At 59.5% G+C, this 57671-nt stretch carries 54 protein-coding genes and 2 tRNA genes (1 of these 56 running past the window's edge); 26 read left to right on the forward strand and 30 right to left on the reverse strand.

The window, feature by feature from the left end; translation table 11 throughout:
• Positions 1–421 precede the first annotated feature (421 nt).
• Entirely contained in the window at positions 422–1291 is an 870-nt protein-coding gene (locus tag ABGT66_RS00005) for a bifunctional 5,10-methylenetetrahydrofolate dehydrogenase/5,10-methenyltetrahydrofolate cyclohydrolase (protein WP_346688043.1), read from the reverse strand.
• 174 nt (positions 1292–1465) lie between these two features.
• On the opposite strand from ABGT66_RS00005, the gene ABGT66_RS00010 reads away from it, so the two are divergent.
• Positions 1466–2734, forward strand: a complete 1269-nt coding sequence (locus tag ABGT66_RS00010) for a 4Fe-4S binding protein (RefSeq protein WP_346688044.1) — start codon at positions 1466–1468, stop codon at positions 2732–2734.
• Between the two features lie 106 nt (positions 2735–2840).
• Here the strand turns inward: ABGT66_RS00010 and ABGT66_RS00015 are convergent, their stop codons facing one another.
• The 9 genes from ABGT66_RS00015 to ABGT66_RS00055 form a co-directional block, all read right to left on the reverse strand.
• Positions 2841–3533 (reverse strand): L-2-amino-thiazoline-4-carboxylic acid hydrolase, encoded by a 693-nt coding sequence (locus ABGT66_RS00015; protein ID WP_346688045.1) that lies wholly within the window; start codon positions 3531–3533, stop codon positions 2841–2843.
• Positions 3526–3774, reverse strand: coding sequence for a hypothetical protein (locus ABGT66_RS00020; protein WP_300264572.1), 249 nt, complete (start codon positions 3772–3774; stop codon positions 3526–3528). The genes ABGT66_RS00015 and ABGT66_RS00020 overlap by 8 nt, the downstream gene beginning before the upstream one ends.
• Complete coding sequence (locus tag ABGT66_RS00025) at positions 3774–5087, reverse strand: divalent metal cation transporter (RefSeq protein ID WP_346688046.1); 1314 nt, start codon at positions 5085–5087, stop codon at positions 3774–3776. Before ABGT66_RS00025 ends, ABGT66_RS00020 begins: the two co-directional genes overlap by 1 nt.
• A 19-nt stretch (positions 5088–5106) precedes the next feature.
• Entirely contained in the window at positions 5107–5418 is a 312-nt protein-coding gene (locus ABGT66_RS00030) for a 2Fe-2S iron-sulfur cluster-binding protein (protein WP_346688047.1), read from the reverse strand.
• 12 nt (positions 5419–5430) lie between these two features.
• Positions 5431–7191 carry an FAD-binding protein gene (locus tag ABGT66_RS00035; protein ID WP_346688048.1) on the reverse strand — a complete coding sequence of 587 codons (1761 nt, stop codon included), beginning with the start codon at positions 7189–7191 and terminating at the stop codon, positions 5431–5433.
• 143 nt (positions 7192–7334) lie between these two features.
• Positions 7335–7814, reverse strand: coding sequence for a MarR family winged helix-turn-helix transcriptional regulator (locus ABGT66_RS00040; protein WP_346688049.1), 480 nt, complete (start codon positions 7812–7814; stop codon positions 7335–7337).
• 275 nt (positions 7815–8089) lie between these two features.
• The gene (locus tag ABGT66_RS00045; protein ID WP_346688050.1) at positions 8090–9235 is read right to left on the reverse strand and encodes an ABC transporter substrate-binding protein; all 1146 of its coding nucleotides are present in this window, start codon (positions 9233–9235) and stop codon (positions 8090–8092) included.
• Between the two features lie 249 nt (positions 9236–9484).
• Positions 9485–11371 (reverse strand): heavy metal translocating P-type ATPase, encoded by a 1887-nt coding sequence (locus tag ABGT66_RS00050; protein WP_346688051.1) that lies wholly within the window; start codon positions 11369–11371, stop codon positions 9485–9487.
• 40 nt (positions 11372–11411) lie between these two features.
• Entirely contained in the window at positions 11412–11630 is a 219-nt protein-coding gene (locus tag ABGT66_RS00055) for a cation transporter (protein WP_346688052.1), read from the reverse strand.
• 525 nt (positions 11631–12155) lie between these two features.
• On the opposite strand from ABGT66_RS00055, the gene ABGT66_RS00060 reads away from it, so the two are divergent.
• The 3 genes from ABGT66_RS00060 (at position 12156) to ABGT66_RS00070 (ending at position 16804) form a co-directional block, all read left to right on the forward strand.
• The gene (locus ABGT66_RS00060) at positions 12156–13346 is read left to right on the forward strand and encodes a tyrosine-type recombinase/integrase (RefSeq protein WP_346688053.1); all 1191 of its coding nucleotides are present in this window, start codon (positions 12156–12158) and stop codon (positions 13344–13346) included.
• A 484-nt stretch (positions 13347–13830) separates the two neighbouring features.
• On the forward strand, positions 13831–14958 hold the full coding sequence (locus ABGT66_RS00065; RefSeq protein ID WP_346688054.1) for a hypothetical protein: 1128 nt from the start codon (positions 13831–13833) through the stop codon (positions 14956–14958).
• A gap of 394 nt (positions 14959–15352) precedes the next feature.
• A complete protein-coding gene (locus ABGT66_RS00070) occupies positions 15353–16804 on the forward strand; it encodes a Rep family protein (RefSeq protein WP_346688055.1) in 1452 nt (483 codons plus the stop codon).
• 64 nt (positions 16805–16868) lie between these two features.
• On the opposite strand, the gene ABGT66_RS00075 is transcribed toward ABGT66_RS00070, so the two are convergent.
• From ABGT66_RS00075 to ABGT66_RS00085, 3 genes are all read right to left on the reverse strand, one after another.
• Complete coding sequence (locus ABGT66_RS00075) at positions 16869–17138, reverse strand: hypothetical protein (RefSeq protein ID WP_346688056.1); 270 nt, start codon at positions 17136–17138, stop codon at positions 16869–16871.
• 18 nt (positions 17139–17156) lie between these two features.
• Positions 17157–17453 (reverse strand): helix-turn-helix domain-containing protein, encoded by a 297-nt coding sequence (locus ABGT66_RS00080; RefSeq protein ID WP_346688057.1) that lies wholly within the window; start codon positions 17451–17453, stop codon positions 17157–17159.
• A 232-nt stretch (positions 17454–17685) separates the two neighbouring features.
• Positions 17686–17771: transfer RNA gene (locus tag ABGT66_RS00085), tRNA-Leu, on the reverse strand.
• A 145-nt stretch (positions 17772–17916) separates the two neighbouring features.
• On the opposite strand from ABGT66_RS00085, the gene ABGT66_RS00090 reads away from it, so the two are divergent.
• Positions 17917–18177, forward strand: coding sequence for a hypothetical protein (locus tag ABGT66_RS00090; protein WP_346688058.1), 261 nt, complete (start codon positions 17917–17919; stop codon positions 18175–18177).
• A 91-nt stretch (positions 18178–18268) separates the two neighbouring features.
• Here ABGT66_RS00090 and ABGT66_RS00095 read toward each other — a convergent pair whose 3' ends face one another.
• Positions 18269–18658 (reverse strand): cupin domain-containing protein, encoded by a 390-nt coding sequence (locus tag ABGT66_RS00095; RefSeq protein ID WP_294193512.1) that lies wholly within the window; start codon positions 18656–18658, stop codon positions 18269–18271.
• Positions 18659–18862: 204 nt separating this feature from the next.
• Here ABGT66_RS00095 and brnQ point away from each other — a divergent pair, with 204 nt between their 5' ends.
• The gene (brnQ, locus tag ABGT66_RS00100; RefSeq protein ID WP_346688059.1) at positions 18863–20221 is read left to right on the forward strand and encodes a branched-chain amino acid transport system II carrier protein; all 1359 of its coding nucleotides are present in this window, start codon (positions 18863–18865) and stop codon (positions 20219–20221) included.
• A gap of 159 nt (positions 20222–20380) precedes the next feature.
• On the opposite strand, the gene ABGT66_RS00105 is transcribed toward brnQ, so the two are convergent.
• Positions 20381–20455 (reverse strand) — tRNA-Val (locus ABGT66_RS00105).
• Positions 20456–20619: 164 nt separating this feature from the next.
• Here ABGT66_RS00105 and ABGT66_RS00110 point away from each other — a divergent pair.
• A complete protein-coding gene (locus ABGT66_RS00110; protein WP_346688060.1) occupies positions 20620–21138 on the forward strand; it encodes a DUF2703 domain-containing protein in 519 nt (172 codons plus the stop codon).
• A complete protein-coding gene (locus tag ABGT66_RS00115) occupies positions 21113–21619 on the forward strand; it encodes a cob(I)yrinic acid a,c-diamide adenosyltransferase (protein WP_346688061.1) in 507 nt (168 codons plus the stop codon). The genes ABGT66_RS00110 and ABGT66_RS00115 overlap by 26 nt, the downstream gene beginning before the upstream one ends.
• A gap of 74 nt (positions 21620–21693) precedes the next feature.
• Here ABGT66_RS00115 and ABGT66_RS00120 read toward each other — a convergent pair whose 3' ends face one another.
• The 3 genes from ABGT66_RS00120 to ABGT66_RS00130 form a co-directional block, all read right to left on the reverse strand.
• Positions 21694–23004 carry a replication-associated recombination protein A gene (locus ABGT66_RS00120; protein ID WP_346688062.1) on the reverse strand — a complete coding sequence of 437 codons (1311 nt, stop codon included), beginning with the start codon at positions 23002–23004 and terminating at the stop codon, positions 21694–21696.
• A gap of 2 nt (positions 23005–23006) precedes the next feature.
• Positions 23007–23996: an HAD-IA family hydrolase gene (locus ABGT66_RS00125; protein ID WP_346688063.1), complete on the reverse strand. Its 990-nt coding sequence runs from the start codon at positions 23994–23996 to the stop codon at positions 23007–23009.
• Between the two features lie 451 nt (positions 23997–24447).
• Complete coding sequence (locus tag ABGT66_RS00130) at positions 24448–25005, reverse strand: ATP-binding protein (RefSeq protein WP_346688064.1); 558 nt, start codon at positions 25003–25005, stop codon at positions 24448–24450.
• 135 nt (positions 25006–25140) lie between these two features.
• Between ABGT66_RS00130 and glgP the strand changes: the two genes are divergently transcribed.
• The 4 genes from glgP (at position 25141) to ABGT66_RS00150 (ending at position 31939) form a co-directional block, all read left to right on the forward strand.
• Entirely contained in the window at positions 25141–28395 is a 3255-nt protein-coding gene (glgP, locus tag ABGT66_RS00135) for an alpha-glucan family phosphorylase (protein WP_346688065.1), read from the forward strand.
• On the forward strand, positions 28370–29872 hold the full coding sequence (locus ABGT66_RS00140) for a glycogen/starch synthase (RefSeq protein WP_346688066.1): 1503 nt from the start codon (positions 28370–28372) through the stop codon (positions 29870–29872). Before glgP ends, ABGT66_RS00140 begins: the two co-directional genes overlap by 26 nt.
• A 140-nt stretch (positions 29873–30012) precedes the next feature.
• Complete coding sequence (gene glgC, locus ABGT66_RS00145) at positions 30013–31314, forward strand: glucose-1-phosphate adenylyltransferase (protein ID WP_294193519.1); 1302 nt, start codon at positions 30013–30015, stop codon at positions 31312–31314.
• A 118-nt stretch (positions 31315–31432) separates the two neighbouring features.
• On the forward strand, positions 31433–31939 hold the full coding sequence (locus ABGT66_RS00150) for a hypothetical protein (RefSeq protein ID WP_294193520.1): 507 nt from the start codon (positions 31433–31435) through the stop codon (positions 31937–31939).
• On the opposite strand, the gene ABGT66_RS00155 is transcribed toward ABGT66_RS00150, so the two are convergent.
• A complete protein-coding gene (locus ABGT66_RS00155) occupies positions 31936–32211 on the reverse strand; it encodes a hypothetical protein (RefSeq protein ID WP_294193521.1) in 276 nt (91 codons plus the stop codon). The genes ABGT66_RS00150 and ABGT66_RS00155 overlap by 4 nt on opposite strands.
• Positions 32212–32517: 306 nt before the next feature.
• On the opposite strand from ABGT66_RS00155, the gene ABGT66_RS00160 reads away from it, so the two are divergent.
• The 7 genes from ABGT66_RS00160 to ABGT66_RS00190 all read left to right on the forward strand — a co-directional run bounded on the left by ABGT66_RS00160 (position 32518) and on the right by ABGT66_RS00190 (position 38665).
• Positions 32518–32979 (forward strand): Rrf2 family transcriptional regulator, encoded by a 462-nt coding sequence (locus ABGT66_RS00160; RefSeq protein WP_346688067.1) that lies wholly within the window; start codon positions 32518–32520, stop codon positions 32977–32979.
• A 13-nt stretch (positions 32980–32992) separates the two neighbouring features.
• Positions 32993–34174: a cysteine desulfurase NifS gene (gene nifS / locus ABGT66_RS00165; protein WP_346688068.1), complete on the forward strand. Its 1182-nt coding sequence runs from the start codon at positions 32993–32995 to the stop codon at positions 34172–34174.
• Between the two features lie 21 nt (positions 34175–34195).
• Positions 34196–34681, forward strand: a complete 486-nt coding sequence (locus ABGT66_RS00170; protein WP_303149134.1) for an iron-sulfur cluster assembly scaffold protein — start codon at positions 34196–34198, stop codon at positions 34679–34681.
• Positions 34662–35120, forward strand: coding sequence for an MOSC domain-containing protein (locus ABGT66_RS00175; protein WP_346688069.1), 459 nt, complete (start codon positions 34662–34664; stop codon positions 35118–35120). The genes ABGT66_RS00170 and ABGT66_RS00175 overlap by 20 nt, the downstream gene beginning before the upstream one ends.
• Before the next feature lie 48 nt (positions 35121–35168).
• Positions 35169–37382 (forward strand): heavy metal translocating P-type ATPase, encoded by a 2214-nt coding sequence (locus tag ABGT66_RS00180; RefSeq protein ID WP_346688070.1) that lies wholly within the window; start codon positions 35169–35171, stop codon positions 37380–37382.
• Between the two features lie 151 nt (positions 37383–37533).
• Entirely contained in the window at positions 37534–38124 is a 591-nt protein-coding gene (locus ABGT66_RS00185) for a hypothetical protein (RefSeq protein ID WP_346688071.1), read from the forward strand.
• 109 nt (positions 38125–38233) lie between these two features.
• Positions 38234–38665, forward strand: coding sequence for a TOBE domain-containing protein (locus ABGT66_RS00190; RefSeq protein WP_346688072.1), 432 nt, complete (start codon positions 38234–38236; stop codon positions 38663–38665).
• Between the two features lie 102 nt (positions 38666–38767).
• On the opposite strand, the gene ABGT66_RS00195 is transcribed toward ABGT66_RS00190, so the two are convergent.
• From ABGT66_RS00195 to ABGT66_RS00210, 4 genes are all read right to left on the reverse strand, one after another.
• Positions 38768–39898 (reverse strand): C45 family peptidase, encoded by a 1131-nt coding sequence (locus ABGT66_RS00195; RefSeq protein WP_346688073.1) that lies wholly within the window; start codon positions 39896–39898, stop codon positions 38768–38770.
• Between the two features lie 110 nt (positions 39899–40008).
• Positions 40009–41583, reverse strand: coding sequence for an AbgT family transporter (locus ABGT66_RS00200; RefSeq protein ID WP_346688074.1), 1575 nt, complete (start codon positions 41581–41583; stop codon positions 40009–40011).
• 51 nt (positions 41584–41634) lie between these two features.
• A complete protein-coding gene (locus tag ABGT66_RS00205) occupies positions 41635–43257 on the reverse strand; it encodes an amidohydrolase (protein ID WP_346688075.1) in 1623 nt (540 codons plus the stop codon).
• A 207-nt stretch (positions 43258–43464) separates the two neighbouring features.
• Entirely contained in the window at positions 43465–45783 is a 2319-nt protein-coding gene (locus tag ABGT66_RS00210) for a hydratase (RefSeq protein ID WP_346688076.1), read from the reverse strand.
• A 139-nt stretch (positions 45784–45922) separates the two neighbouring features.
• Between ABGT66_RS00210 and ABGT66_RS00215 the strand changes: the two genes are divergently transcribed.
• From ABGT66_RS00215 to ABGT66_RS00245, 7 genes are all read left to right on the forward strand, one after another.
• Positions 45923–46447, forward strand: coding sequence for a GNAT family N-acetyltransferase (locus ABGT66_RS00215; RefSeq protein ID WP_346688077.1), 525 nt, complete (start codon positions 45923–45925; stop codon positions 46445–46447).
• Between the two features lie 131 nt (positions 46448–46578).
• Positions 46579–47412: an Mrp/NBP35 family ATP-binding protein gene (locus ABGT66_RS00220; RefSeq protein WP_346688078.1), complete on the forward strand. Its 834-nt coding sequence runs from the start codon at positions 46579–46581 to the stop codon at positions 47410–47412.
• Between the two features lie 129 nt (positions 47413–47541).
• Positions 47542–48750 carry a GNAT family N-acetyltransferase gene (locus tag ABGT66_RS00225; protein WP_346688079.1) on the forward strand — a complete coding sequence of 403 codons (1209 nt, stop codon included), beginning with the start codon at positions 47542–47544 and terminating at the stop codon, positions 48748–48750.
• 21 nt (positions 48751–48771) lie between these two features.
• Positions 48772–49122 carry an arsenate reductase family protein gene (locus tag ABGT66_RS00230; protein WP_346688080.1) on the forward strand — a complete coding sequence of 117 codons (351 nt, stop codon included), beginning with the start codon at positions 48772–48774 and terminating at the stop codon, positions 49120–49122.
• Positions 49122–50393: an amidohydrolase gene (locus tag ABGT66_RS00235; protein WP_346688649.1), complete on the forward strand. Its 1272-nt coding sequence runs from the start codon at positions 49122–49124 to the stop codon at positions 50391–50393. The genes ABGT66_RS00230 and ABGT66_RS00235 overlap by 1 nt, the downstream gene beginning before the upstream one ends.
• Before the next feature lie 158 nt (positions 50394–50551).
• Positions 50552–51046, forward strand: coding sequence for an Lrp/AsnC family transcriptional regulator (locus ABGT66_RS00240; RefSeq protein ID WP_346688081.1), 495 nt, complete (start codon positions 50552–50554; stop codon positions 51044–51046).
• Positions 51043–52233: an aminotransferase class I/II-fold pyridoxal phosphate-dependent enzyme gene (locus ABGT66_RS00245; RefSeq protein ID WP_346688082.1), complete on the forward strand. Its 1191-nt coding sequence runs from the start codon at positions 51043–51045 to the stop codon at positions 52231–52233. Before ABGT66_RS00240 ends, ABGT66_RS00245 begins: the two co-directional genes overlap by 4 nt.
• A gap of 74 nt (positions 52234–52307) precedes the next feature.
• On the opposite strand, the gene ABGT66_RS00250 is transcribed toward ABGT66_RS00245, so the two are convergent.
• The 7 genes from ABGT66_RS00250 to ABGT66_RS00280 form a co-directional block, all read right to left on the reverse strand.
• Positions 52308–52811, reverse strand: a complete 504-nt coding sequence (locus tag ABGT66_RS00250; protein WP_346688083.1) for a hypothetical protein — start codon at positions 52809–52811, stop codon at positions 52308–52310.
• 32 nt (positions 52812–52843) lie between these two features.
• Positions 52844–53290 (reverse strand): GNAT family N-acetyltransferase, encoded by a 447-nt coding sequence (locus tag ABGT66_RS00255; protein WP_346688084.1) that lies wholly within the window; start codon positions 53288–53290, stop codon positions 52844–52846.
• Positions 53287–54612, reverse strand: a complete 1326-nt coding sequence (locus ABGT66_RS00260; RefSeq protein WP_346688085.1) for an MATE family efflux transporter — start codon at positions 54610–54612, stop codon at positions 53287–53289. The genes ABGT66_RS00255 and ABGT66_RS00260 overlap by 4 nt, the downstream gene beginning before the upstream one ends.
• A gap of 167 nt (positions 54613–54779) precedes the next feature.
• A complete protein-coding gene (locus tag ABGT66_RS00265; protein ID WP_346688086.1) occupies positions 54780–55652 on the reverse strand; it encodes a DMT family transporter in 873 nt (290 codons plus the stop codon).
• Positions 55653–55667: 15 nt separating this feature from the next.
• Entirely contained in the window at positions 55668–56327 is a 660-nt protein-coding gene (locus tag ABGT66_RS00270) for a PAS domain-containing protein (RefSeq protein WP_294193543.1), read from the reverse strand.
• A gap of 105 nt (positions 56328–56432) precedes the next feature.
• Positions 56433–57425: an ornithine cyclodeaminase family protein gene (locus ABGT66_RS00275; protein WP_346688087.1), complete on the reverse strand. Its 993-nt coding sequence runs from the start codon at positions 57423–57425 to the stop codon at positions 56433–56435.
• Positions 57426–57541: 116 nt separating this feature from the next.
• Positions 57542–57671: the 3' end of an ABC transporter ATP-binding protein gene (locus ABGT66_RS00280; RefSeq protein WP_346688088.1), read on the reverse strand. It continues 677 nt past the right edge of the window; only the last 130 of its 807 coding nucleotides appear in the window; the start codon falls outside the window, past its right edge — the gene reads right to left on this strand; it ends in the stop codon at positions 57542–57544.

Here is a 57671-nt window from a genome sequence, read left to right on the forward strand (position 1 = left end):
ACGCGCTATCTCAGAGTCCATCGCCGCGCTTGCGCAGAACAGCGTCGCCGCCATCATAACCAAAGCGCAAAACTTCTTCATGAAAACTACCTCCCATGCTTTTTTCGGGGAAATTCCCCTTTTACTTAATTGATGTCTCCGTTCTTTCAAAACTGTATGCAGCCTTACCGAACGCCGACATAAATTACAAATTCAGCTTCGCTTAGCACACTTTCCTTTATTTTTAGTTAATCTAAAGTAAAACTTTTGTAAAAATACATCGTATCTTTACATGCGGGAATGATATTACACGGCAAATAAAAAATCAACACGAAGCATATTTGCGTTTCGTGTTGATTTTCACTTTTAGCTTTTTATTATGCAGTCGACTTCGGCATATTATGCCGATGAAATTAAGTGATTTTGCTGTTTTACATACTTTTTATGATTTCGTGGCGCGTTCCGCGAGCCGCGAGCATGCTTCGACGACGTGCTTCGCAAGCACCGCGGTCGTCACCTTGCCTATCCCTCCCGGCACCGGCGTGACGGCGAGCGCCGTCTCAGAGGCGGCTTCGTAGTCCACGTCGCCGCACATTTTGCCCTCCTCGTCGAAATTTATGCCGATGTCGACGATTACCTGCCCGGGCGAGAGATATTCGCGGCCGATCATCTTTCCGTGGCCTATCGCGACGACGAGTATCTCGGCCTCGCGGCAGAGCGCGGCGAGGTTTTTGGTCTTAGTGTGGCAGACTGTGACGGTGGCGTTGCGCTCGAGCAGCATCATCGCGACGGGCTTGCCGACGACGAAGCTGCGGCCGACGACGACGGCGCGCTTGCCCGCTATCTCCACGCCGTAATGGTCGAGCATGTCGACGCAGGCCTCGGCGGTGCAGGGCGCGAAGCCGACCTTCTTGCAGGAGTAGAGCCCAGCCATCGAGTACTCCGTGATGCCGTCGACGTCCTTTTCCGGGACGAGCGCGCGGCATACGGCGCGGTCGTCGATGTGCGGCGGCAGCGGACGCAGTATCAGAACGCCGTGGACCGACGAATCCTCGTTAAGTTTACGGACGCAGCCGATAAGCTCCGCCTGCGGCACGTCCTCTCCGTAGTGCATGAGCCGCACCTCGACGCCAGCGGCCTCGCAGCACTTCGCCGCGTTGCGCTCGTAGGCCATGTCGTCGCCGTTGTCGCCTACGCGCACGATCGCAAGCGCGGGAGCGGCGCCGCGTGCGCGCAGCGCCTCCGCGCGGCTTTTGAGATGTTCGTTCAGCTTATCTATGACGGGCTTTCCCTTCATTATCGTCTCGGCCATTTTATTCACGTCTTTCGTAAAATATCGCGCGCCCGCGCGACGGCGGCGGGCGCGGAGCAGAACTATTTTAGCATAAGGCGGCGCCGGCGGGCGGCGGCTCGTGTATCGCCAGCATAGATATATTTACTTGAAAAGAGTATAATTACTGAGGAATCGAACTGGGGAGGATGAAAAATGTCTCACAACCACACTCACGGTTCGCCGTACACAAGGCTGATGGAAAGGCTGAACCGTTTCCCGCAGGGAGCGCCGGAGTCGAAGCTCCTCTACGACATACTCAAGATACTGATGACCGAAAAGGAAGCGGGGCTGATGGCGCAGCTTCCTATAAAGCCCTTCGACGTACACAAGGCGGCGCAGGTCTGGCAGATGCCGCAGCACGAGGCGCAGAAGATGCTCGACGGCCTCGCGAGCAAGGCGCTCATCGTCGACATAGAGCAGAACGGACAGCAGATATACGCCGTGCCGCCGCCGATGGCGGGATTTTTCGAGTTCTCACTGATGCGCGTGCGTCACGACATTGACCAGAAGACGCTGAGCGAGCTCTTCTACCAGTACATAACGGTCGAGGAGGACTTCATGCGCGACCTCGTCTGCGGCGGCGACATCCAGATGGGGCGCATTTTCCCGCAGGAGCCGCAGATACCCGACGAATACATGCTCCAGGTGCTCGACTACGAGCGCGCGACGAACGTCATAGACACCGCCTCGCACATAGGCATCAGCATGTGCTACTGCCGCCACAAGGCTATGCACGAGGGGCACGCCTGCGACGCGCCGATGGACATCTGCATGACCTTCAACACCACCGCCGCGACGCTCATCAAGTACGGCCACGCCCGTCAGGTCGACGCGGCCGAGTGCCGCGACCTTCTCGCGCAGGCCTACGACTATAACCTCGTGCAGTTCGGCGAGAACGTCCGCCGCCGCGTGAACTTCATCTGCAACTGCTGCTCCTGCTGCTGCGAGGCGATGCTCGCGATAAAGCGCTTCGGCGTCGCGCAGACGATATGCTCGAACTTCATATCGAGGATAAACGCGGAAAAGTGCGTCGGCTGCGGCAAGTGCATGAAGATTTGCCCCGTCAACGCGATTGAGATGATTGAGGAGAACGGGCGCAAAAAGGCGCGCGTCGTCCCCGAGCGCTGCATCGGCTGCGGAGTCTGCGTCAAGAACTGCCCGACGCACGCGCTGATGCTCGAGCCGCGCCCGAACAGGATGATAACGCCGCTCGACACGACGCACAAAGTAGTCGCAATGGCGACCGAGCGCGGAAAGCTGCAGGAGCTCATCTTCGACAACAAAGTGCTCTTCAGCCACCGCCTGCTCGCCGGCGTCCTCGGCGCGATACTCAAACTCCCCGGCCTCCAGCGCTCCTTCGCCCAGGCGCAGCTCAAGTCGAGATACCTCGAAAAAATGATAAGCAAGGCGGCGGGGGAATAACCGCGCATATAGACAACACAGAACGCGAAGATACCAAAAGACGGAAGGGCCGCGGCCCCTCCGTCTTTTCTTTTACATCATTTTTTAAAAGCTCTAACCGCTTCGGTTATATGCTTTCAAAATCCGTTCCGTCGTAAGCCTCGACCGCGGGCCAGAAATCTTCGCCGTAGCGTTCGGCAAGCATCTCGCGGACTTTCTTTATGACCTCGCCGGCCTGCTCCGGAATCGCCTGGCCTATGATGTGGCGGTACATCTGATAGACATCCGCGCAGTGATAGGCCATCTCTCGTTTCACGTTCTGTCCCGGCTTCAGGCGTTTGCCGTAGGACTCCATAAAATCTTCGTCCACTTCGGGGCTTCTGAAATAGAAGTCGCACGAGCCGTTGATGTGCATGTTCTGCGTGCATTCGAAGCCGAGCGAAGGGTTGAAGCCGCGGAAGATCGCGCCGTCGATCTCGCGGCAGTAGTCCACGCCGCATTCACTGCAGCCCATGGCGCGGAATTCGCGCGTCCACCAGCAGTCGGTCTGGCGTTCATGCACCGTTCCCCGAGTGGCTTCAAAGAGGCCGTCGTCGGTCAGCCCTTCCTCGCGGCATAGCAGCTCGCCGTAGGCGAAATAGGAGGTCACGTCGAGAGGGTTTCCGTCGCGCAGCGCGCGCAGAGCCATTCTCCTGCCACGGCGCGCGCCGTATGTGCGCGCGGCCGTCATGAAGATTTCCAGGCCGCGCTCTTTGCCGCAGGCCTCCGCCAGAGTTTTATAGAACGCGACTAGGATGCCGCCGTGATGGGTCTCAGTCAACGACATCTTTGGCTTCCGCATCATCCTGCACCTCGAGGTTCGGGAAAGCGAGAATCAGCACCAGCGCGACCGTTACGACGAGGCTGACGGCGAAGAGCGCCGAACTGCCGCCCATCAGATAACGGACGCATATGCCGTAGGCGAGGAAAAAATTCGCCGCGCACAGCAGAAGCGTCAGCAGTCCGCGCATACGAAGCGGCCCGACCTGCGACTCAAGAAAGCTCGATATAGTTTTTGCCATTACGCCCACACTCCTAACTTGGTTAAGACGAAGATTACGAAGGTGAGGTTAAGGACGATGACGCTCACCAGTATTCCGAGGTTGTACAGATAATTCTTGACGACGTGCTTGCCGAGGAACTTACGGTCGTTCGCAAGGAGGAACCACGACGAGCCGCTGACCCACGAGAAGCAGGACTGGAGCCCCGCGACGAGGATGACCGCCCACATCGGCTTGCCTATATAAGCGCCGAGGAATCCTATCTGCGTGCTGATTATTCCGAACTTCCACAGCGCGGAATGCGGGTCGAGCGGTTTTCCGAAGGCGCGGCAGAGCGACTGCGCGGCGATCGTGCTCATGCCTATCATAGTGGAGACGGTGATTGCGAGCACGCCGATGTAGAAGCCTATCTGGATGCTGAGGCTCGGGATTGCGCCGACGAGCGCGTTGGCAAGCTCGTATGTGTCGTCCGGGAAGGTGCCGCCGCTGAATGTGACGGCGAAGGCTATGCCGACGAAGGTCAGGACGAGCGTGACCGGCACAAGCCCGCCTACGACGAGGTCGAAGTGCGCCAGCTTCTCATGCACGGGCGTGAAATGACGCTGCTTCATCGCATAGTGATACTGGCACCAGTCGCCGACCGCGACGACGGAGATAAGCGCCGCGACGCCCGTCGTGATTCCTTCAATGCCGCTCGGGAGCGTCGGGATAAAGAGCCCGTGAATCAGCTCGCCCCAGTCGACGCCGGTGACGAAGATGACCGCGACGAAGACGAGCAGCATCAGGACTACGAGGAATTTGCTGACGTTCTCGACGAAACGCACTGCTTTATCGTTTTTGCCGTACATCCATGAAATCGGGAAAGATAAGATAAAGATGATTATCCAGTTGACAGACCTCGGGCAGTTGATGCCGACGAGCGCAAACATGTTTTCCAGCGCGTCGGTGCCCAACGCGTATTGTCCGAAGGTAAAAACGACATATCCGACATAACACGCTATCAATCCGGTTACAACGGAACCTACAAGCTTATTCTGGTGCTGGTTCTGGGCCGTGATTACGTCCAACCTGCTGTGTACTGCGAATTTGCTGCCGAGGGAGAACATAAACATTCCAAGCAAATATGAATAGAACGGTATCCACAGCATTTCATAGCCGTAGGCCGCTCCCATCGCCGCGACGGAGGCGAAAGAGCCCGCGCCGAGCGTCGTGACCGCCTCCATGAAGGCCGGGCCGGTATATTTGCTGTATCCGGCCCAGCGCTCCAGCAGAGGCGCGTCGTTCAATCGTTTTAAATCCTCAACTTCTCTGAGATATGCTTCCTTCTCGTTCATTTTGTTCACTCCTTAAAAACTACGCTTCACAGATTAAATCGCGAACAACCTTGCCGCAGTACGGTTCGATGGTAATTTCCGCAGCATCCACCCTTTCTTTGCACGCGAGCTTGACAGCGCCGTCTACCTTCACCATGCACTTGCCGCAGGCTGCCTGGCGGCACGCGGCATGAGAAAAGAAGGCGAGCGTGTGATCCTGGTTCTCATATATATTTTCGAGAATGTTCATCACGGAAACGACGGCGCCGTCCTCGACCTCGACGGCGTATGTTTTATATTCCCCACTGCCGGTTTCGCAGCCGCGCAGGATATTAACCTTTATCTTTCTCATCTGCCGCCCTCCTCAGCTCAGCTTCTCGATGACGTCTTCCACGTAGGCGATATAGTCCTTCTTCACCGGCTCGGGATGTATTTCAGTATGCACCGGCGCGGCCCACTCCGTATTCAGGCTCGCATCCGTCACGACGAGATTACGGAGGTAATTCTCGTTGTCCGTGTACATGTAATCCTCCCTCACGTGGACGCCGCGGCTCTCTTTTCTCATAGACGCCGCCTTCAGCGTGGCCGCCGCCGTCAGCAGGCCGTTGCGCAGCTCAAGATATTCAAGCCATTCCTTGTTGTATCTGCGGTCCGGCGTGGCGAAAGAAACAGACTTAAGCTCGTCCCGTAGCGAGAGTGTTTCGCCGAGCCCCTTGTCAAGCGTCTCTCCGCGGCGTATGACGGACAGAGCCTTCGAGGTGATTTTATGAAGCTCTTTTCTTATCTCGACCGGGCTCGCGCCGCCCTTAGAAGCGAAGGGACGCAGCAATTCGTCCTCCATCTCGCCGACGAGGCCCTCTGTGGCCGCGGCGAAGACGCATTCCTTCGCATAAGATGCGGCAGACGTTCCGGCGATGTTTCCTTCTATAAGCATCTCCGTCGTCGCCGCGGAGACGCGGTTCGCGCCGAACATGCCGCCCGTACATTCTCCGGCGGCGAAGAGCCCCGGGAGCTTGGTCCCCATCTCTTCATCGATTCTGATTCCGCCTTCGAAATAATGGGCGAACGGCGCGCAGGTCACGCAGCCGCCGTCGTGGAAGATCTCCATAATGTCGTGATACATGCCCTTAGAGAGGCTCGGCAGGTCGTTGTAAAGCTCTTCCTTAAGCTCACGCGGTTCGAGGTCGAGCTTATAGTAAACGCCGCCGAAGCGGTTGCAGCCGCGCGAGTTTATCTCTTTCTGCAAAGCGTAGGAAAGCAGCATCTTGTTCCATTCCGTGTCGAGCGCGAGTCTCTCAACGTCGGGGGAAAGGTAGCGCTGCGTAAACGGCTTGCCGAATTTATTGACGAACGTGCCGTAGCCGATGGTGTTCATAATATAGGGAAGGATGTTGCCCTTATACATCGTCGGGGAAAGTATGACGGCGGGGCAGTAAGAGATCATCTCCATGTCGATGAGCTCGGCTCCGGCACGCAGCGCCGCGGCCGGCCCCTCGCCGCAGCAGTCCGTCGGACCGCTTGTATTTTGGAAGACGCCGTGGCTGCCGCCGGTGGCGATAATCACTGCCTTCGCGGGAACGTACCTGACGTTTCCGGACAGCAGGTCTACGCACATGCATCCTCTGACGGCTCCGTCCTCGACTACGACGTCGGTGAAAAGCTGGTTTTCCGCCCATTCTATGCCGAGCTCCTTCACGCGCTTGAAGAGCGCGTCCAGGATGGCGGAGCCGAAGACCGATATGCCCCGCTCGCCCTCGGTGCCGAGCACCTCCATGCCCCAGCTCATGAGCTCTCTGATACGGTCGGGCGCGCCGTCGACGAACTTCCTGACAAGCTTCTGGTTGCCGAGATAAAATCCCTCGTGGCACACGTCGGCGAAGAACTTATCCTTCGTGTCGTCCTTGTTCCATTCGCTCAGCCCCATTTCGTAGAGGCTCGCGCCGTCGCAGGCTATATCCGCGCTCAAATTCGCCCCGGCGAGCAAGGTCGACCCGCTGCGATTGATTTTGCCTTTAGCCAGAATGAGCGTCCTTGCGCCGCCCTCCGCCGCGCTGATCGCCGCGCGCAGGCCGCCGCCGCCGCTTCCTACGACGACCACGTCATAGGGAACATACACTTCCGCCATTTTCTTTCCTCCATTTCATAACCGAACATCCGCCGTTAGCGCTTTTTGTTTTGTTTCAAACAAAACAAAAAATACTATCCAAACGGCGCTGCGTCAATAGAGGAAAGGCTTTTTGTATGTAAATTTGTAGAAAAAGAGATATTTTATGAAATGACGGCAGACTTCAGATGCCGTCCGCAAAGGTCTTCCATGTAATCCGCGTAGCGGCAAAGCACGTCGAGCACCAACCGCTGAGACGGTTCCGGCAGCGACTCGAAGTAGCTGTAGAATTCATTGCCGACGACGCTGTGGAATTTGTTGTGCGCGTGAAAGACGTCCATCCCGGACTGCGTGGCGCGGTAGTAGATCTCCTTGCGGTTGCCATCGTCTTTGTAGCACTCGACCAGTCCGCGCTGCATGAATTCGCGCGCCATCTTGGAAATTGTGCCCTTCGGAACGCCGGTGATATGGGCGAGCCTTGTAGTGTTGACTCCGGGATGCAGTATGATTTTCTCTAGCGTGTGCATTTCCCGCGGCAGCAGGCGCGTGCCGGGAACGTACTCGCGATGGATTCTGTTGTCGATGTTCGTATAACTGCATATCCGCAGGATAGCTTCGTCAAATTCCGAGCGACAGTCCGGCATTCAGCCTCACCCCAGTATGATAGGTTAGATTTTTCAACTGCTGATGAAATTCACAGATACAGCGCCGGCGGCGCGGCTGTACGCATTTCCGCGGCCTATGACGCTTTTGTCGACTGCGGGTCTAATTGTAGCATCACGGCGCGGCTCTGTCACACCGTTTTATCACGTAACCGTTATATCTTGTCAAAGTCTGTACACACAAAAAACGCGGCGGGGGCGACATTGCCCCGCCGCGCTGCGTTTTTGTGACTGACGCGATGTCTTTGTTTACGCCGTTACGCTTCCGGACGGATTCTCTTGTAGAATACAGCCGAGCCGTCCTTGGCTTCGAGCATGTAACCGTCTTTGTTCTTCGGGTTGTGGAACTCGTCCATCGTGAGCTTCGTGTGCATGAGCTGGAGGTCCTTCGTCTGCTCGAGGGCGTCGCGGACCTTCTGCGGGTCGGTGCTGTTCGCGCGCGTTATCGCGTCGGCGAGCCAGTAGACGGAGTCGTAGGCCATGACTGCGTTCATGAATTCCTGGCACTCGGTTCCGGTCTGCTTCTTATACTTGTCGAAGAAGTCCTTCAGCGCGGGGTCTTCCTTCGCGACGTGGCTGACCCAGAAGGTGTTCTTCATAGCTTCCGCTCCGGCTATCTCCCAGAAGTAGTCGCCGTAGCCGTCGCCGCCGATGATCGGGACGGTGATGCCGAGCTCGCGGGCCTGCTTGACGGAGAGAGGCGTGCATTTGCCCATCGTCGGAAGGACGACGACGTCGGGATTGGCTTCCTTAATCTTCGTGAGCTGCGCGCGGAAGTCGACGTCTTCGCCGCGGTGGCCTTCGTCGGCTACGACCTTGCCGCCCTGGGCCTCGAAGCTCTTAATGAAGAATTCGCGGAGTCCGTGCGAGTAGTCGCTCGATACGTCGTAGAGGATGCCGGCCGTCTTAGCCTTGAGGTCCTGGGCCGCGAAGGTGGCGAGGATGGCTCCCTGATAGGGGTCGAGGAAGCAGATACGGAAGTTGTAGGGGCGGACCTGTCCCTTTTCGTCTATCGTAACCTGCGGGTTGGTGGGCAGGGTGCCTATGTGGGCGACCTTGCCGCTGTTGAATACCGGCGCGGCCGCTATGCAGAGGCCGGAGCCGCTCGGGCCTATCGCCGCGACTACCTTGTCCTGCTGGACGAGGCGGCGCGCCGCGTTGACCATGTCTTCGTTTCTCGTGCGGCAGTCGTACATGACGACTTCGAGCTGCTTGCCGAGGACGCCGCCCTTGGCGTTGATTTCGGCGACGGCCATCTTGACCGATTCGACTTCGGCGACGCCGTAGGCCGCGAAGTCGCCGGTGACGGTCGCTATTTCACCAATTTTGATTGTGTCGGCGGCAAAAGCGGGGAGTGCGAACAACATTACCAGTAACGCGCTGAAACCAATGAACTTACGCATACATACTACCTCCTCAATATTTTTATGTCGCTTCCTTGTGGTGCTGTCCAGATATTATAGCATAGTTTTTATGCGTTGGTGAAACAGCGCACCAAGTTGGTTGATTTCAGCAATACCGCGCATTTTTCGCGGCTGTCGCGCGCCGCGCGGCGCGGAGGCGGAGCAGAGAAAAGCGGGCAAAAAGCAGCCGCGGGGCCGCGCCTTTGGAAAGCGTCGAAGCCCCGCGGTTCATTTCCATATTTATATGCGCTAGAGATTTTTTACGAAGAGCGCCCTTATCGCGTTGAGCACCGCGAGTATCATGACGCCGACGTCGGCGAATATCGCGAGCCACATGTTGGCGAAGCCGAGCGCGCCGAGCGTGAGGCATATCAGCTTTACGCCGATTGCGAAGATTATGTTCTGCCATACGATGCCGAGGCATTTGCGCGAGATTTTGACGGCCTTCGATATTTTCATCGGGTCGTCGTCCATAAGCACCACGTCCGCCGCCTCTATCGCCGCGTCGGAACCCATCGCGCCCATCGCTATTCCGATGTCGGCGCGGCGCAGCACGGGCGCGTCGTTGATTCCGTCGCCGGTGAAGGCCAGTTTTTCCTTCTCGGATTTCATCTTCAGCAGCTCTTCGACCTTGGCGACTTTGTCCGCGGGAAGCAGTTCCGCGTAAACCTGGTCGATGCCGAGCGACGCGGCGACCTGGTCGGCCACGGCCTTCGCGTCGCCCGTGAGCATCACCGTCTTGTGTACGCCCGCGGCCTTGAGCGCCGTTATCGCCTCTTTTGCGTGCGGCTTGACCACGTCGGAGATGACTATGTGCCCCGCGTACTCGCCGTTCACGGCCATGTGGATTATCGTGCCGACGGAATGGCAGTTGATGTAAGGCACGCCGAGCCGCGTCATGAGCTTCGCGTTGCCAGCGGCGACCGGCACGCCGTCGACCTTCGCGGTCACGCCCTCGCCGCTTATTTCCTTAATTTCGGCGACGCGCGAGTTGTCTACCGGCCTGCCGTATGCGCGGCGCAGGCTCTTGCTTATCGGGTGCGAGGAGTAGCTTTCGACGAGCGCGGCGTACTCTATGAGCTTCGCCTGCGCCATCTCGTTGTGGTGGACGGCGTTGACTTCAAAGACGCCCTTCGTAAGCGTGCCTGTCTTATCGAATACCACTATCTTCGTCTGAGAGAGAGTCTCAAGGTAATTCGAGCCCTTGACGAGCACGCCCTCTCGGCTCGCGCCTCCGATGCCCGCGAAGAAAGAGAGCGGGATGCTGATGACGAGCGCGCAGGGACAGCTGATTACGAGGAAGGTCAGCGCGCGGTATATCCAGTCGCCCCACGCGGCGGGCAGCCCCATGCCGAGTGAACGCACGAGCGGCGGCAGCACGGCGAGCGCGAGAGCCGCGGCACAGACTGCGGGCGTGTAGACGCGCGCGAACTTTGTAATGAAGTCCTCCGACTTCGACTTGCGCGAGCTCGCGTTCTCCACAAGGTCGAGAATCTTCGACACCGTCGATTCTCCGAATTCTTTCGTCGTCCGCACCTTCAGCACGCCGGTCATGTTTATGCAGCCGCTGATAATCTCGTCGCCCCGCTTCACGTCGCGCGGTACGCTTTCGCCTGTCAGCGCGCTCGTGTTGAGGCTCGACGCGCCGTCGACCACCACGCCGTCGATGGGGACTTTCTCTCCGGGCTGCACGACGATGACGCTGCCTATGCCGACCTCGTCCGGGTCTACCTTCTCAAGCGCGCCGTCGCGCTCGACGTTCGCGTAGTCCGGGCGGATGTCCATCAGCTCGCTGATGTTGCGGCGGCTTTTGCCGACGGCATAGCTCTGGAACCACTCGCCCACCTGATAGAAGAGCATGACGGCGACGGCCTCCGTATAGTCGCCGCTCCCAGCGTACAGCGCGAGCGCAATCGCGCCGACAGTCGCGACCGCCATCAGGAAGCTCTCGTCAAACATCTGGCGGTTCTTGATTCCCTTAGCCGCCTTTATCAGAATGTCGCACCCGATGACGAGATACGGCACAAGGTAGAGCGCAAAGCGCGCCCAGCCGCTCGCCGGCGTGAAATGCAGCCCGACCATCAGCGCGAAAGCGACGACGATGCGCGCCAGCATCCTCTTCTGTTTCTTATTCATAGCCCATTCCCCTCTTCGCAGGCCGCGCCGCGCGCAGCCGTTACAGATAAATCTCGCAGTCGTCCTCGACTTTTTTGCAGTTCTTCAGAACTTCCTGCATGACTGCCTTGGGATCCGCCCCATCCTCAAATTCGACGTTCATCTTCAAAGTCATGAAGTTCACCGCCGCGTCCTTCACGCCCGCCGTTTTCTGCGCCGCCTCCTCCATTTTGTTCGCGCAGTTCGCGCAGTCGACCTCGATCTTATACGTCTTCTTCATCAGAAATTCCCCCTTCATTATTTCAATTAAACAATCAAACGATTGCTCAATCATTAAGGCATATAATAGCCACGCTTCCCCAAACTGTCAATAAGCTCGGAGAATTTTCCGCGAGAAGAAATTTCCGCCGCGGCGCACGACGAAGCTGCGGGCGCACTGCGCGCCGCATGGCGGACGTCAAATATATAAAGCTTTGGGAAACGAAGGAAAGCGCGCGCGTTTCACGCGACGCGCGGCACGCGCACAGGCGCGCGCAAAAACAAAAAGAGCCCGCGGCGATAAGCGCGAACTCTTGAATCATTCTGGTGCCGGAGGGGGGGGTCGAACCCCCACGGGTGTTACCCCGGCGGATTTTGAGTCCGCTTAAAAATCTAGAAATATCAATGTTTCGCAAAGTTCTACAATTTCTAAATCCTTGCTATTGCTATATTTATCGAGTACATGTAAAATCATTTGTAGTTATTTGGGGCGTGTCGCTGTGGCAAAAACTTCCCCAATACTTCCCCAACAGAAGGAGCGATCAGCATGGCAAAGGAGCGTAAGAATCTAACACAACGAGATATTGACCGTTGTCAGCCCAAAGAAAAAGAATATGAACTGAGAGATAACAAAGTGCCATATTTGTACTATCGTGTACGTCCTAACAATGCCCGGAAGTGGATCGTTAAATATACAGACCCGGTGACGGGCAAGATGTGGCAAAAACATACTCTTGATGTACCCACCAATCTGTTAGAAGATGCCCGTAAGGCAGCACAGAAATTTTTTCAAGATCTAGCTGAGGGTAGAGATCCGGCTAACGCACGTACCAATCTTATACGCAAATCGCTGACGCTAAACGAAGCCGTAGAATTATATATCCCATTCGCAAGCCGTCTTAGGACAGGCTCGGAGATCATAACAGATATACGGTCTATATGTCGTTGGAATGATATCGGGACACGCCCAATCAACAGCATAACTCGAGCAGATCTAACAGCCTATATCAATCATTTAGTCGAGTTAGACCGTACCTATAGAACGATCAACAAAAAGATGACGTTGCTGTACGCCATGATGAATAAGCTATACCGCGAAGAAATAATCTCTCGGTCTGATGTATCGTTACCGACTAAGCCAGATAAATTACCAGAAATTAACAGCGACAAGAGCCGGGGCTATTTTGAGCCAGAAGAAAGAAAAAAACTAATAGAGACAGCCAAGACAATGCAACCAGCATGGCTTTATCCTGCTATCATAATCACTCTAAATACTGGATTGCGCCCCGGAACTTTGTTTCGGTTAAAATGGAGCGACATAGACATGCGCAATCGGAATATCAGATTAAGAGCAGAGATAATGAAAACAAAAGACGAGTGGATCGTCCCCTACAACAATAACGTTGCACAAATGTTAGAGTTGTTACAAAAAACACAATCATCTGCGAATGCGGATAGTTATATCCTCACTCAATCTCATGGTAATCCAATATCCACTATATCGGGTAGCGAAGGCTGGATCGACGCATTCAAGCAATTATGCACAAAGACGGGCATAGAAAATAGAACTTGGTATCATATGCGTCATGATTTTGCTAGTCAGCTCGTAATGGCTGGCGTTGACCTATACACGGTCAAAGATCTAATGTGCCACAAAAATATCACGACAACACAGATTTACGCCCATCTAGCGCCGGATCTCAAACGTCAAGCAGTATCTATGCTAGATACGTTATAATATGAAAACAGAATACAGTTCAAAATAGAAGTATCCACGGCTACCCCAGAGGTTGCTATCAAGGCGCAAGCCTTAATTATGCCGGAATTGGAGCGCCGGGAAAATCCTGCTTGTCGGGATTATCTCGGCGGCGATAGCGCACTCCAATCTCCGGCTTTGTTTTCTCCTATATTTTCCAATAGATTAAGAGCTAGAGAAAAAATAAATATGTTTTGATTTTGGTTTTTATGTTTTTGATTTTCGGAGCGAACAGTGTGTGAGTGAGCGCAGAAAATCGATGAGCCGCAGGCTCATGGCAGATGCAGACGGGTTTGTCGTCTGCAATCTGCAAGCTGGTCCCGGGCGCAGCAACCGGGCCCCGTGAAATTACTGCGAAGCGGTAATTTTGTACGGGGTATTATTATACTTACTATTTAGAAGCAATGAACATCTTTGGGAAACAAAAGCTATTTATTTGTTTGATTATAGCATGGAGGAGTGATAAATGAGAGCGACATCTCATAATGCACGAACTGGAAAAGACGGAACGTTCTCGGCTAAGCATAATGATCGGAATTTTGATTTGAATAATGCCGAACATATCAATAAAGAGAAAACCAGTCAGAACATCACAGGAGAATGGACGCGCACGGGGATCTCTTTTGAAGAATCGGAGAAAAAATTTTACGAAGAACACTTTCGGAAGTTCTTAGATTTTCAAAATGCGAAGTATCAAAAGAACCGAAATAAAAGAGATCAAAAAACAATGGACGAGTATCGTCGTAGCCCAAGAACTTGCCCGGAAGAAACGATTTATCAAATTGGGAAAAAGGACGACACAATCTCGCCTCAGTTATTGAGCAACATAGTTGCGAAACAAATTGCATGGGAAGCTAAAAATTTCCCGAATGTCAAAATTTTAAATTATGCACTCCATACAGACGAGCAAGGCGCGCCACATGTCCATGTGCGCAAGGTTTGGCTTGCGCATGACAAAGCTGGTAATTTGCGCGTGAATCAAAACGGCGCTCTTGAAGAAATGGGGATCGAACGTCCTGATCTTAGCAAGCCTCAGAATCGTTACAACAACGCCAAGATGATATACACCCGTGATTGTCGCCAACACTTGATAGCTGTCTGTAGATCCTACGGAGTAGAAATTGAAACAGTCCCACTTGAAAAGTCTAAAACAGGATTATCCATTGACGAATACAAAGCTCGTCAAGAGCAGGAGAAGTTAGAACGAGCTAAGGCAGAAGCAGAAAAGATAAAAGAGGATCTAAAGCAACAGACCGATGAACTAATAAAGAGAGAATCAGATCTCGCCAAGAAAGAAGCTAATGTTAACAAGCTGGCAATTATTACGCTAGATGAACACAAAAAACTAAAATCGATGATTGCTGAAATAAAGGACTGGCAAGCAACTATAAAACAGCAATTCCACGATATTGTAGCAAAGATCTTTCGGAAAACAGGCACAGACCGAGAAAACAGCATGGAGAATTATATGAAATGGCAGCTTGACGACGCTGGTGAAAGTCTATGGCTACATTATCAAGATTATCTCCGTGACGTTGCGCATACAGCCGAGCGAGAAATAAATAATTTAGACTGGCGCGACTACGGTCGCTAAATAGAAAGCAAATAAATTTTCAACTATAATGATAATACTCCTTTAATTATTTAAGGTTGGTTGTGAGCGGAGACGGAAGGCAGACCCGTCTCCGCTCTATTTTTTTGTCCAGCCAGACAGACACAGGATTAACGATTAACACTCTGTGAAAAAAAAACAAAAACACATATAATATGTGTCTGTGTCTATTTTACCAGTACCACTAAAAAATACAGTCATATCAAGGATTCGGCGGCTAAAGGGCTTGTGTTAGCCGCCGAATCCTAATGTGTCTGACTTTGACTTAGAAGGAGACCCCCCTATAGCGATTTTTTTCACAAGTATAATTTGGGACACATATAAATTTCCAAATATATTGTAATTAAGAAATTAATGTGTCTGGGAGGCTCTTACAATGCCGAGAAGTAGAGTATTTGGAGTTATGCAGTATGCCGTTAATCCAGAAACTGGCGAAAAATTGTTGACCGAAGACAAAATAAGGCATGTGCTTGGTACATATAAGAGCATAAAGCGGTGGGCGTGGATAGCGCACGACCATGACATTGATGATACGGGCAAAATCAAACCTCTGCATTATCACATAGCTATAGATCTAGGGAGTACTACCAAAGATACATCTGATATAGCTCGCTGGTTTGGCGTACCGGAGAATTTTGTGCAGGCGCCGAAAGACGAGCACGGGAGAATCGGCAAAGGCCGCTATTTGTTGAAACATTTGCTTGAATACCTGCCGCATGATAAATTCCCGCAGCGTGGCAAATACGATGATAGCGACGTCCACGCAAATTTTGATTGGCGCGGCTATATTGCGGCGCATAGTACAAAGAAAGAAAAGGAGATTGTAGCGGCGTGGATAAGCAGTATCATGAGTGGACAAGCTACTCTCAAAGACTGCCGGGAAGATGATAGCGTGTTATACGTTACACATTTGCGCAAGTTTCGCGACGCACAGTCTGAATATATTGCTTCTCTGCCTATGCCGACAATGAGGATGAATTTTCTTGTCACCGGTGAAAGCGCAATGGGCAAAACTACACTTGCTATGGCTTTAGCACGATCGCTTTGTCCAGAATGCAAGAGCGATGACGCTTGTTATCATTTTGTCGGATCGAAAGATGTCCCATTTGACGATTATGCGGGACAACCTGTAATAATTTGGGATGACGCACGGCCTCTTAGCTTGATGGATATGCTGGGCGGTCGCGATAACCTATTTCGAGTTTTCGACCCGTACCCCACGCGCTCCATGCAAAACATCAAGTATGGTAAGGTCAGTATTATTAACAAGTATAATATCTTTACAACCGTTTTGTCCTACTCTGAATTTCTTGACGGCTTAGCGGGGCAATACAAAACCAAGAGCGGCGAATTAATTAAGAGCGAAAGCCGTGTGCAGTCATATCGCCGCTTCCCGATATTGTTTCAGATTCGGTTAGAGGATTTCTCAATGCTCGTTAATAAAGGCTGGCACGAGGGCAATACGGACTTTTTGCACTTTGCGGAGGTTATGCGGTTTGTCAGTGGTGTGTGGCGTTTGCGGTCGCGCTATAAAGCACAGCAGATTCCGGCGGAGATTTACGAACCTAGAGCCAGAGAAAAAGAAGCGGCGACATTGCTCCCTGTAATAGACGAAGTCAAGAAGCTAATGCCGCCAGAGGTTGACGAAGACCGTGACTATACAAAGGATATGGAAGCGATTGAAACGGAAGTGATTGGCGATGCAAGCTGGACATATCCAGCTCCAGACGATAGCGAGAAAAAAGAACCTGTAAAGATAACATACGACATCAAGCGGTTGGAGGCTATGCGGACGGACGATCTATTTTTTCATCATCTTTTAAGGTAATATAAGAGGATAGGCGAAAAACTAAAGGCGGGGACAAACCCCGCCTTTTAATGTGATTTAGCGGTTAGAGGCTTGTATCGATTTCCCAACCTTCTTCCTGTTCCGCTTCCGCATCTATCCACGTGAATACTCTATTGGTATCTTCTCCATCGCGGACTAGCCGGATAATCCTTATTCCAACTTCATCATCACTTACCGGCAAGATCTCCGCCCAAGCCTGTCTTTTATCACCGTTTGGGAGCGTAACCGGCACAACATCATAATAGGAAATGCAAAATTTTCGCGTATCAAACTTTTGTTTCTGTATGTTCCGTTTCTTTACTTTCTTGTTCATCTAGTATATTCTCCGCTATTACTGCTTCGATTTTAGTTTTCTATTCATTGACTGTCCGCCGGTCTGCTTGAAGAACTGCGCCGGAATCGTATAGCTTGGATAGTCCTCTAACCATTTATCCAGAACTACAGGTCGGTAACGTATGCCTTTTTCTGAATTTCCGATATTAACAAAAGCTGGCGCAGGATACTTGTCGAGTCCGAAATATCCTTTGTTTCTACACTTTCGGAAATATGTATATTCTATTCCTAGATAGTTAGCCGCTTCTTCTGTGGTCAGTAGTTGTTTGTTATTTTTCTTTTCTTCTGTCGCCATCTCGGCAACACCTCCATGTAAAAGTCTTAGTAATTAGTAATCTGAATATATAGGGAAATTTATTCCCTTTCTTGTTTTGATATAATCTTTTCAGGTTATTTGTGACTAAACAAGAGGTTTCAAAAAAATTTTTTTGAGCAAGATTGACGTCTAAAACTTCCCCAATACTTCCCCAAATTACGAGCAAAATAAAAACGGTCTAGAGCGAAATGCTCTAAACCGTTGGTATTACTGGTGCCGGAGAGGGGACTCGAACCCCTACGCCCTTGCGAGCGGCGGATTTTGAGTCCGCTGCGTCTGCCATTCCGCCACTCCGGCGCGGAACACCAGAATATTTTATAACATGACGGGACTGGCCGCAATAGCGGAAGCGGCGGCGAAGTTTGAGAGGCGGCGGCAAGTATGCTAAAATTGCCGAAGGGAAGTTTGTAATCATAATAAAAAAGAATCGCGGGGTGTTGATATGAACTGTTACCAGATAATGGCGGTAAGAATTTTGGACCGCGGCAAGTGCGCCGTCGAAGTGCAGCGCATTCTGACCGAATACGGATGCTCGATACTCACGAGGCTCGGCCTCCACGACCAGTCCGTGCCCGGGACCTGCTCGCCCTCTGGGCTGCTCGTCCTCCAGCTCTGCTGCGACGCGGAGACCTCGAAGGAGCTCGAGAAAAAGCTCAACGCGCTCGACGGAGTGAAAGCGAAGCTCGTGGACCTTTCGGACTAGCCCGAAACGGACGAAGCGCCCCGCACGGGGCGCTTCTTTTTTATGCCCGCCGGAAATTTCCGCGCGGCGCATATTCCGCTCTGCCGCGGCTTTAAGGCCGCCGCTCTATTATCTCTTCGTCGTCCGCGTTCCACGGCGGCGCGACGATGCACAGAAATTCCAGCCTTTCGCCGCCTTCGTTGACGACGTACTGCTCCGCGCCGCGCGGGACGGCCGCGCATACGCCCGCGCGCAGCGGCACGGCCTCGCCTCCGGCGTGCAGCGTTCCGACGCCGGAGAGCACGACGTATGTCTCCGCGGAATTTTTCAGGACGTGCGCCGCGGTCCGCCCGTGCGGCTCGACGTAGCCGTGCGCGATGGAATATCCGCCGAAGGGCAGAGCCTCGCGCGCCGGGTGCATCGTCTCCGCAAGCATACAGCCGTCGCTCGCGGCGAAATGTTCATCATCATAGATATGTTTGACGACGATTCCGCCGTTCATTCCCTCGCCTCCCCGCGCGCGTCGCGCCCTTATACATTATAAAGTTTTCCGCGCGCCGCGTCCCGTTCCTCAAGCAAGCGAAAAATCCCGTCTTCCGCGCATCGGGCGCGCTTATGTGGTAGACTGGAAACGTCACAGCACGGAGGCGGGCTGCGGCCCGCGGTGAAAAATTATTCCCGCCGCATAAAAGGAGGGCGACGCGACATGAAAGAGCATTTGAGCATGAAGGAGACGCTTTATATATCTGTGATGCTGTTCGGTCTGTTCTTCGGAGCGGGGAACCTCATCTTCCCCGTCTACCTCGGGCACATGGCGGGCGGTAATGTATGGAGGGCGGCGGCGGGCTTTCTGATTACGGGCGTCGGGCTGCCGCTGCTCGGCGTCGCGGCGCTCGGGGTCAGCCGCAGCGGCGGCCTGCTAGAGCTCAGCAGCCGCGTCGGAGAAAAATACGGCTATTTCTTCACCTGTGCGCTCTATATGACGATAGGGCCGCTCTTCGCGATTCCGCGCTGCGCCACGGTCTCTTTCACCGTCGGAGCCGCGCCGCTGCTCGGCGCGGACGGCGGCGCGCTGCCGCTCGCTGCCTTCTCGCTCTGCTTCTTCGCCGCCGTGCTCGCCTTTTCGCTCAACCCCGGCAAGATACTCACGTGGGTCGGCAAGGTGCTCACGCCTGTCTTTCTCATCTTCCTCGGCGTGATGATGGCCGCGGCGCTCGCCTCGCCCTCGTGTGAGATCGGCTCCGTCGCGCCGCAGCAGGCCTACGCCTCCGGCGCTTTCGCGAAGGGCTTCATCGAGGGCTACAACACCATGGACGCGCTCGCGAGCCTCGCCTTCGGCATCGTCGTCATAAACGTCATACGCGGCCTCGGCGTGGAAAGCCCGCGCGCAATCGCCGCGAACACCGTGAAGGCGGGCGTCCTCAGCTGCCTCATCATGGCGGCCATATACCTCGCGATATCGATAGTCGGCGCGCAGAGCAGCGGGCTGTACGAGTCCTGCTCGAACGGCGGGGAGATTCTCGCGATAGTCGCGCGCAGCTATTTCGGAGAGACGGGCGCGCTAATCCTCGCGGGGACCGTAACGTTCGCCTGCCTAAAAACCGCCGTCGGCCTCGTGACAAGCTGCTCCGAGTCCTTCTCCGCCATGTTCACGCACGGCCGCGCCTACCGTCGCTGGAGCGTATTCTTCACGCTGTTGTCGTTCCTCATAGCGAACCTCGGCCTGGACGCGATAATAGCCTACGCCGTCCCCGTGCTCATGTTCCTCTATCCGCTCGCGATAACGCTGATACTCCTCGGCCTGTTCGGAAACTTCTTCGCCCACGACAGGACCGTCTACGGCAGCGTAACGGCCTTCACGCTCGCGGCGGCTATCTTCGACCTGATAAAAGCCCTGCCGCAGGAGGCAGTCTCCGCGCTCTCGCTCGGCGGAGCCGTGGAAGCCGCGGGCAGCGTCCTCCCCCTCTACGACGCCGGCATGGGATGGATATGTCCCGCGCTGGCAGGATTAGCCGTCGGGCTCGCGATACGCAGGACACTCCGCGCCGGCGAGAGCCGCGCGTAAAATACAGAGACAAGCCTAAAGCCCGCGCCGCACATACGAGGCGCGGGCTTCTTCAAAAATATGGGATTTTGAGTATATATTGAGCGTGGTTGACTGCAATTAAAGAAAATAAAAAACAGGACTCCGCATTTCGCGAAGCCCTGCTATAATCTCAAAAAATGGTGGGCGATAGAAGAATTGAACTTCTGACCTCTTCCGTGTCAAGGAAGCGTTCTACCTCTGAACTAACCGCCCGCCCAACGAGTAGATATTCTACAGACGGTTGCCGTTTCTGTCAACACTTCTTTTGAGATTTTGCGAAAGAAATTTTTTCGTCCGGCGCGGACAGCCACGACCGGGCGGCGCGGCAGCGTTATGTAATATAATACGCGTGGACAAATACGTTAGGAGGGGTTTGTGTGAAGACCATAACCCTGTCGCATTATACGATGAAGGACATCGACCCGACGCCTTGGAGGCAGACGTGGGACAACCTCGTGCATTTCGCCTCGCGCATGGCTCCAAAGCTCGCGCCGCTCGGCTTTCAGCTCAAGCTGCGCAAGGTGGAGCTGGAGGAGCTGACGCAGGACAACCTCATGTCTGCGAACATGGTGACGATAGCCTGCCCGGACAACGACACGCCGGAGACGCCGATCGAGAATCTGCTGATGCTCGAGCTGGACTTCACGCAGTGCAGCGAGTGCAGGACGCCCGAGGGGCAGGAATTCCCGTGCCGCACGTTCACGAGCTTCGGCGGCGAGGTCTGCCAGGCTCTGCCGGAGGAGTTTTTCATGGAGGCCGCGCTGCGCGTCGCCTTCAAGTCGCAGCACGAATGCACGTGCCGCTGCGGCGACTGCGTGAGCGGGAGCTGCGGCGGGTGCGCGGACGGCGAACACGAAGGAGGGCATGAGGATGGCGAAGCTGGTCATAACCACTAAGGGCGGCGACAAGGGGACGACGTCGCTTGCGAACGGCGAGCGCGTCGCGAAGGACGACCGCCGCGTCGAGCTTTACGGGACGGTCGACGAGTGCCAGGCGGCGCTCGGAATGGCGCGCGCCTTCTGCGAGGACGGCAAAACGGCGGAGGATATATATTTCATCGAAGATTATCTCTTCGGCGCGATGGCGTACTTCGCGAAGTGCGATTACGACGAGCCGGACCCGATGATACTCGAGAGCATGTCCGACCGCGTGAAGGACGCTCTGCCGGACGAGACGATGGCCTTCGTACGCCCCGGCGACACGAAGTGCGGCGCGGCGCTGCACCTTGCGCGCACCATAGCGCGCCGCGCGGAACGCGTCGCGACGCCGCTCTTCCGCGACGGGGAGATAAGCGAGCAGAGCTACAAGTTCCTGAACAGGCTTTCGGACGTGATTTATCTGCTGTCGCTGAAGGTCGACGCCGATTCCAAGAAATAACGCAGCTTACGCAAAACGCCGCCGCGGGATATACGCGGCGGCGTTTTTGTATTTTATGGACAGCGGCGGAGGTTTTACGATTTTTTCTCTGTTTCGTCCTCCGACGAGAATCTTTTCCAGAGGCGTTTGAAGCGCTCTTCGATGCGCTGTTCCGCGCCGAGCTTGCCTGGGAAGTAGAAGCGGCGCACTTCGGGAAGGTAGGCCTGCGGCGTCCAGTGCGCGGGGCTGTCGTGCGGGTAGACGTAGCCTTCGCCGTCGTTGCGCAGGTGGCTCGGCACTTCGAGGAGGCTGCCTTCGCGCACGTTTTTCTGTGCCGCCGCTATCGCGAGGTAGGCGCTGTTGCTTTTGGGCGCGGCGGCCAAATATATGACGGCTTCGCCGAGTATGATGGAGGCCTCGGGCATTCCGACGCGGTCTACCGCGGCGGCGGCGTTCTGCGCTATGACGAGCGCCATCGGGTCGGCGAGGCCGACGTCCTCGGAGGCGAGGATGCAGAGGCGGCGCGTGATGAAGCGCAGGTCGTCGCCCGCTTCGAGCATGCGCGCGAGCCAGTAGAGCGCGGCGTCTGGGTCGGAGCCGCGGATGCTTTTGATGAGCGCGGAGATGACGGCGTAATGGTCGTTCGAGTCGCGGTCGTAGCGCTGTATCGCGCGGCCCGTGCTCTGCGCTATTATTTCTTCGGTAAGGACGGAGCCGCCGCCCATCGCCGCGGCGGAGACTGAGGCTTCGAGCCGCGTGAGCGCCTGACGCGCGTCGCCGCCCGCGAGCGCCGCTATTCTTTCGAGCAGCTTTCTGTCCGCGGTCACGCCGAGGCGGCCGAGGCCGCGTTCCTTGTCCGCGAGCGCGCGTTCGAGCAGCGCGCATATATCCTCGGTGCGGAGCGGCTCGAGCGTGTAGACGACCATGCGCGAGAGCAGCGTTTTGTTTATCTCGAACCACGGATTTTCCGTCGTCGTGCCGACAAGTATGAGCCCGCCCGCCTCGACTGAGGGGAGCAGGACGTTCTGTTGTTTTTTGTTGAAATGATATATCTCGTCTACGAAGGCTATCGCGGAGCGGCCCGTCGCGGCCTTCGACGCCGCGGCCTCGTCGAGCAGGTCGCGCAGCGTCTCGACCTTCGCGCTGACGGCGTTTATCTCGAGCAGCTCGCGGCCCGTGACCTTCGCCATGAGGCGCACGAGCGTCGTCTTTCCGACGCCTGGCGGGCCGTAGAGTATGCAGCTCGGCACCTTGCCGCCTTCGAGCATGAGGCGCAGCGCCCTGCCGCGGCCCAGTATGTGGCTCTGCCCCGCATATTCGTCGAGCGACGCGGGCCTCATGCGCTCGGCGAGCGGAACCTCGAAGCGCAGCGGCTCCGTCTCGCCGAAGAGGCTTCCTTCCGGCATGGCTATATTTTCTTGCGCTCCAGATAACGCTGAAGGTCGAGCGAATTTTTAGGCGCGTTGAGCGGCTCTTCGCACTCCGTCACGACCTCCGCGAGCGGGAAGCGCGGCGCGAGGAAGCGGCGCGCGGCCTCATGCAGGGGCAGCCCCATGTACGCAGGGTCGAGCGACGGGCTTTTCTTCCAGTCGTCCGGCGAGAGCGTCCTTTTCGGCTCGATGAAAATTCTGCCTACGCCGAGCGCTGCGGCGCGCGCGAGCCAGCAGTCTATGGTCGGCGACGGGTCCGCGGGCAGCGCGAAGGTCAGCGCCGAGGCGTTGACGAGCCAGTGCTCGCTCTTGCGCGCGTAGATTTCGCGGTATTCCCACGGCACGAGCGGCTTCGGCTCGCGCAGCTCCGCGACGAGCTCCGTCATCTTCGGGTACATGACGTCGGCCCACGCGCCCCACTCGGGATTTTCGCGCTGGACAAGTACTGCGCGCATCCCGGCGCGGCGCGCGCCCTGAAGGTCGTAGAGGAAGTCGCCGACGTAGACGCAGCGGCGCGCGTCAGCGCCTATCGCCTCGGCCGCGGCGTATAAGGCGCGCGGGTCGGGCTTGACCCAGGCTGAATTGTCGCGCCCCCACGTTTTTTCCGGGAGCTCGACGCCTATGACCTCGGCGCCGCGCTTTATGACCTCCATGCAGTTTCTTGAGACGACGCAGTAGGGCACGCCGTTCTCGTTAAGCCACGCGAGCAGCTCGCGCGCGCCTTCGACAGGCTCGGCTTTTTCCGCGCCCGCCATCTCGAGCGCTACGAGCTCGGCGAAGAACTCTTCGCGAGTCTCGGGCGCGAGCGTATGAGCCTCCTCGAGAAGCATCGCACGCCTGCCGCCGTAATATTTTTCGCGCAGCGGCGTGAAGTCCAGCCGCGTCTCCGCGATTACTCCGTCCCAGTCGAGAATGAAGCCAGAAGCGCCCGCCGGGGACCAGAAGGGCGATTTGATATCTATATCCATGACAGTCCTCCAAAAAAGCAAAATCCATTTAATGGATAATTTAATAAAACGCGCCCCGCGCGGAGAGCGCAGGACGCCACGCAACTATATTATAGCTCAAATTGCCAGATAATTTTCGCGGACGGTGAAAAAATGAAAAGGCCGCGCAAAGCGCGGCGAAGGGGCAAAATAAAACCCCGCGGGGCCGTGTATGGGAGGCCTTGACCCGTTCCTAACAGGACATAGGCTAAATGTCCGCCTAACTTGGTCGATGCTCGAAGCATCTCCGCCGCCGTCGGACGAAGTGCCTAACGGGATCAATTTGTTGGCTCAAGACTCACCCCATATCACACGTACTCAGCAGGGCGAAAGATTAAATATCTAATCTCTGAGTATGATTATAACCGCGATATGAAAAAAAACAAGTGGCGCGCGGGCCACCAGCCGTTTTTTCGCGCGCCGCGCGCCTCCGTCAGTTTCTCGAAGCGAGAGCCGCGAGCTCGTCGCGCAGGTTGTCGCGCAGCCATAGGCCGACCTCCGGCGAGGCGAGCATCTCGCGGTCGCCGTCGAGCGCCTCGACTATCTCGTCGGTGTCGAGCAGAAATTCGCGCCCGTTCACAACGTGGCGGTACTTCCAATGCACGAGCGGCGCGCCCATAACGAGCGTCATCATCGTCGAAGGCATGTCGCCGAGCGGCGGGCGGTCGACGCAGCTCAGCCCGAAGGTCGCCGTCACCGTCGTACCGACGCCGACGGTCGAGTCTATCGTCAGCGCGCCGCCGCAGAGCTCCGCCGACTGGCGCAGGAACGGCAGCCCCATGCCGACGCGCCGCGTCGTCCGCGTCGTCGTGAAAGGGTCCGTCACCTTCGCGACGAACTCGGGGCTCATGCCGCGTCCGTTGTCCTTGACGGCGAAGAGAAGCAGATCCTTCTCCGCGCTCTCCTCTATCGTTATCTCGATTTCCGTGGCTCCGGCCCTCGTGCTGTTCTCCGCTATGTCGAGTACGTGCGCCGAAAGATCCTCAAGCATCTGAAACTCCTCCTCGCCCGCCGCCGCGCGGCGGTATTTACAAATGATTTATACAATTCGCTCTTCTTAATAGTATAATCATATCATGATGTATCAGAGATTGTTATCATCTGCAACCGAGGGGGCTCTTCTTTTTTGATAAACATCGGATTACACGGACATTTCTATCAGCCTCCGCGCGAGGACCCTTGGACGGGTTCCGTGCTCCGCGACCCGTCGGCGGAGCCGGCGCACGACTGGAACGAGCGCGTATGCGCCGAGTGCTACACGCCCAACAGCTGCGCGAAGCTGCTCGACGCCGACGGCCGCATCAGGGCCGTCTACAACAACTACTCGAAGCTGAGCTTCGACTTCGGGCCGACGCTCCACAGATGGCTCGAGGGAAATTATCCGACGCTCAACGGAATCATCATCAATTCGGGCGAACGGGCTATGGCCCAGGCCTACAACCACATAATCATGCCTCTCGCGACGGAACGCGACAGGCTGACGCAGACCGTGTGGGGGGTCGAGGACTTCAAGTACCGCTACGGCCGCGAGCCTAAGGGCATGTGGCTGCCCGAGTGCGCCGTCGATACGCCGACGCTCGAGACGCTCGCGTCGTGCGGCATCGAATACGTGATACTCGCGCCCTCGCAGTGCAAAGCGATAGTCACGGAGTCCGGCGCGGTCGAGACGCCGGGCGGCGCGAACCTCGACGTGACGCGCCCGTACCGCTGCGAGCTTCCGTCGGGCCGCGCGATGACGGTACTCTTCTACCACGCCGGCATAGCGCGCGACATAGCCTTCGGCGGCCTGCTCGACAACGGCGACGCCTTTAAGGAGGCTATGCTGAACGCCGCCGTCGAGGGAGAGGACCGCATCCTGATAACGGCGACCGACGGCGAAAGCTACGGGCATCACCACAAATTCGGGGAGATGGCGCTCGCGCGCCTCTTCGAGCTGACGGACGCCGACGGCCGCGTCGCGACGCCGCCGCTCGACGAATTCCTCGAAAAGCATCCGCCCGAGGCGAGATGCGTAATTGTTGAGAATTCTTCGTGGTCCTGCGCCCACGGCGTGGAGCGCTGGCGCTCGAACTGCGGCTGCCACACCGGCGGCGGCGAGGGCTGGAACCAGAAATGGCGCGGCCCGATGCGCGAGGCCTTCGACGCTCTCGCATCCGCGGTAGACGAGCTGTACGAGACGGAGGTCTCGAGATACGGCGACCCGTGGCGGCTGCGCAACGAAGCGATAGAGCTTTACAAATGCGGCCTGCCGCTGACCGACGAGGAGATACGCGAGTACAGGAAGTCATTCTTCGCCGAGCGGTTCAGCGGCATCACGGACGCCTCCGCGCGCATGCTCTCGTCGCTCGTCGAGATGCAGCGTATGCGCATGTTCATGTACACCTCGTGCGCATGGTTCTTCAGCGACGTTTCGGGCATCGAGGCGCGCCAGATGCTCTCCTACGCGCTGCGCGCCGCGGAGATAGCGGAAGAGGTCTCGGGACGCAAAGACTACATCGCCCCGCTTATGGAAAATCTCAAAAAAGCGAAGGGCAACACGAAGGATTATCCCGACGCGGCTTCGGTCGTAACGAAGTGCGTCGCGCCGCACGCGCAGCTTGAGGAGCTTGCGGCGGAGGAAGAAGAAACGGATAGATTGGAGAAGATGAACGAAATGAGATACGGAAACAACCTCGCGGCCTCGCTGCTCGAATCGCTGGACAGCGACCCCGCCTTCAGGAACACGGCCTACTTCTCGATGGAGATAGCGCTGAAGCCGGAGATACCGACATACTCGGGCGGCCTCGGCGTCCTCGCGGGCGACATCCTGAAGAGCGGCGCGGACATGGGCGTACCGATGGTCGGCATCACGCTACTTTATAAAAAAGGCTACTTCGCGCAGAAGATAGACAAGAACGGACGCCAGACGGAATACCCCGTGGACTGGAACCCGCGCGACTTCATGACGCAGCTTCCGAACCGCGTCACCGTGACGATGAACCACAGGCCCGTCACCGTCGGCGTATGGACCTACACGCTCGTCGGCCAGTCGGGGCACAAGCTTCCGATTCTCTTCCTCGACACGGACCTCCCCGAGAACACGCCCGAGGACCGTCAGTTCACGGCAGAGCTCTACGGCGGCGACAACCGCTACCGCCTCTGCCAGGAGCTGATACTCGGCATCGGCGGCCTGCGCATACTGCGCGACCTCGGCTTCCGCAACATCAGGACCTTCCACCTCAACGAGGGCCACGCCGGCTTCCTCACGCTCGAGCTGCTGCGCGAGCAGGGCTACGGCGACATCGAGAAGGTCAAGAGCCAGGTCATCTTTACGACGCACACGCCCGTCGCCGCGGGGCACGACTTCTTCTCCTACGACCTAATCAACGAGGTGCTCGAGGGCAACTTCGGCCAGATACTGCGCCAGCACATCGGCGGCAGCGGCCTTTCGATGACGGACCTCGCGCTTAAGTTCAGCCGCTACGTCAACGGCGTCTCGCACAAGCACGCGATGGTCAGCCGCGAGATGTTCGGCGACCAGTCGATAGACTGGATAACGAACGGCGTCCACTCGACGACGTGGACCTCGCCGTCCTTCGCCCGCGTCTACGACCGCCATATTCCGGGCTGGGGCAACGACCCGTCGCGCCTGATGCAGGCGCTGCACATCCCCGACGACGAGATATGGAACGCGCATCAGTCGGCGAAGATGAAGCTGCTCGCCTTCGTCCTCGAAGAGACGGGCATCGAGCTAGACCCCGACGTGCTGACGATAGGCTTCGCGCGCCGCGCCGCGACCTACAAGCGCGCCGACCTCGTCTTCTCGGACGTCAAGCGCCTCGTCGAGATAGCGGGCGGCAAGGTGCAGTTCATCTTCTCGGGCAAGGCGCATCCGCACGACGAGCCCGGCAAGGACATGCTCCAGCACATCAACCGCGTCTCGAAGGAGCTCGGCGCGAAGCTTCCCGTCGTCTTCATCGAGAACTACAACATGGGCCCCGCGAAGCTCATAACCTCGGGCGTCGACCTCTGGCTCAACACGCCGGTGCGCCCGCGCGAAGCCTCCGGCACGAGCGGAATGAAGTGCGTCCACAACGGCGTCATGAACTTCTCCGTGCTCGACGGCTGGTGGATAGAGGGCTGCATCGAGGGCAGGACCGGCTGGGCGATAGGCCCAGAGCCGACGGAGAACGGCCTCGTCGAGTACAACGAAGCCGAGGACGCCGTTGACCTCTACAACAAGCTCGAACAGAAGATAATCCCGACCTACTACGAGAACCGCAAGGAATGGATCAAGATGATGAAGCTCGCGATCGCAATCAACGCAAGCTATTTCAATACGCATAGGGTGGTGCATGAATACTGTGAAAAAGCCTATGGTACTGTTTTCCGCGGACACTAATAAAGAAATCCATCAGGAGAAGACGCCGCAGATAAAGGCGCTCCACGTCTCTCCGGAGTGCGCGCCGCTCTCGAAGAAGGGCGGCCTCGGCGACGTCGCGGGCGCGCTGCCGAAGGCGCTGCGCGGCGTCGGGATAGACGCGCGCGTGCTGACCCCCGCGTGGCCCGGCGTGCTCGACAAGGCGCGCGACATGGGCGCGCTGCCGCAGAGGCCGCTCGGCACCGTGTCGGCGGCGATAAACTGGAAATCCGTCTCGGCGCGCGTATGGCGCGCGAGCGTCGCGGGGACGCCCGTCTACATCCTTGAGAACGACGAGCTTTACTCGAACGAGGCGATATACCCCGACGTGCTCAGCGCCGCGACGGCGGAGCCGATGCTATTCCTCTCGTTCGCCGCGATGGAGCTCGAGCGCGCGGCGAAGTGGAAGCCCTACATAATCCACTCGCACGACTGGCCGACGGCCGCCGTCCCCTCCGCGCTGCGCTGGCACAGGCACTACGCCGAAAACGCCGCCGACTACGACACCGTCTACACGATACACAACATCGCGCACCAGGGGCTCTTCTCCTACGACTGCCTCAACGGCTGGGGCTTCCGCCCCGACTCCTACTGGGGCACCTTCGAATTCTACGGACAGGTGAACCTCATGAAGGGCGCGGTCAACAACGCCGACGCGGTGACGACCGTCAGCCCGAGCTACTCGTGGGACATCCAGACGCGCGACGGCGGCTTCGGCCTTGACGGCGTGATGGCGGCGAACAAGCAGAAGCTCCACGGCATACTCAACGGCATCGACTACGACGTGTGGAACCCGCGCACCGACGCGCTGATCCCCGCGCACTACTGCGCCGACGACACCGAGGGCAAGAAGGGCTGCCGCCGCGCGCTGATGGAAAAATTCGGCTGGAACGACGACGGACGCCCGCTCGTCATATTCGTCGGACGGCTCACCGAGCAAAAGGGCATAGACATAATGCTCGACGCTCTCGCGCGCTTCATGCCCGACAGGATATACGCGCTCATCATCGGCAGCGGCAGCGACATGTTCAACCACCGCCTCGAGGACTTCCGCGCGGCCCACGCCGACAGCGTGCGCACCGTCACTGGCTTCAGCGAGGAGACGGCGCACCTCGCCTACGCTGGCGGAGACATACTCGTCATGCCGTCGCTCTTCGAGCCCTGCGGCCTTTCGCAGCTCATCGCCTTCGCATACGGCACGATACCGGTCGCGCGCGCGACGGGCGGCCTCGCCGACACCGTCATCGACGCGGACGGCTCGCCCGACGGCACGGGCTTCCTCTTCACCGACTACCGCATCGACGAGCTCGAACGCGCGCTCAACCGCGCGCTCGCCGCGAAGTACGACGCTGAGCGCTGGAGCAGAATAGTGCGCAGCGCTATGAAGAGCGACTTCTCGTGGAACGCCGCCGCCGCGGAGTACGCGGAGCTTTACAAAAAAGTATTAAAGTCAGAATAGGGAGAATAAAGGCGGAGACTGACAAAACGCCTCTGCGGCGATAGACGTATCGGGGCGGAACAATTATAATTAATGTCAGAGAGAAACAGAAAGTCAGTAATATATAACAGAATATCCTTAAAGAGAGGGAGGAATTTATCATGATCCACGGGAAATACGGACGCGTACTCGGCATGATCCTCGCAGGCGGTAAAGGCGAACGGCTTATGCCACTGACGCGCTACCGTGCAAAGCCGGCGGTGCCCTTCGCTGCGAAATACCGCATCATCGACTTCGCGCTCTCGAACATGGTAAACAGCGGTCTGTTTTCAATCTATTGCCTCATCCAGTTCAAAAGCCAGTCGCTCCATGAGCACATAGGCAAGGGCTGGCAGTTCGGCGACGCTCTTCGCGGCAGAGACTTCTTCATCAACGTAGTGCCGGCCCAGATGTGGGACGGCGAGCGCTGGTACGAGGGCACGGCCGACGCGATATTCCAGAACATGCATCTCGTGACGCTCTTCGACGCCGACCGCGTGTGCATCTTCGCGGCGGACCACATCTACAAGATGGACGTCGAACAGATGCTCGCGTATCACATGGACAACAACGCCGACGTAACCGTCGCCGCGTACGTCGTCCCCTCCTCCGAGGCGAGCCAGTTCGGATGCATCGCCACCGACGAGACGGGACGCATTATAGATTTCGTCGAGAAACCCGCCGTTCCGCCGGAGATCCCCGGACGCCCCGGCTTCAGCTACGTTTCGATGGGCAACTACATCTTTGAGCGCGAGACGCTCGAAGAGTCCGTCCTCTCCGACAGCGAGCGCAAGGACAGCAAGCACGACTTCGGCCGCGACATCCTGCCGCGCCTCTTCGGTACGCACAAGCTTATGGCCTACGACTTCTCGACCAACGTGCTGCCCGGAGACGACAAGCCCTACTGGAAGGACGTCGGAAGCATCAAGGCCTACTGGGAGGCGCACATGGACCTTCTGCGCCACGAGTCGCCGCTTTCGCTCTACAACCCGCAGTGGCCGATAAGAACGGTCTCCTACTCCGACCCGCCGGGATTCACCTATCCCGACAAGGACCACTCCTGCTCGGTAGACGGATGCCTCCGCGCCGAAGCGAGCCGCGTCCTCGGAGCCTACGTGCGTAAGAGCGTCCTTTCGCGCAACTGCATAATCCACGCCGGCTCCGTCGTCGAGGAATGCATCATCGGACAGGGCGTCGAAATCGGCGAAGACTGCCGCCTGCGCCGCGTCATCGTCGACGCGCACAACAAAATCCCGGCCGGCACGTCGATAGGCTTCGACCCCGTCGCCGACGCCGAGCGCTACCACGTCGACCCCGCATCGGGAATCGTCGTCGTCGGCATGCCGCAGATACAGCTCCGCAAGGAGAAGAACGTCCCCGGAACGTACGACGCGCTCCAGAACGCCGAGGACCTCGGCTTCTAATTACGGACGAACGCATAACGCATGAAAAGCCCCGCGCTTCGCGGGGCTTTTTTCGTTGACGCGCGCGCTGCGCGCACGCTAGAATTTTCCGTGAAATTACCAGAAGGGGCTGAGCTTTATGGCGAGATGCGGAAGATGCGGAACGATTTACAACGACGGCGCGCGCTACTGCCCGAAGTGCGGCGAGCCGGAGCGTGCGGAACGCGGACTGTTTCGCGCGCCGCGTCCTGATTCATCGCCCCGCGGAGAAAACGACGAAGGCACGCGGAAACGGCGCGGCGGCATCTTCTCCGTGCCTCTGCCCTTCGCCGTGCTCGTCGTCGGGATTTTGATGAACCCCGCCGTGCCGCAGTGGATTTTCAAGATTTATCTGCACGCCTCCGCAGCGCTCGGCCTCGACGCTTCTTCGCCCTCGCGCGCCGCGATATGGGCGATGAGCTACGCGCCGTCACTGTGCGGCATGTGCGCGGCCTGCGCCGTGCTCGCCTCGTCGACGCGCCGCCACAGGGGAAGCCGCCTTCTGCGCTTCGCGGCGGTCGTGATTTTCATGCTCACGCTGATTTCGTTCGTCTCTACGCTCACGAACTCGCTTTCTTATATTTCAAGCGCCGCACTTAAGTTTTAGTCCGCAGTCTCGTAAGTTTCGCCTGTCTCGCGCGCTTCGTCGGGCGCTACGATGAGCGCGCGGCTCATGTTTTCGAGTATCGTCTTTCCGCCGGCGCGGTACCACGACGCGAGCCGCGCGGCGTCGCCGCTCTCGACGAGCTTCTTCATATCCGTAGGCCAGTCGGAGCGTTTTTCTTCGTTCAGAATGTCGAGCGCGACGTAGCCGCGCGCGATAACGACCGCGACGGAGCGCCGCCCTCTGTACTCTATCGTAACAAGCTTCATCATCATAACCTCCGCAAAAATTTTCGATTCGCGCCATAATTATAGCGCGCGGCGCGGGCGCGCGTCTGCGCCGCGAAACTTCCGCCGTCTCCGCGCGTACGCGCCAGCGCCACAAGCCGGGGACAAAGGGGCCGAGCCGCTGCGGGCGCGGCGGTTTCACGGCGGCGCGCGGAGTTCTCGCCGGCGCCTCAAAGCCGCCGCTCTCACGCGAAGCTCGCGCCGCGGCGTATGCGCGATAGATTTTCCGCCGCTTGTTGACAAAGGCCGCCGCGCGTAGTAATCTTCACTAAGTTGATAGAGAAGGTGATGTTTATGGCGATCACACAGAAATGCCAATACGCGCTGCGCGCTATATACGAGCTTGCCAGGCGGGGCGAAGGGCCGTGCAAGATAGGGGCCGTTGCCGAGGCGCAGGGCATTCCGGTGCGCTTTCTCGAAAACATACTGAACAGCCTGAAGGGCGCGGGCTTCGTCGATTCCGCGCGCGGAAAGGACGGCGGATATTTCCTCGCGCGTCCGGCCTCCGCGATAACGGTCGGCGAGGTCATCCGCTTCGTGCAGGGCGACTTCCGCCCCGTCGAATGCGGCGACGAGGACGACGTCTGCTCCGTCTACGGAAGCTGCGTATTCCGCCCGCTCTGGGAGAGGGCGCAGGAGGCGCTCGAAGATGTCTACGACGGCACGACCTTTCAGGACCTGCTCGACCAGTCGGAGGAAAACCGCCACGGCCCCGAGTGCCGCTGCGGTCGAAAGGTTAAAATACAGAAAGCATGATGAGGTGACGGAGATGGAACCACGCGAAGTTTATCTTGACAATTCGGCGACGACGAGGGTAGACCCGAGGGTGACGGAGGCGATGCTTCCCTACTTCTCGCAGCGCTACGGCAACCCGAACAGCCTGCACAGGCTCGGGCGCGAGGCCCGCGAGGCGGTGGACGCGGCGCGCGCAAAGGTCGCGGCGCTGATAAACGCGGAGCCGACGGATATAATTTTCACCGGCGCGGGCAGCGAGGCGGACAACCTCGCGATTAAGGGCGCGGCGTGGGCGCTGCGCGAGCGCGGCAAAGGGAACCACATAATCACGAGCGCGATAGAGCACCACGCGATTCTCGACACGGTCAAATGGCTCGGGAAGATGGGCTTTGAGTACACGATTCTGCCCGTCGACGGCCGCGGCATGGTGTCGCCGGAGGAACTCGAAAAGGCCATCCGCCCCGACACGATTCTCGCGACGATTATGGCGGCGAACAACGAGATAGGAACTATACAGCCCGTCCGCGCACTCGGCGAGGTCTGCCGCGCGCACGGCGTCATGTTCCACACGGACGGCGTGCAGGCCGCGGGACATATAAAGATGGACGTTAAGGAGCTGCCGGTCGACATGATGACGATGGCGGCGCACAAGATGTACGGCCCGAAGGGTCTCGGCGCGCTCTACGTGCGCCGCGGCATAAAGCTCATTCCGACGCTGCACGGCGGCGGACAGGAGTTCGGTCTTCGCTCCGGCACGGAGAACGTGCCCGGCATCGTCGGCTTCGGCAAGGCCGCGGAAATCGCGAAGGAGCGCCTCGACGCTGGCGAGGACAAAAAGCTCGCCGCTCTGCGCGACTATCTCATCGACGGCGTGCTCTCGCGCATACCGGAGTCGCAGCTGACGGGCGCGGCGGGAGACGACCGCCTGCCCTTCCACGCGAGCTTCACGATAAAATATATCGAGGGCGAAGGGATGCTTCTGCTGCTCGACGCGGCGGGCATCGCGGCCTCGAGCGGCTCGGCCTGCACCTCGGGCAGCCTCGAGCCGAGCTATGTGCTGCTCGCGACGGGGCTCGACCACGCGACGGCGCACGGCTCCGTCCGCATGACGATGAGCCACGAGACTACGAAGGAAGATATAGACTACGTGCTCGAGCAGTTCCCGAAAATCGTGGAAAAACTGCGCGCGATGTCTCCGTTCTGGAATAAAAGATAACGGGGCGAGGAGGAGTAAAACATGTACAACCAGAAGGTAGTGGACTATTTCATGAACCCGCGCAACGCGGGGCGCATCGAGGACGCCGACGCGATAGGCGAGGTCGGCAATCCGAAGTGCGGCGACGTGATGAAGATTTACCTGAAGATAAATCCGCAGAGCGAGGTCATCGAGGATATCAAATTCGAGACCTTCGGCTGCGCCGCTGCGATAGCGACCAGCTCGATGGTGACGGAGCTTGCGAAGGGGCGCACGCTTCAGAACGCGCTCAAGATTACGAACAAAGAGGTCGCCGACGAGCTCGGCGGTCTGCCTCCGGCGAAGCTGCACTGCTCTCTGCTCGCGCAGGAGGGCATACAGGCCGCCGCGGCCGACTACTATATGCGCCGCGACGGGAAGCTGCCCGAGGGGCTGACGGTTCCCAAGACCTGCATAGCCTGCGGCTGCGAGGCCGAGGAAGAAGAGGAAGAAAGGTTCGTGAGCGAGCATGACAGAGTTGCGGAATAACGCCGCGAAGGGCCGCATCATCGCGGTATGCAGCGCCCCGAAAAAGGGCATGATAAAGCACGATATAGGCGAAGGGACGCTCATCGAGGGCATAGGCCTCGAGGGCGACGCGCACGCGGGCTTCATGCACAGGCAGGTGAGCCTCATCGCGATGGAGGACATCCGCACGATGATGGCGAAGCTGCCGAACCTAGTGCCGGGAAGCTTCGCGGAGAACCTCACGACCGAGGGCTTCGACCTCGGCGCGCTGAAAATCGGCGACAGGCTCCGCGTCGGAGAGACGCTGCTCGAGGTCTCGCAGATAGGCAAGGAGTGCCATTCGCACTGCGAGGTATTCAAGCAGACCGGCGAGTGCATAATGCCGAAGAAGGGCATCTTCACGAAGGTGCTCAAGGGCGGGCGCGTCAAAAAGGGCGACGTGATAGAATACGCGGAATAAGGCAGGGGCCGCCGGAACGGCGGCCTCTTTTTTACGAAAGGCTTAATCATGGGCGACGAACACGAACACAAGCATAAACACGAACATGAGGAAGGATGCGCCTGCGGCTGCGGACATCCGCACGAAGACGGAGAGGCTCACGAGCATGAGCATTGCGGAGACGGCGAGCATGGACATGAGCATGAACATTGCTGCGGGGAGCGTGAGCATCATCACGAGCACGAACACGGCGAAGCCTGCGGCTGCGGCCACGACCATGCGCACGAGCACGGACACGGACACACGCACGACTGCGGCCACGAGCACCATCACGCGCACGGCCACGACGACGGCTGCTGCTGCGCCTCGTGCCACGCCGCTGAGCGCATATTCCAGGAGACGGAGGAGGACGAGCGGCGCGCGGGCGCGGAGTTCCGCCGCGAGATAACCTTCCTCGCCGTGACGGGCGCGATATTCTTCATCGCATTCGCGGTCGAGGAGCTGCACCTGTTCCATGACGAGAGCACGCACACGCTGCTGCACGCGGTTTTCGCCGTCCTCTACGTCATAACGGGCTGGCCCGTGCTGAGGACGGCCTTCCGCGCGCTGCTGCGCGGCGACTTCTTCAACGAATTCACGCTGATGGGCGGCGCAACGCTCGCGGCCTTCGCGATAGGCGAAACCTGCGAGACGGTCGGCGTCATGCTCTTCTACCGCCTCGGCGAGGCCTTCCAGGAGCGCGCGGCCTCGAACTCGCGCCGCTCGATAAAGGCGCTGCTCGCGGAGAAGCCCGTGACGGCGCGCCTCGTCAAGGACGGCGAGACGATAGAAAAAGAGCCGCAGGAGATAAAGAAAGGCGACGTCGTGCAGGTTCTGCCCGGCGAGATAATCCCGATCGACGGCGTAATAGTCAGCGGCGAGTCGCAGCTCGACTGCTCCGCGATAACGGGCGAGTCGATGCCCGTGCCGGTCAGCGCCGGCGCGCAGGTACACGGCGGCGCGCTCTCGCTCGACGGACTGCTGCTCGTCGAGGCGGCTGGACCGTTTGAAGACTCCACCATCGCACGTATGCTCGAAATGGTGCAGAACGCCGTGGAGCGCAAGGCTCCGACGGAGCGCTTCATCACGAAATTCGCGAAATGGTACACGCCCGCGGTATTCTTCGCCGCAGCGGCGGTGATGCTCGCCTCGCGCTTCGCGGGCGGCGCGGACTGGCACGAGTCCATCTACCGCGGCCTCGTGCTGCTCGTCATATCGTGCCCCTGCGCGCTCGTAATCTCGATACCGCTCGGCTACTTCGGCGGCATCGGCGCGGCCTCGAAGCACGGCATACTCGTCAAGGGCGCGAACGTATTCGACGCGCTCGGCAAGGTCGAGAGCGCCGTCTTCGACAAGACCGGGACGCTGACCTACGGGCGCTTCCGCGTCTCGAACGTCACGCCCGCCGAGGGCGTGACGCGCGAGGAGCTGCTCTCGACCGCGGCGCTCGCGGAGAGCGGCTCGCCGCATCCAGTCGCGCGCGCGATAGCCGAGGCCGCGGGAGTGAAGCTCGCGCCCGAGGGCGCGTCGATAACGCAGCTCCCGGGCCGCGGCATGGTCTGCAAAATAAACGGCGACACGATAATCTCGGGCAACGCCGCGCTGCTTGAGGAATACGGCGTGACGCCGCCGCCCGTGGACGAGCACGGCACCGTCGCCTACGTCATGAAGAACGGCCGCTACCTCGGCGTGATAACGGCCGCCGACGCCGTGCGCCCGGAATCCGCGGCGGCGGTCAGGGAGCTGCGTGCGCTCGGCATCAAGGGCGTCTACATGCTCACGGGAGACCGCGAGGAAACGGCGGCCCGCGTCGCGAAGGAGCTGTCGCTAGACGGCTGGCGCGCCGCGCTGCTGCCCGGCGACAAGGTAGACGCGCTCCGCGAAATCTGCGGCGGCGACACGAAGAAGACGATATACGTCGGCGACGGCGTGAACGACGGCCCCGTTCTCGTAACCTCGGAGACGGGCATAGCGATGGGCGGCTTCGGCTCTCAGGTCGCCGTCGAGGCGGCGGACGCCGTCATCCTCGACGACTCCCCCGCCAAGGTCGCGGACCTTCTGCGCATAGCGAAGAAGACGCGCGCGATAGTCTGGCAGAACGTCGCGCTCGCGCTCGGCGTCAAGGGCGTCTTCCTCGTCCTCGGCGCGTCGGGCCACGCGGGACTCTGGGAGGCCGTCTTCGCGGACGTCGGCGTAGCGCTGATGGCGATACTCAACGCAACGCGCGCGACGCGGCTCAAATAGCGCGCGAAAAAATAAAAAAACGACACGGCGCGGCGCGCAAAGCCGCGCCGTTTTTTTCGCGCCGCGCCGCCGCGCGCGCCCGCGAGCTTTACTGTCGCGAAATTTTTGCTATAATCTACCGCTGTTTGATTTTTACATAAGGATGGGCATCATGAGCAAAATCTACACACTCAAACTTTCACACATTCCCGTAACGCAGATAAAGCTGAACCAGGCCGTCGCAGGCGCGATAGAGATACGCACCGCGAAGATAGCGGCCTTCGTGCGCCTCAACGGCGAGATACTGCGCCAGTCCGGCGACGCGCACATGACGACCTGCCTGCGCCCGTGGGGGCTCGGCCTCTCCGACGAGGAGATGAACACCTTCGCGACGCAGGAGGTGCGCGGCAAGACCTACATCAACAGCATCTACGTCGACGCGGACACCTACGCCGGCATACAGGCGCTGAATCCCGAGACGATGTACTCGCTCTGGTACGAGCTCGGCCTCGTCCACTACGCGCTCTCAACGGGCGAGACGATGAACCACATCCGCGACGCGCGCGCGAAGGCGGCGGAGGCGGGCGAGCTCTGCGAAGCATCCGTCGAGGCGGAAAGCTTCGCGATTCGCCACACGAGCGCGCAGGCGGCGCTCAAGGCGCTCAAGGCGCTCAGCGAAGAGAACCAGCCCGAAACCTGCATCGCGGCGAAGGAATACCCGCTGCGCATAAAGGCGCTCGAGGAGCAGGCCGCCGCGAAGTAACGGCGCGCGCCGCGGACAATATCTCGTTTTTATCGCGCAAAAACTTGATTCTCTACAGAAAAGGCATAAGATATTCAGTGCAAAATCGATAGAGAAGGAGAAATTTCAAATGAATCTCAGCGCACGCAATCAGCTTAAAGCGACGGTCGCCGCGGTCAAAAAAGGCGCGGTCAACGACGAAGTATCGCTCCGCCTCGCGGACGGGACGACGCTCACCTCGATAATCACCGAGACGAGCTGCGAGAGCCTCGGCCTCAGGGAGGGCGTCGAGGCCTACGCGGTAATCAAAGCTACGAACGTCATGATAGGCGACCTCGACGACGGCGGCCTCAGACTTTCGGCGCGCAACCAGCTCAAGGGCACCGTCGACGCCGTCAAGGACGGAATGGTGAACTGCGAGGTAGACCTGACGCTTGCGGGCGGCGAAAAAATCACCTCCGTCATCACGATGTCGAGCGCCAAGCGCCTCGGCCTCGCCGCTGGCAAAGAGGTCCGCGCCGTCATCAAAGCCTCCGACATCATGGTCGGCGTGAAGGCGTAGCATGTAACCCACAAAACCGCGCGAAATTTAAGCGCTCACACAAAAACGGCCCCGGCGGCAAAGCCCGGGGCCGTTTTCCGTATTTTATGCCGTTTCCCTAAATTACCACTTCACGAGCCCGCTCCACTGCGCGAGCTTCGCGGGGCGGTCCCAAGCGTATTCGCGGAACTGCCCGCAGCAGGGCGTGCCCTTGCAGGCCCAGAGGCGCTTGTCGGTCGCGTCCATAACGATGCAGCCAAGCGTGCTTATCTTGTCGAGCTCCTTCTTGCGCTCGTCGCCGTGGCGGCAGACGCTGAACGGGAAACCGAAGTGGTCCTTGAAGGCCTCGATGATGTCCTCGCGCGTTATCGCCCCGACCTTCGGCGCGAGGTGGCGCAGTATGCGGCGGTCGCGGTAGAGCGTGCCGCCGAGCGCGTCGACCTGATAGCCGTACTTCGGGTGCTTGATGTGGTTGCTGTGCGAGATGAGGCCGTTCTCGGGATAGAGCACGAGCTGCCCGCGCTCGAGCTTCTCGAAGCCCATAGCGTCGCCCGCGCCGCAGGCCGCGGCGTAGTACATCGGCAGCATCGACTCAGCGCCGAATATCTTGTTGACCGCGTCGACATAGCGGTCCTGCTCGAGGAACTTTCTGCGCACGAATACCGAGGGCACGCCGAAGACCTTCGTGTTCCACGTCTTGTGCAGGCTGTTGACGCCGAGCGCGAGCCCCGCCTGGTTCATGCCGTAGCGCGCGAGCTGCCCCGCCTCGGTCACTATCATCATGTCCGCGCCGTCGTCCTTCATCACCTGAAGGATGACCGTGCCGTACTCCTGCCACGTGTAGGTGTCCCAGTTCTGCGCGAGTATCGTGTGCCCGTCGGCGGTCGCCTCGGGCAGAACCGCGACGCTCGAGCAGCCGTCGAGCTCCTCTTCGTCGGATTTCTCGCGGCGCACGAGCGTCATCGCCTCTGAGCGCGAGTTGAGCGTCAGCAGCTCGTCGAAGCTCGCGCCCGAGCCCTCCGCGACGCCCTCGAGCTCCTCGAGAAGCTCGGGCGAGTAGGCCTTGATGAACGGGACGAACTTCTTCGATATCTCGCGCGCGTCGTCCCAGCTCACGGCGGCGTGTCCGCTGTTGAAGAACGTTATGTAGCGTTCGAGGACGCCGTGTATCAGCTCGCAGCACTGCGAGCCGTAGTCCGCGCCGCGCTCGCGCGGCGTTTTGCCCTGAATCGTGAAGAACGGCATATAAGCCATGATTATCGTCTCCCCTTATGCAAAGTATCGAAAAAGCCCCGCCGCCTCCGGCGCTTTGGACGCCGTGGAGCGCGCGGGGCCTTACTCCGTTATTCTAAGCTCGAAGCCGCCTATTTGACAAACTGCGTTACGCCGGGTCCGAGCGGCAGGCCGAGCACCCACCAGACGCAGAGCAGCGCTATCTGTATCGCTATCGTGATTATCGCGTAGGGCATGCAGCCCGCGAAGACCGTGCCCATACCGGGCGTCTTGTCCTTGTCGGTGTTGTACGCGACGAGGAGGCCGACGATGAGCGCGACGTCGGAGGATATCGGCGCGACGGCGTTCATCGCGGAGTCGCCTATGCGGTAGGCGAGCGAGGTCATAGCGGGGCTGATGTCTACAGCGTAGAACATCGGGATGAGTATCGGCGCGAGGATCATCCACTTCGACGAACCGGAGGTCATGAAGAGGTCGAGGAAGCAGGTCATGAGCGCGACGACGATGAGCAGCAGAAGGCCGTTGAAGCCGGCTTCCTTGAGCCACTGCGCGCCCGTAGCGCCGAGGACGGTCGGGATGTTCGAGGCGTTGAACAGGTAGATAAAGAGCGAGGCCGGGAGCGCTATGACCATGAAGCTAGTGACGAGGCCGATGCTCTTCGACATCATCTTTGGCATGTCGTTCCACTTGGCTATCTTGCCGACGGTGCGTCCGTAGGCCATAGCCGTGATCTGGAAGAAGAGGAAGAGCAGCGTGAGGACGCTCTTGAGCAGAGGCGAGTTCGGCACGATGCTGCCGTCGGGGGCGCGGAAGAAGGAGTTCTGCGGAATGCAGGCGGCGATGAGGACGACGAAGAAGATTACCGCCGCGATGCCCGCGTTGCGCAGCCCTTTGCGCTCAAGCGGCGTAAGCTCGTGCTCCGTCTCCTTGCCGAGGACGAGGCTCAGGTCCTTCGGCTCGCCTATGAAGCCGCGCACGAACTTCGTCGTGATGAGCGTATAGGCGACGGTGAGCAGGACGAGGCTCGCGATGAGGAAATACCAGTGTTCCAGCACGTGGACGGTCGAGGGGTCGATGCCGAGCGAGGTGCAGACGGAGACGTTTATCCCGCTGATGAGCACGTCGAGGTTGCCCGCGAAGATGCTCGCCGCCATTCCCGCGTTGCCCGCGGCGTAGGCGAGGATGATGCCGAGCCACGGGTTGTAGCCGAGCAGCGCGAAGACCGCGGCCGCGACCGTCGTGCAGCCGAGGACGCCCGCGTTCGACGCGATGTGCGCGTTGATGGCGATGAACGAGACGACCGCGAAGACGAGCGACGGGCGCGCGCCGAGTATCGTGCGGCGGATGAGCGCGCTGAAGAAGCCTACCTGGTCGGCGAGGCCGATGGCGAGCATGAGCAGCCCGACCATCATCATCGGCGCGAAGTTGTAGTAAATCTTATACATGTTCTCGGTCACGTAGGTGACTGTCTCGCGGTTGAGCAGGTTGCGCACCGTCGCCGTGACCATCTTCTCTCCGCCGCCGGAGCTCGACGCGGACATGTAGCTTATCGAAGCCCCGCTGAATATCACGGAGAGCGCCACCGCAATGACGCAGAGTATGCAGAACAGATAGAACGGATGCGGGAGCTTGTTGCCCACGACCTCCACTCCGTTTATGAAACGGAAGAACAGACTTTTTTTCTCAGCGCTGCTGACAGATTGCATTTGAAATTCACACTTCCCACACACAAAGATTTGCCTGAAGCGGACGCGCCGCTATTTTTTATAGACGGTCTCGCCGCCGAGCACCGTCTCGAGGACCTGTATGTCCTTTATCTCCTCCGCCGGGCAGGTCATGAAGTCCCTGTCGATTACGATGAAGTCCGCGAGCTTTCCGGTCTCGATGCTTCCCTTCAGCTTCTCCTCGAAGCCCGCGTATGCGCCCCAAGTCGTGTACGAGCGCAGCGCCTCCTCGCGCGTCATGGCCTCCTGCGGATACCAGCCCCCTTCAGGCTGTCCGTTTTCGTCCATGCGCGTGACGGCGCAGTACATGCTGAGGAACGGATTGTAGCTCTCGACCGGAGAGTCCGTGCCGTTCGGCACCGGGTTGCCGTCGTCGATGAGCGTGCGCCAGGCGTAAGCGCCCTTCATGCGCTCGCGGCCTATGCGAGCCTCCGCGACCTTTTTGTCGGTGCGCAGGAAGACAGTCTGGTGCGTCGGGATGACGCCGAGCTTCTTAAAGCGCGGGATGTCGTCGAGAGAGAGCATCTGCGCGTGCTCGATGCGCAGGCGCGCGTCGTTGTCAGGGATTTCCTTGAGGATACGCTCGTAGACGTCGAGCGCCTGGCGGTTCGCGGCGTCGCCTATCGCGTGGACCCAGATCTGAAAGCCCGCGCGGTGCGCCTCGTAGAGCACGTTGTAGAGCTGCTCGTCGGTCCACTTGCCGTTGCCCTTGTGTCCCGGGCGGTCGTCGTAGTCATCGAGCATCCACGCGCTTCTCGCGCCGAGCGAGCCGTCGCCCGATATCTTATACGAGCGCGCCGTCAGCCTGTTGTCGTACATGCCGATGCGCAGCCCCTTCTGGAAGTAGCGCATCGAGCCTTCCATAAGCTCCTGGTAGTTCGGGCGGCCTACGACCCTCATGCTCGCGTATATGCGCAGCTTGAGCTCATGTTTCTGGTAAAGCTCTTCCCAGGCCTGGATCCATTCCTCGGCGGTGCCGGCGTCGTGGACGGTCGTCAGCCCCGCAGCGAAGAAGCCCTCCTGCGCGAGCAGGACGATGCGCTGAAGCTGCTCCTTGTTGTAGGGCGGGATGGCCTTGTTGAAGGGGTCCTGCGCCTGGTCCGTGACCGTGCCGAGCAGCTCTCCGCCGTCGCGGCGCAGATACTCGCCGCCCGTCGGGTCCGGAGTCTCGTTCGTCACGCCGACCGCAGCGAAGGCCGCGCTGTTGACCCACGCAGCGTGTCCGCAGGCGCGCTTGAGGTAGACGGGGATGTCCGGCGCGACGGCGTCGAGCTCTTCCTTCGTCGGGAACGATTTGTCGTTCCACTCGTCGTTGAGCCAGCCGCGCCCGACTATCCATTCGCCGGGCTTCGCCGCCTTGTAGGCCTCGGCGACCATCGCGACTATCTCCTCGCGCTGGCGGCCGACGATGTTCAGCTCCATCTTCATAGCGCCGGTGTTGTTGACGTGAAGATGCGAGTCGATGAGTCCCGGCAGGACGCATTTGCCGCCGAGGTCGATTATCTTGGTCTCGGGCGTGCAGAGCGCGCGAATTTCGTCGTCCGTGCCGGCGGCGACGAAGCGGTCTCCCTCGACGCAGAACGCCGAAACGACGGAGAATTTGCCGTCGACGGTGTAGACCTTGCCGTTCACATAAGCAGTATCCGGTCTTCTCATGAATCATTCTCCTCCCGATAAAAAAGATAAAACAAGAACCTACAGCCGCTCGCCGTAGGTTTCGTAAATCCAACACATGCGTAGTATAATGAGGTTCAATAAAAATGTCTAACACTTTTTATGAATTATCCGTAATATTAGTGAAAAGCCGCGGTTTGAGCCGCGGCTTTCAGTTTTTGAGGGACGTTTTATATTCTTTGGTTTTATTTATTTTGAATAATAATTCATAAGGCACCCAGAGAGCAAGATTTTTCTGTCATCTTCAGTCAACCCGGGCATCAGCGCCTTCACGCGGATTTTACCGCCGTTCCGCGTCAGCAGCCACGCCTCTGCCTCCTCCGCTCCGCTTTCGACTTCGGCGCGGACGTTCGGCAGCCAGAGCCATTCGCCGGGGCTGAACTCGCGCGCGCTCTCTTCGTCTGTTATAAATGGAATCATGCCCCAGTTGACGAGGTTAGCGCGGTAGCGCTTCGTCGCGTATTCGAGCGCGAAGTTCGCCGCACCGCCCAAGACGCGCTGCGACGAGGCGGCCTGCTCGCGCGCGGAGCCGTCGCCGGGCTTCACCGCGAAAATACAGCTTCCTACCGCAAGCCGCGAAGCGCCGCAGCAGCCCGCGCGTTCGAGCAGCTCCGTCAATTCCTCGGGCAACGCCCCCGCTTCGCCCGCCGACCTGCGTTTTTCTTCGAGCGCCTGCGCTTCGCGCGCGCGCGTCACATACTGCGGGTCCTTGCGCGAGAGCGCGAACTGCGCAAGCTTGAGCGGGTTCGAGCGCAGCGACGAGGTTTCGCCCGACGGTATCAGCTCGTCGGTCGTCGTAACGGGGTCGGTGATTACAGAGGCAATCTTGAGCAGCAGGCTTTCGGCCATCGGCGCTATCGCGGGCCACGGCTTTATGTTCGGGCCGTAGACGAGCTCCGCCGTCTCGTCGGGACACCCGCAGCCACGAAATACCTTTTTGTCGTATATTTCGCCGCGGAAGCGGTACGGCAGGTCGTGCAGCAGAGCGCCGTATTTCTCAGCCGAGGTTATGACGCCGCCGTTCGCCGCCGTCGCCGCTATCGAGCGCGCGTCCATGAGCGCGACCGAGGCGGTCTGCCCCTCGCGCGGCTTCGAGCCCTCGCGGTTCGGGAAATTCCTCGTCGTGTGGCGCAGGCTGAAGCCGTGGTTCGCGGGCGTGTCTCCCGCTCCGAAGCACGGGCCGCAGAAGGCCGTCTTGATTACCGCGCCGGCGGACATCAGGCCGAGCAGGCATCCATTCGCGGCGAGCTCCGCCATCGCGGGCTGGCTCCCCGGATATACGGAGAGCGGGAAGCTCCCCGTGCTTTTCCCCGCGAGTATCTGCGCCGCCGCGACGACGTTGTCGAAGACGCCGCCCGCGCAGCCCGCGATTATCCCCTGGTCGGCGTATATTTTGCCATCCTTCGAGATTTTGTCCGCGAGGCCGAGCTTCAGCGCCTCGTCCTCAAAAACCGCGCGCGCCTCGTCGTCGACTTTCTTCAATATTTCGTATGGATTTCCCGTGAGTTCCTCTATCGTGTAAACGTTGCTCGGGTGGAAGGGCAGCGCTATCATCGGGCGTATCTCGCCCAAGTCGACGACGACGGCGCGGTCGTACCAAGCGGCGGGCGCGGGCTCGAGTCTTTTGTAGGCCTCGGGCCGCCCGTGCAGCGCAAGATATTCCTCAACCTTTTCGTCGGTGCGCCAGACGGAGCTCCAGCAGGCCGTCTCGGTCGTCATCACGTCGATTCCGCTGCGAAATTCGACGGGCAGCCCAGACACGCCCGAGCCGACGAACTCCATCGCCATGTTCTTGACGAAGCCGTTTTTGAATACCGCGCCGATTATCGCGAGAGCCACGTCGTGCGGGCCGACTCCGGGACGCGGCGCGCCTTTCAGGTAAATCGCCGCAGTTTTCGCGCGCGGCATGTCGTAGGTGCGGCCGAGCAGCTGTTTGACGAGCTCCGGCCCGCCCTCGCCGACGCCCATCGTCCCGAGCGCGCCGTAGCGCGTGTGGCTGTCGGAGCCGAGTATCATGCGGCCGCAGCCCGCCATCGTCTCGCGCACATAGGAGTGTATGACCGCGAGATGCGCGGGGACGAAGTCGCCGCCGAACCGCTTCGCCGCCGACAAGCCGAAGGCGTGGTCGTCCTCGTTTATCGTGCCGCCGACGGCGCAGAGCGAATTATGGCAGTTCGTCAGCACGTAGGGCATCGGGAATTTTTTCAGCCCGCTCGCCATCGCAGTCTGGATTATGCCGACGTAGGTGATGTCATGCGAGGCGAGCGCGTCGAAGCGTATTTTGTACTCGTCCGGCGAAGCGGAGGAATCGTGCGCGGCGATTATCCGCGCCGCAATCGTGCCGCGCGACGCCTCATACGCGCTCTCGGGCAGGCGTTCGAGCTCTCGCGCGCCCGCCGCGCGCAGCCGCTCGTTGACGCCTGAGAGGCCCTCTCTTTCGACCTCCTCCGCGCTCATCAGCACGACGCCGCCGAAGAGGAAAACTCCGCCGTTTATAAGCTTTATCATCACAATCACTTCTTTTCATAGAAATGCGGTCCGTTCGGATAAATTATCACAGCCGCGCGCGGCGGACAAGGCGCGGACGTTATAATAGGCGCGTAAACTCGCAGGCGCGGAGGGCGCGCCGGGACGGAGGGGATTTTCCATGCTCGCGATACGCGCGGCGCGCGCGGACGAATTCGAGGCGGTCCGCGGCTTTTACCATAAGCTTATAGATATGATGGAAGGCTCGGAATTTCATCCGCGCTGGGAGAAGGGCGTATATCCGTCGGACGCCTTCATGCGTTCGTCGATAGAGCGCGGCGAGCTGTACCTCGGGCTGCTCGGCGGCGATATAGCCGCGGCTATGGCTATCAACGGCGAGGGCGCAGAGGGCTACGGCGGCGCACCGTGGAGCGTGAGCGCGGCGCGCGGCGAGTTTTCGGTAATCCATACTCTCGGCGTCATGCCGGCGTACCATGGGCGCGGATTCGCGCGCGAGCTGGTGCGCGCGGCGAAGGAGACGGCGCGCGGCCTGGGACACAAGGCGCTGCGCCTCGACGTGCTCAACGGCAACCTGCCCGCCGTCAGGCTCTACGAGTCGGAGGGCTTCCGCTTCGTCTCGCGCGTGGCGCTCTTCTACGAGGACACTGGGCTGACGGATTTTCTGCTCTACGAGTACGCGCTGTGACGGCGGCTCCGCACACGGCTTCTGACTATATTTGACATTTTCGCGTGCGGCGGCTAATATTCACTCGTGACACAGACGGGACGCCGGAGGAAGGGCGTCCGTTCAAATTTTCATAAAAGGAGATGCGCTTAATGGCACAGGAAAACTGTTCGCACGACTGCGGAAGCTGCCAGCAGAAATGCTCCGAGGCGGGCAAGCCGGATTTTCGCGTCGCGGCGAACGCTCTGAGCGACGTTAAGAAAGTCATCGGCGTCGTCAGCGGCAAGGGCGGCGTCGGCAAATCGCTCGTCACCTCGCTGCTCGCCTCAGCGATGCAGAAGAAGGGCCGCCAGTGCGGAATCCTCGACGCCGACATAACGGGGCCGTCGATACCGAAGATGTTCGGCGTGGACGCGATGGCCGCGGCCAACGAGTCCGGCATACTGCCCTGCCGCACGAAGGGCGGCATCGACATAATGTCGGTGAACCTCCTGATGGAGGACAAGGCGACGCCGGTAATATGGCGCGGCCCCGCGATTGCGGAGGTCGTCAAGCAGTTCTGGAGCGACGTAATATGGAGCTACGAGGATTACCTCTTCGTCGACATGCCGCCGGGAACGGGCGACGTGCCGCTGACGGTGTTCCAGTCGCTGCCCGTCGACGGCATCGTCATAGTCGCCTCGCCGCAGGAGCTCGTCTCGCTCATCGTCGAGAAGGCGCTGCGCATGGCGAAGGAGATGAACATCCCCATCCTCGGAGTCATCGAGAACATGAGCTACGTCCAGTGCCCGGACTGCGGCAAGAAAATAAAAATCTTCGGCGAAGGGCGCACGAAGGAGACGGCGGCGAAGTACGGCCTAGACTTCCTCGGGGAAATCCCCATCGCGCCGGAGCTCGCGGCCCTCTGCGACGCCGGCAACATCGAGTACTACTCGGCGGACTTCCTCGACAAGGCGCTCGAAAAGCTCGAAGCGCTCGACAAATAACGAAACCCGCAAATCCGGCCCTCGGGCCGGATTTTTTTATTCCGCGCGGCGCGCGCGAAAGTGTATAATTCTAAGACGGGGCGAAAGCCCGGGCGACAGACAGAAAACCGGCGCGAAAAGAGGCGTGTCATGAATAAGAAAAATTTGAAGATGAGGCCGGTCGGAAGCGAGTACATGGAGCAGTACAACGCGCTGCTTCGCTACGTCTTTCAGGTGACGGACCAGGAGCTGCACTCCGTCGGCTGGCAGGAAAAAGAGATAATCCACGCGAAATTCCCGACGATGAAGAAGGCCGACGTCATAGGCTGGTTCGACAACGACATGCTCGTATCGCAGGCCGCCGTCTACCCGATGCAGGTGCGCGTATTCGACAAAACCTACAAGATGGGCGGCCTGACGGGCGTCGGCACCTACCCCGAGTACTCGAACATGGGGCTCATGCACAAGCTGCTCGAGCAGGCGCTCAAGAACATGAAGAAGCGCGGGCAGTACATTTCGTATCTTTATCCCTACTCCATACCCTACTACAGGCGCAAGGGCTGGGAGATAATCTCCGACAAAATCTCATACGAGATAGAGGACTACCAGCTCCCGAAGAGCCGCCAGGTCGCGGGCGACGTGCGCCGCGTCAAGACCGACGGCCCGGAGCTTAAAGAAACCTACGAGCGCTACGCGATGCGCACGCACGGCGCGGTGCTGCGCGACGAGCTCGCGTGGAACGAATACTGGCTCTGGGACCCCGACGACATAATGGCGGCGGTCTACTACAACGAGCACAACGAGCCGGACGGATACGTCATATACTGGATTGCGAACGAAATTTTCCACATCAAGGACATGATTTTCAACAACGAGGACGCGCGCACGGGGCTCTGGAATTTCGTCTCTGCGCACTTCTCGATGATCGACCAGGTGCAGGGCGACACCTACACCGACGAGCCGCTCGCCTTCCTGCTCGAGGACGCGAGCATAAAGGAGACGATATCGCCCTACTACATGGCGCGCATCGTAGACTTCCAGTCCTTCATCGCGGACTACCCCTTCAAGGCCGACATCGTCGACCGCGAGTGGAAGTTCACGCTCTCCGACCCGATTATGGAATGCAACCAGGGCGGCTTCCGCCTTTCGATATCGAAGGAGGGCGTCGGGCGCGCCGAGCGCATACCGGAACAGTGCGCCGACGAGATAAACATACAGACGATGACGACGATGCTGATGGGCTACAAGCGCCCCGACTACCTCGCGAAAATCGGGCGCATACGCTCGAACGACGAGGTCATAGACATGCTCGAGGACGCAATCGAGCAGCAAACGCCGTACATATCCGACTACTTCTAATCTTAAAGGAGGAAATTTTTCATGCTTCTGCTCTGCTACCCTTCGTGAAGCACCTGCAAAAAAGCCGCGGAGTGGCTCAAAAACAACGGAATCGCATACGAAGAGAGGAACATCAAGACGGAGAACCCGAGTGCGGAGGAGCTGCGCGCGTGGCACAAGCTCTCGGGGCTGCCGCTCAAAAAATTTTTCAACACCAGCGGCAACTCATATAAAAATCTCGGCCTCAAGGAGAAGCTTCCGACGATGACGGAGGACGAGCAGATAGAGCTGCTCGCGACCGACGGGATGCTCGTCAAGCGCCCGCTGCTCGTAACGGAGAGCCGCGTGCTGACGGGCTTCAAGGAGGCCGAATGGAGCGAGGCGCTCAAATAGTGCAGATTCCTCAGAAAATCATAGACGAAATGATATCCCGCCGCCGCGACTTCCACAAATATCCGGAGCGCGGCTGGGCGGAATTCCGCACGACCGCGGTATGCGCGGAGGCGCTCGCGCGGCTCGGCTGGAGCGTGCGCTTCGCCGACGAATTTATCGAGCCGCAGCGCGTCATGGGGCGCGACACGGACGCGCGGGCGGAAAAGCGCCGCGCGCTCGAGCAGGGCGCGCCCGCGGAGACGCTCTCGCGCATAGGCGAATACACCGGGCTCTGCGCCGAGCTGCGCTGCGGGTGCGGGCCGCTGACGGTTATGCGCTTCGACATAGACTGCGTCGAGACCGCCGAAAGCGCGGAGGCTTCGCACTGCCCCGCGGCGCTCGGCTTCGCCTCGGTCAACGCGGGCCCCTCGCACTCCTGCGGACACGACGGACACGCCGCCGTCGGCCTCGCGCTCGCGGAAATGCTTTCGGCTGCGCGGCAAAAGCTGCGCGGCACGGTACGCTTCATCTTCCAGCCCGCCGAGGAGGGCGTGCGCGGCGGATACGCCTGCGCGCCGCTCGCTGCGGAGGCGGACTATTTTATAGCGATGCACCTCGGCCTCGGCCTGCCGACGGGGCATATATGCGGCGGCACCGGCGGCTTCCTCTGCTCGACGAAGTTCGACGCGGAGTTCAAAGGCGCGGCGGCGCACGCGGGCGGAGAGCCGGAGCGCGGGCGCAACGCGCTGCTCGCCGCGGCACAGGCGGCGCTCGCGATACACTCCATCGCGCCCCATTCTGGCGGCGTCATGCGCGTCAACGTCGGCGTGCTGCGCGCGGGCGAGGGCCGCAACGTCGTGCCGCCGCACGCGCTGATGAAAATCGAGACGCGCGGCGAAAACGGCGAGGTCGCGTCATACGCCTACGAACGCGCGGAGGCGGCGCTTCGCGGCGCGGCGCAGATGTACGGCGCGGAGCTCGCGATAAAAAAGCAGGGCGAGACGATAACCGCCGAGAGCGACGAAAAGCTTGCGAAGCTCGTTGCGGATGAGGCGCTCTCCGTCCGCGGCGTGACGAAAGCCGAGCTTCACAGAAAAATGCCCGGCAGCGACGACGCCTGCTGGCTCATGCGCGAGGCGCAGAAAAGCGGCGGCCTCGCGACATACGTCTGCGTAGGCGCGGACACGCCGGCGGGCCACCACAACGGCGCCTTCGACCTCGACGAGGCGGCGCTGCCCATAGCCCTCGAGCTTCTCTACAAAACAACGCTGCGGCTCAACGCCGCGCAGTAACGCGCAAACACCCACGCCGCGCCCAAAGCTCCGGGCGCGGCGCGTTTTTATGCCGGCTTCCGCAACTTTACAAAACTTTTTAAAATTTAACCGCTTGACGCGCGGCGCTCGTGCCTTCAAAATTATCTTTTATACCGCTTAAGTTCGGAGGGTATTTGATGGATAACAAGAAGAGAGAAGAAATACTTCGCCTGCTTGAGGCAAACGCGAGATACACGCCAAAGGACATCGCCGTCATGCTCGGCCTCGGACTGGAAGAAACCGAGAAAGAGATAAAGCAGCTGGAAAAAGAGCACGTGATCTGCGGCTACCACGCGCTCGTCAACTGGGACAAGACCGACGACGAAAAGATTTCCGCGCTCGTCGAGCTCAAGGTCCAGCCTCAGCGCGGACACGGATACGACAGCATCGCCGAGAAGATTTACCAGTATCCCGAGGTCGAGTCGCTCTATCTGATGTCGGGAGCCTACGACTTCTCCGTGATTCTCAAGAAGGCGACTATGAAGGAAATAGCGAACTTCGTCTCGACGCGCCTCGCGGTCATCGAAGAGGTGCAGAGCACGGCGACGCACATCGTCCTCGTGCGCTATAAGGACCACGGCACGACACTCGTCGAGCAGAAAAAAGACCAGCGCGTGATGGTGATGCCATGAGAGATTTTATCTGCGACAAGATAAAGCAGATCAAGCCCTCTGGCATACGCCGCCTCTTCGACATAGCGAACGAGATTCCCGACGTCATATCGCTCGGCGTCGGCGAGCCTGATTTCGACACGCCGTGGCACATCCGCGAGGAGGGCATCTACTCGCTGCAGAAGGGACGCACCTTCTACACCTCGAACTCCGGGCTGCCGGAGCTGCGCGAGGAGATAGCGAACTACATGCTGCGCAAGTACGGCCTCGTCTACGACCCGAAGCACGAGATAATTCTGACGGTCGGCGGCAGCGAGGCGATAGACATAGCTTTCCGCGCGACGCTGAACCCCGGCGACGAGGTCGTCTACCCCGAGCCGGGTTACGTCTCCTACGAGCCGTGCATCAGGCTCGCCGACGGCGTGCCGGTACCGATAGAGCTCTCCGCCGAGACGGAGTTCCGCCTTCAGCCGGAGCAGCTCGAGGCCGCGATAACGCCGAAGACGAAGGCTCTGCTCATCTCGTACCCGAACAACCCGACGGGCGCGATAATGGAGCGCGCGGACCTCGAAAAGCTCGTCCCCGTGATTCTCAAGCACGACCTGCTCGTAATCTCCGACGAAATTTACAGCGAGCTCTGCTACAAGGAGCGCCACGTCAGCATAGCGTCGCTGCCCGGAATGCACGAGCGCACCGTCGTCATCAACGGCTTCTCGAAGTCCTTCGCGATGACGGGCTGGCGTCTCGGCTGGGCCTGCGCGCCAGCGCCGGTTATGGAGTACATGCTCAAGATTCACCAGTTCGGCATAATGTCCGCGCCGACGATGAGCCAGTACGCCGCGATATCGGCGCTGCGCAACGGAGACAAGGACACGGAAATGATGACCGAGTCCTACAACCAGCGCCGCCGCTTCCTTATGGAGGCCTTCGCCGAAATGAATCTGCCCTGCTTCGAGCCTTACGGGGCCTTCTACGTCTTCCCCGACATCTCTGAGTTCGGCATGGGCTCGGACGAGTTCTGCGAGAAGCTGCTGAAGTCCGAGAACGTCGCGGTCGTCCCGGGCTCCGCCTTCGGCAAGTCCGGCGACAAGCACGTGCGCATCTCCTACTGCTACTCCGTCGAGGAGCTCAAGGAGGCGATGACACGCATCGCGCGCTTCGTCGACAAGCTTCGCTCGGAGGAGAAGGACAAGGCGAAAGAGAGATAGCCGCACACAAGAGAAAAACAAAAAACGCGCCGCCTGCCTTTGACCGTGACGGCGCGTTTTTTGCTGTTCGGAAATTACGCCTTCTCCCTCTGCTCCAACCAGTCGAAAACCTCGTCAGCGTCGAGGTCGAACATTCTGCTGTCAGGACGCACCGGCGCGAAGTAATAGGCGACCTTCTCCGCGCCGAACTCGCGCTCCAGTTCGTTCCACTGCGAAGCTGTGAGAATGCAGAATGCGAGCGTGTCGCCGCCGAGCGAGCCCATGTACCAGCGGATTTGATAGTCGGGCAACAGATATTCCTGAACGCTCTTCAGCGTCGTGTCTCTGTCCGTGCAGTCGTCCTCGTAGGGGATAGGACGCTTTACGCCGTCCTTTTCAAGAATTATGTCTACGCCGCGTTCTTTGTCCGAATCAGCGCACTCGAAACGGATTTTATCCTTTTCCGGCAGCTCGTCGTTGAAATACTTGATTACGGATTCGTCCTCGTCTCCCCAGTCCACCCAGATGAGCGCGTCGCTTTCCCAGAACTCATCTTCGTTCTTGTCGGGGTCTGACAGGAATTTTCTTATCTCATCCATCGCGTTTCCTCCTTTGACTTTGCGCCGCCGCGCTAAAGTTCCTTCTCGAATATTATTTTGTCCTCGCCCTCGTGGAATCCGTTCTTTCTGTAGAATCCGCAGGCGGGGGCGTCGCGCTTCGTCCAGAGCGAGACGCTTCTGACGCCGCGCGATCTGAGGTGCTCGTCCATGAGCTTCACGAACTCCGTGCCAGCGCCGCGGCCCTGCATCGACGGCAGGACGCAGAGGTCGTCTATGCAGTATTCCGCGCCCCAGTACCAGCGCTTTATTCTTCCGAGCGAGACGCCCGCGAGCCGCGCGCCGTCCCAGAGGCCGAGCGCGAGCGAATCGGGCGCGTTCGTCAGCCCCTCGATGTATTCGCGCAGCGCCGCATCGTCGTCCCACGTTTCGTTCCACGGGGCCTGCGCGAAGCCGCCGCGTATAATTTCCATGACGGCGGGCATTTCGCCGCGCACGTCGAGCTCTTTCAGTTCCATCATATACCGCGCCTTTCAATCAGTTTTTTATTGTGAGCCGCGCGCGCCGCGTAAAGCGCGAGCAGCAGTATCCACGACAATGCCTCGGCGTAGGCGATGACCATGTTGCCGAAGAAGGAGACGAGCGCGTAGGAGGCCGCGATGCGGAAGGCGAGCGCCGCTATGCCCGCGCAGCTCGACCATAGCACGTCGCCGAGCCCCTCGATGTATCCGCGGAAGGCCGTAGCGAGGCCGAAGGCCCAGTAGAAGCTCGCGATGCGCAGGAAGAAGTCGTGACCTATCGCGACCGCCTCGCCGCCCGCGCCGAAGAGCGCGATGAGGCGGCTTCCCGTCGGGATGACGAGCAGCGTCAAAGCGACGGAGACCGCCGCCATTAGCGCCGCGCCCGCGGAGAATATGCGCCCCATGCGCTCGCGGTCCCCCGCGCCGCGGCTCTGCGCGACGAGCGTCGAGATCGCCGAGCCGAGGTTGATTATCGGCAAAAGTATAATCGTGTCTATTCTGTATGCCGTCGTGACGGCGGCGACGGTCTGCGTGCCGAAGCCGTTCATGAAGTTCTGCAGCGCGAGGTTGCCGAGCGACGTGACGCTGAACTGCACGGTCGGAGGAAAACCGAGGCGGCAGCCCTCGGCGAGCGCGGCGCGGTCTATGAGCCTGTCCTTGAAATTGAAGCGCAGGACGGGATATCTGCGCGCGGCGTAAAAAATAAGGAAGAGCGCCATCGCGGCCTGCGATGCGACTGTCGCGGCGGCGGCCCCCGCGACGCTCCAGCGGAAGACAGCGACGAAGAGCAGGTCGAGCGCTACGTTGACCGCCGACGAGACGAGGACGGCGTAGAAGGGCGCGCGACTGTCGCCGAGGCCGCGCAGCGCCGCGGAATAGACGTTGTAGAGCGCGAGGAACGGAACGCCCGCGAGCACGATGACGAGGTAATCCTCCGCCATCGCTATCGTGTCGGGCGTCGTGTGCAGCAGCCGCAGCAGCGCGGGGGCCGTCGCCATCCCGAACGCCGCGAGCGCCGAGAAGGCCGTGAGGAAGACGGCGGAGAAGGTCGAGAGGATGCGCGGCATCGCGCGCATGTCGCCGCTTCCGTATGTCTGGGCGAACAATATCGAGAGGCCGACGGAAAATCCCGCGATGAGGTAAATGTAGAAGCCGACCGCCGTCGCGGTGGCTCCGACCGCAGCGAGCGCCGCCTCGCCGACGACGTTGCCGACGATGAAGGCGTCCGCCCAGTTGTAAAGCTGCTGGAGCACGCCGCTCGCTATCAGCGGCAGGCTGAAATCCGCCAGCTCGCGCGCAGTGCTCTTAAAATCCTCCCGCATAGTCAGCCGCCTCCGTTTCCGCCCGCCCGTACAAAAAAACCGTATGCAGCCTTGCATACGGTAAGGGACTCAACCCGATGGTTATTCTCGAAATTTCAAGGACAATATATCAAGCGCGCGCGAAAATTTCAACAGCCGCGCGCGGCGCGGATTTACCGCCCGCCGCCCTATTTATCCTCCGCGCCCTCGCGCGACGAACGCAGCGTCGAGACGAAGGCCGTGCCGAGAATCACCGCGCCGCCCGCGAGCTCGCGCAGCGTCGGGAACTCGCCGATGAGGAGCGCCGCGGAGGCTATGCCGTAGACGCTTTCGAGGCTCGCTATGACGCCCGCCGTCTGCGCGCGCACGCTGCGCATCCCGCTGATGAAGAGCGAGTGCGCGACGCCTGTCAGCACGACGCCGAGGACGGCAAGCAGCGCCCAGTCGAGCGACGACGCATGCGGCCTGTCGAAGAGCAGAATCGGGAGCATCAGCAGCGCCGCCGTGCCCTGTTCGTAAAAGGCGACGACGCTGCCCTCGTAGCGCGAGACGAATTTACGGTTGAGCAGCGACATGACGGCGTAGGAGACGCTGCCGACCATGCCCCATATCATCCCCGCCGTCATGTCCGGCCCCGCGCCCGTGCGCGGCACGACGAGCAGGACGCCGCCGAACATCACGAAGGCCGCGAGCACGTCCGCGCCGCGCAGCTTTTCGCGGAATAAGAAAGGCTCGAGGAAGGTCACGAAAATCGGGTAGGCGGCGAAGGTCAGCACGCCTATCGCGACGGTCGAGAGCTTGACCGAGAGATAGAAGGCCGTCCAGTGCAGCGCGAGCACTGCGCCGACGGCGGCCATCGCCGCGTAGTCCGCGCCGCGCGCGAGGCGCACATCTTTCTTTCTGAAAAGGAAGTAGAGCCCCATCGATACGGAGGCGAAGAATACGCGCCCGAGCACGATGTGCGGCGCGGGCAGGCTGATGAATTTGCCGAAGAGCCCCGTGAGGCCGAAGAGCACGACGGAAAGATGTATCTCGACAAGATTCCGCGTCCGTATGTCCACGCCGCGCGCCCTCCCCTATTCCGCGCCGCCGCGCTTACGCACGGCGCGCAGGTCCGCGTAGAGCGTGAAGCGGCTCTTCGCCATCTCTTTCGCGAGATAGTCTATCGAGCCCTTGAGCTTGAAGAAGCCGCGCTCGTCGAGGTATTTTATGCACTCGCGGCGCTCGTCGCTCGCGAGGTACTCGAGCGGGCAGCCCATGCGGCGGCGCGCCTCGGCGACGAAGGCAGCCTCGTCCTCGGGCGCTTCGAAGCGCTCGACCTGCGCGCCCTTGAACGAGAGCGGGCGCACCGCGGTCAGGAACGACGCCGCATCGAGCAGCAGCTTCGCCTTCGTCGTGTCGTAGTTTATGCAGAGCAGGCCTACGAGCTTCCGCGCCTCGCCGCGTATCAGCAGGACGCTCGAGCGCATCTGCCGCCCGTTCTGCGCCTCGGCGGGATAGTTCGCGATGTAGTCGAGGCCGTCGACCTCGGGGCTCGTCATGAGAAAGCGCCCGAACTCCGTCAGCGGCGCGTCCTTGCTGCGCCCCGAGAGCCGTTCGTTGGTCGAGGCGATTATCTTCGTCCCCTCCTGCGTGAGGTCGTGCAGTATTATCTCGTATTCCGGGCCGAGCGCCTCGCCGAGCATGGCGACGAGCGGGACGAAGGGCGCGAGCAGCGGATGACAGCTTTCGGGCATGACTGTGCCTCCAAGATAAAAAATTAAGGCGAAGAGCCGAAGCTCAACGCCTATTATACATTCGCCGCGGCGGCGCGCAAAGCTCGGACGCGCCGCGCGCCTGCACTACAGCGCGACCTCGAGGCCCGCACCCGCGGCCTTCGCCTTTTTCACAACCTCGGCGGCGGCGACCACGTCGAGCGTCGCGAAGCCAACGGTCTTCATTATCGTCACGTCCTTCGGCGAGCGGCGGCCTTCAACGCGGCCGAGCAGAAGTTCGCCGAGCTCGCCAGCTATCATGCCGGGCGAGAATTTTCCCTCGCGCTCCGCTATGATGAAGTCGCCCGCCTCGGCGAGCACAGCCTCGCGGTTGTCCACGAATATGCGCGAGGCGCGCGCGAGCAGCTCCGCCGGTATCTCGCGCATCTCTGGCGTGTAGGCCCCGACGCCCGTGACGTGGCAGCCGTCTTTGATGTCCGCGGCGTCGAAGACGGGCTCGCGCGAGGTCGTCACGGCGGTGATTACGTCTGCGTCCGTCACGGCCTCCTTCGGCGTCTTCGCGGGAACGAGCTTCGTTCCGAACTTTTCTGCGAGCGGCGCGTACTGCGCGGCGAAGGGTTCGGCGCGCCCCTCGAGCGCGTCGTATATGCGCACCTCGGACAATTTGCGCGCCGTCATCAGCGCTTCGAGCTGCGCGGGGGCCTGCCCGCCTGTGCCGAAGAGCGCGCCCACCTTCGCGTCGGGGTTCGCGAGCAGCTCTATCGCCGCGCCCGAAATAGCCGCGGTGCGCAGCTGCGTCAGCGTCGTGCCGTCGAGTATCGCAGAGACGACGCCCGTGTCGCCGTCTACGACCGCCATCGTCGCTGGGATAACGGGCAGCCCCTTCCCGCGGTTGCCGGTGAAGCACGAGACTATCTTGACGCCGCCCGCGTTGAGGCCGCCGCCGACGTAGGCCGGCATAAACATAATCTGCCCGTCGCGGGCCTCGTTATCGATATTTATGCGCAGAGGCACGACGGCGCGCCCCTCCGTGTGCAGCACGAAAGCCTTTTTGTCGGCCTCGATCGCGTCGCGCATCGAGAAAACCTTCAGAATATCTTCCCTCGTGAGTATAAGCATCGCAAACGCTCCTTCGGTTGTGGAATTTTGTATCGTCCGCCTCTAAGGATACGCGCAAATACTTTTTTGTCAAGAATACAAAATTTTGTATGAAGAGCTGCGCGGCGCGCGCGTTTCTATTCCTTCGCCGCTTCCGCCGGTTCGTAGTCCGCGGCCACGGCCGTGCGCTCGCGGCCGAAAGCTTCGAAGCGGCGCATGACGACGGGGACGCCGAAGGCCGCGCGGAGGTTTTCTTCCGTCACGACA

The organism is uncultured Cloacibacillus sp. (genome assembly GCF_963926575.1).
Lineage (GTDB): Bacteria > Synergistota > Synergistia > Synergistales > Synergistaceae > Caccocola > Caccocola faecigallinarum.

Coding starts and splice junctions, on each gene's coding strand:
- ABGT66_RS00005 (WP_346688043.1), bottom strand. CDS start 1,291: ATGGCCGAGACGATAATGAAGGGAAAGCCCGTCATAGATAAGCTGAAC.
- ABGT66_RS00010 (WP_346688044.1), top strand. CDS start 1,466: ATGTCTCACAACCACACTCACGGTTCGCCGTACACAAGGCTGATGGAA.
- ABGT66_RS00020 (WP_300264572.1), bottom strand. CDS start 3,774: ATGGCAAAAACTATATCGAGCTTTCTTGAGTCGCAGGTCGGGCCGCTT.
- ABGT66_RS00025 (WP_346688046.1), bottom strand. CDS start 5,087: ATGAACGAGAAGGAAGCATATCTCAGAGAAGTTGAGGATTTAAAACGA.
- ABGT66_RS00030 (WP_346688047.1), bottom strand. CDS start 5,418: ATGAGAAAGATAAAGGTTAATATCCTGCGCGGCTGCGAAACCGGCAGT.
- ABGT66_RS00035 (WP_346688048.1), bottom strand. CDS start 7,191: ATGGCGGAAGTGTATGTTCCCTATGACGTGGTCGTCGTAGGAAGCGGC.
- ABGT66_RS00040 (WP_346688049.1), bottom strand. CDS start 7,814: ATGCCGGACTGTCGCTCGGAATTTGACGAAGCTATCCTGCGGATATGC.
- ABGT66_RS00045 (WP_346688050.1), bottom strand. CDS start 9,235: ATGCGTAAGTTCATTGGTTTCAGCGCGTTACTGGTAATGTTGTTCGCA.
- ABGT66_RS00050 (WP_346688051.1), bottom strand. CDS start 11,371: ATGAATAAGAAACAGAAGAGGATGCTGGCGCGCATCGTCGTCGCTTTC.
- ABGT66_RS00055 (WP_346688052.1), bottom strand. CDS start 11,630: ATGAAGAAGACGTATAAGATCGAGGTCGACTGCGCGAACTGCGCGAAC.
- ABGT66_RS00060 (WP_346688053.1), top strand. CDS start 12,156: ATGGCAAAGGAGCGTAAGAATCTAACACAACGAGATATTGACCGTTGT.
- ABGT66_RS00065 (WP_346688054.1), top strand. CDS start 13,831: ATGAGAGCGACATCTCATAATGCACGAACTGGAAAAGACGGAACGTTC.
- ABGT66_RS00070 (WP_346688055.1), top strand. CDS start 15,353: ATGCCGAGAAGTAGAGTATTTGGAGTTATGCAGTATGCCGTTAATCCA.
- ABGT66_RS00075 (WP_346688056.1), bottom strand. CDS start 17,138: ATGAACAAGAAAGTAAAGAAACGGAACATACAGAAACAAAAGTTTGAT.
- ABGT66_RS00080 (WP_346688057.1), bottom strand. CDS start 17,453: ATGGCGACAGAAGAAAAGAAAAATAACAAACAACTACTGACCACAGAA.
- ABGT66_RS00090 (WP_346688058.1), top strand. CDS start 17,917: ATGAACTGTTACCAGATAATGGCGGTAAGAATTTTGGACCGCGGCAAG.
- ABGT66_RS00095 (WP_294193512.1), bottom strand. CDS start 18,658: ATGAACGGCGGAATCGTCGTCAAACATATCTATGATGATGAACATTTC.
- brnQ (WP_346688059.1), top strand. CDS start 18,863: ATGAAAGAGCATTTGAGCATGAAGGAGACGCTTTATATATCTGTGATG.
- ABGT66_RS00115 (WP_346688061.1), top strand. CDS start 21,113: ATGGCGAAGCTGGTCATAACCACTAAGGGCGGCGACAAGGGGACGACG.
- ABGT66_RS00120 (WP_346688062.1), bottom strand. CDS start 23,004: ATGCCGGAAGGAAGCCTCTTCGGCGAGACGGAGCCGCTGCGCTTCGAG.
- ABGT66_RS00125 (WP_346688063.1), bottom strand. CDS start 23,996: ATGGATATAGATATCAAATCGCCCTTCTGGTCCCCGGCGGGCGCTTCT.
- ABGT66_RS00130 (WP_346688064.1), bottom strand. CDS start 25,005: ATGCTTGAGGATCTTTCGGCGCACGTACTCGACATAGCGGAGAACAGC.
- ABGT66_RS00140 (WP_346688066.1), top strand. CDS start 28,370: ATGGTACTGTTTTCCGCGGACACTAATAAAGAAATCCATCAGGAGAAG.
- glgC (WP_294193519.1), top strand. CDS start 30,013: ATGATCCACGGGAAATACGGACGCGTACTCGGCATGATCCTCGCAGGC.
- ABGT66_RS00150 (WP_294193520.1), top strand. CDS start 31,433: ATGGCGAGATGCGGAAGATGCGGAACGATTTACAACGACGGCGCGCGC.
- ABGT66_RS00155 (WP_294193521.1), bottom strand. CDS start 32,211: ATGATGATGAAGCTTGTTACGATAGAGTACAGAGGGCGGCGCTCCGTC.
- ABGT66_RS00160 (WP_346688067.1), top strand. CDS start 32,518: ATGGCGATCACACAGAAATGCCAATACGCGCTGCGCGCTATATACGAG.
- nifS (WP_346688068.1), top strand. CDS start 32,993: ATGGAACCACGCGAAGTTTATCTTGACAATTCGGCGACGACGAGGGTA.
- ABGT66_RS00170 (WP_303149134.1), top strand. CDS start 34,196: ATGTACAACCAGAAGGTAGTGGACTATTTCATGAACCCGCGCAACGCG.
- ABGT66_RS00175 (WP_346688069.1), top strand. CDS start 34,662: ATGACAGAGTTGCGGAATAACGCCGCGAAGGGCCGCATCATCGCGGTA.
- ABGT66_RS00180 (WP_346688070.1), top strand. CDS start 35,169: ATGGGCGACGAACACGAACACAAGCATAAACACGAACATGAGGAAGGA.
- ABGT66_RS00185 (WP_346688071.1), top strand. CDS start 37,534: ATGAGCAAAATCTACACACTCAAACTTTCACACATTCCCGTAACGCAG.
- ABGT66_RS00190 (WP_346688072.1), top strand. CDS start 38,234: ATGAATCTCAGCGCACGCAATCAGCTTAAAGCGACGGTCGCCGCGGTC.
- ABGT66_RS00195 (WP_346688073.1), bottom strand. CDS start 39,898: ATGGCTTATATGCCGTTCTTCACGATTCAGGGCAAAACGCCGCGCGAG.
- ABGT66_RS00200 (WP_346688074.1), bottom strand. CDS start 41,583: ATGCAATCTGTCAGCAGCGCTGAGAAAAAAAGTCTGTTCTTCCGTTTC.
- ABGT66_RS00205 (WP_346688075.1), bottom strand. CDS start 43,257: ATGAGAAGACCGGATACTGCTTATGTGAACGGCAAGGTCTACACCGTC.
- ABGT66_RS00210 (WP_346688076.1), bottom strand. CDS start 45,783: ATGATAAAGCTTATAAACGGCGGAGTTTTCCTCTTCGGCGGCGTCGTG.
- ABGT66_RS00215 (WP_346688077.1), top strand. CDS start 45,923: ATGCTCGCGATACGCGCGGCGCGCGCGGACGAATTCGAGGCGGTCCGC.
- ABGT66_RS00220 (WP_346688078.1), top strand. CDS start 46,579: ATGGCACAGGAAAACTGTTCGCACGACTGCGGAAGCTGCCAGCAGAAA.
- ABGT66_RS00225 (WP_346688079.1), top strand. CDS start 47,542: ATGAATAAGAAAAATTTGAAGATGAGGCCGGTCGGAAGCGAGTACATG.
- ABGT66_RS00240 (WP_346688081.1), top strand. CDS start 50,552: ATGGATAACAAGAAGAGAGAAGAAATACTTCGCCTGCTTGAGGCAAAC.
- ABGT66_RS00245 (WP_346688082.1), top strand. CDS start 51,043: ATGAGAGATTTTATCTGCGACAAGATAAAGCAGATCAAGCCCTCTGGC.
- ABGT66_RS00250 (WP_346688083.1), bottom strand. CDS start 52,811: ATGGATGAGATAAGAAAATTCCTGTCAGACCCCGACAAGAACGAAGAT.
- ABGT66_RS00255 (WP_346688084.1), bottom strand. CDS start 53,290: ATGATGGAACTGAAAGAGCTCGACGTGCGCGGCGAAATGCCCGCCGTC.
- ABGT66_RS00260 (WP_346688085.1), bottom strand. CDS start 54,612: ATGCGGGAGGATTTTAAGAGCACTGCGCGCGAGCTGGCGGATTTCAGC.
- ABGT66_RS00270 (WP_294193543.1), bottom strand. CDS start 56,327: ATGCCCGAAAGCTGTCATCCGCTGCTCGCGCCCTTCGTCCCGCTCGTC.
- ABGT66_RS00275 (WP_346688087.1), bottom strand. CDS start 57,425: ATGCTTATACTCACGAGGGAAGATATTCTGAAGGTTTTCTCGATGCGC.